This window comes from Sunxiuqinia sp. (assembly GCF_055140945.1).
In genome coordinates this window covers 57,672-108,129 of sequence record NZ_JBSQYS010000016.1, presented here as the reverse complement: position 1 = coordinate 108,129, position 50,458 = coordinate 57,672, and the positions used below count along the sequence as shown (strand labels likewise).

Below are 50,458 nucleotides of genomic sequence, written 5' to 3'. Positions count from 1 at the left end.
AATTTACCTTAGTGCGGTAAATTTAAGATTTTTTCAACGTAACAACCTGATATACAATATTGAAAATTTATTTTCTTAAAGGGGCGGACAAGTCAGGAACTGTTTCGCTGATCGGGAATGTTTATCAAAGAAATGAACTAATGCGCGTGAGCGATAATGATCTCAAGTACCGTTATATCAAAATGATTGGTGGGATTAACGCTGAGGAATTATCAAAACTTGAAGATGTTTTCAATTGCAACGATAAAAAATAGACTGAGAAAATCAGGATGAAAATTGAAAAGCATGAAAACAACCAACGATGAGGAAAAGGGAACAACCTTTTTATCAAGAAAACAAAAGTAAGACACCCAACTGAATTTGTTGTTTATTTAATACATTTAAACTATTTTTGGTGGTAATAAACAACAAACAATGAAAACAAAAAAACAAACATTACTCCCTAGGTTCCAGAAGGTACTTGAGCAGATGGGTGAAAACATTAAACTGGCCAGAAAAAGACGGAACCTGACAACCATACAAGTTGCAGAGCGGGCCGGAATTAATCGCTCCACGCTCTATCATATTGAAAAGGGAAACCCCAGTGTTTCGCTAGGAGCTTATTTTAATGTTCTCCGGGTGCTAGGCTTACAGGATGACTTTCTGAAACTCGCAGATGATGATGAATTTGGGCGAAAATTGCAGGATTTAAAGCTAATAGGAAAATAGATCATGGCAGACAAAACAGATATATGGGTATATGCAGATTGGAAAGGTATGGCCGCTGCAAAATGTATTGGGATTTTGTCGGCACAACAAGCTAAGGGCCGGAAAGCGTTCAGCTTTTCTTACGATGCTGACTGGATTAACTCACGGGAGCAAATGCTGATCGATCCAGACATTGCTTGGTACAGCGGACAGCAATTTCCTAATCAAAAGGAAAACTTCGGCGTATTTTTAGATTCCATGCCTGACACCTGGGGAAGAACATTGATGAAAAGACGTGCTGCAATATACGCTAGAGAAGAAAACAGACCAGTCCCGGTATTATATGATATTGACTTTTTGCTGGGCGTACATGATTTTTGCAGGATGGGTGCATTGCGGTTTAAAAGAGAACCTGACGGGGAATTCCTGGACAACGACGCGGTATCCCCAACGCCACCTTGGGCAACTGTCAGGGAATTGCAGCACGGTGCCGGACTGGTAGAGTCTGATGCAGACACCGATGAAATAAGGAAATGGCTTGCTATATTGATGGCTCCCGGTTCTTCCCTTGGCGGGGCGAGACCGAAAGCCAATATCCTGGATTTGGATAATCATCCGTGGATTGCCAAATTTCCTTCAAAAAACGACACAGTCAATAAAGGGGCATGGGAGTACCTGGCATACCAGCTTGCTATTAACGCCGGCATCGAAATGGCTGAATCAAGACTCGAACATATTGCAGGGAAATATGATACGTTTTTTACGAAACGATTTGACAGGGATAAGCAAGAGCGGATCCATTTCGCTTCAGCTATGACCATGACAGGCAGAAGCGAAGAACTCATCCGGGACGAGACCCCTTCATATCTGGATATTGTAGAGTTTATCCAATTCTCAGGAACGCATGTGGATGAAGATCTAAAGCAGCTTTGGAGAAGGATTGTTTTCAATATACTTATCTCCAATACGGATGATCACCTCCGGAATCACGGTTTTATTCTTACCGATGAAGGCTGGCGTTTGTCTCCGGCATACGATGTTAACCCGTCAATTGACAAAAACGGGCTTGCATTGAATATCGACATGGATAATAATGTGCTTGATATAGAACTTGCCAAAAGTGTAGGTCCTTTTTTCCGTCTGGGCGAAAAAGAAATGAACAACATTCTTGACGAGGTAAAATCATCTGTATCCTACTGGCAAAGAATAGCAAACCAAATAGGGATACCACGAAGCGAACAAGTAATTATGGCTGCTGCATTTAGAACCTAATTTTCCATAGCGCCTGGTGTATTGGCCAATTCCTCCCGGGAAAAACTTAATTTTACTTGTTGTGTAAAACGAAAGTCATTCAAAAGAAGGTAACGCGTAAAAAAATGGATTTTAAAGCCTTGCAAAAGAAATACCAGCAATTACTCCTTGAGAACAACCGCCTGAAACAAGAAATAAAAAGTCTGAGGACTGAACTTGGTATGGACACAATTCATGAAGATTCACAGGCTAGTAACATAATTTCTGAATATCTTGCTGTTCCTGAGCCGGAATTGTTTGATCAGAACATAGAATCCAAACCTTCAGCGCCATCTGAAGCTATAGACAAACTATCTGATGCCAGCGCAAAAATTAGACTCTTCCAATCATTGTTCAGGGGAAGGGATGATGTGTATGCAAAAAGATGGGAAAACAAAGCAAAAGGAACTGCCGGCTATTCACCTGCCTGTGGTAATGAATGGAAGCCGGGCATTTGTCAGAAGCCAAAAATAAAATGCTCAGCATGTAAACATCAGGATTTTCTCCCTTTGAGCGAAATGGTCGTTGATGCGCATCTGCGAGGTCAACAAAATCTTGTTGCCGGGATCTACCCTTTGCTATCAAACGAAACCTGCTGGTTTCTGGCTATTGATTTTGATGACGATGGATGGCAAAAAGATATCATGACGCTCAGGGAGGTATGCTACCAATTTGGTGTTCCCGCTGCAGTTGAACGGTCACGGTCAGGAAACGGAGCTCATGCATGGTTCTTCTTTGATCATCCTGTTCCCGCTTCTTTGGCCCGTAAGTTTGGAAGTGCATTGTTAACCCATGCCATGAACAAGCGGCACGAGATCACTTTTAAATCTTATGACCGTTTTTTCCCTAACCAGGACACCATGCCGAAAGGAGGTTTTGGCAATTTAATAGCGCTACCCCTACAAAAAACAGCGAGAAAAAATAATAATAGCATCTTCATCAATGAGCATTTTCAGCCTATAGAAGATCAGTGGGTCTTTCTGGCATCCGTTCGAAGGCTTTCCGAAGGGAACCTGGAAGCATTGATATCAAAATTATGCCCGGGAAATGAGCTTGGAACATTGAAAACAGACGACGAAGAAACGCCCAAGCCATGGGAAAACAAAAAAAAGAAAGAGATCAGCAAAAATGACTTTCCTGTAAAAACAGATATCTTTAAAGCCAATATGCTGTTTATCCCTAAAGCCGGGTTTTCTCAAAAAGCATTAAACCACCTGAAACGTCTGTCTGCTTTCAAAAATCCTGAATTTTACAAAGCCCAAGCCATGCGCTTACCGACCTTTGATAAACCAAGGATTATATCTTGTTCGGATGAAACGGCTGAATACCTGTCCGTACCAAGAGGATGCGAAACGGATATGAAATTGCTGTTTGAGGAAATGAAAACGAAAGTGTCGTGAGCCGATAAAACCAATCACGGCAAAACGATAGATATTGTGTTTAAAGGTAGTCTAAGGGATGATCAACCTCTAGCTGTTGAAAAACTACTGGAACATGATAATGGAATTTTATGCGGAACAACGGCTTTCGGAAAAACAGTCGCAGCCATAAAACTGATCGCCGAAAGAAAGGTCAATACACTGATTCTGGTTGACAAAGTCAGTCTGGTAGCTCAATGGAGGGAAAAACTTTTATCCTTTTTGACGATCAATGAGCCATTCCCGGCTACAGATATTCCCGGAGCCAGAAAAAGAGGAAAAAATAAAAGCATTATCGGACAGATGGGAGCCGGGAAGCAGGCATTGAACGGTGTAATTGATATTGCTGTCATGCAATCCCTGAACAGGATGGGAGAAGTAAAGGAATGTGTGAAAGATTATGGCATGGTAATCGTTGACGAGTGTCATCACGTTTCCGCTTTCAGCTTTGAAACGATATTGAAAAATGTGAACGCCAAATATGTTTACGGCTTAACAGCGACTCCGACCAGAAAGGATGGACACCATCCCATTATTTTTATGCAATGTGGTCCAATCAGGTTCCGGGACGATGCAAAAACGCAAGCGGATAAAAGGCCTTTTGATCATTATTTGATTCCGCGGTTTACTTCTTTCAATGCACCCTTGAGCGAAGAAGAGCAAGACATTTCAATTCAGGAATTGTACGCCGGGATCATCGAAAATGAAATGAGAAATCAGTTGATTGTTGATGATGTACTACAATGTCATAAAAATGGCAGGAATTGCCTTGTACTGACAGAAAGGACAACCCATGTTGAGTTACTTACCAATGAACTCAGCAAAAGAATCCCGGATGTAATTTCACTCACGGGCGGCATGGGGGTAAAGGGAACCAGAGAGACTATGGCCCGGATTTCAGAAATCCCCAAGGATAAATCGCTGACTTTAGTTGCAACAGGCCGGTACATTGGCGAAGGCTTCGATGAACCAAGACTTGACACCCTGTTTTTATCGATGCCCATATCATGGAAAGGAACATTACAACAATATGCAGGCAGGCTTCACCGGCTGTTTGAAACGAAAAAGGAAGTGCTAATTTATGACTATGTTGATGTCCGGGTACGGATGCTTGAGAAGATGTACAACAAACGGCTTACCGGGTACGCAGCTATCGGCTATAAGGCAAAAGGTGAAAATATGCCAGCAGAATCCACCGATATCATTTTTGATAAAACCAATTTCTTGCCGGTGTATTCCAATGATATCATCAGTGCGTCAAGGGAGATCCTAATTGTAAGCCCGTTTGTAACTAAACGACGGGCTTTCCAGATGATGCAAAATCTTAAAACAGCGCTTTTACAGGGCGCTAAAGTAATTGTAGTGACCCGCCCTGCTGAAGATTTTAAAGACAAGGATTTGACTGCCTGGCAAACGACGCTGGATTTTTTAAGAAGTTCAGGAGTAGTGGTCGTCTTTAAATCAAATATCCATCAGAAATTCGCGGTTATGGATGAAAAGATTGTTTGGTACGGGAGCATCAACCTGCTAAGCTTTGGAAGTGCCGAAGAAAGTATCATGCGACTCGAAAGCTCGAATATCGCCAATGAACTGATTCGAAGCATAAGGATAGGGACTGAGTGGGCTGCTGATTAATCGAACGCTTATGCAATTTAAACCCGGGAGTGAACCCGCCAAAAGCTTACGACATAAAGCCATTTATTTCAAAATTGAAAGAGTTGATTTTACCCATCGCTTAATGCCAATTCCCAAAAGACTTAATCTCCGTAAACTCTGATTAAAACTTTTTGAATCCCGCAGCAACACATTCAATTTTTCCATTCATTATTTATTCTCTTTCCTTTATCCATCCATTTCATCCCCTTCTCTTCATTGGGTACCTAAGCGTTCAATTAAGCCAGCATTTGACAATTTTACAATGCATCAACGGCTAATCTCGGAATATTTGAATGACTACAACCTGTGTGCAAATTGTGTGCAAATAAAAAGAGAGCTACAACTTATTTGCTGTAACTCTCTGATTATTAGTGTGGGCCCACCTGGGCTTGAACCAGGGACCACCTGATTATGAGTCAGGTGCTCTAACCAACTGAGCTATAGGCCCCAAATATCTTGAATAAATATTCTTATTTTTCGGCTTGCAAGTTTACTACATTTGCTTAAAATACACAAGCAAAATCCGATATTTTCTACCATCAGCAATTCTCAATAAGAACTCGATTCAGCCGCTTCTTTGGTATCGTCATTTTCTTTTTCAAGCTTGTTAAATGCCTGACGATAAAACAAGATTATACTGAAGATACCAACCGTAATGGCTGAATCAGCGACATTAAAAACCGGTCTGAAAAACAAGAAGCTGTCGCCTCCTATCAATGGCAACCATGTGGGGTATCTTCCTGAAAAAATAGGGAAGTAAAGCATATCGACTACTCTCCCGTGTAAAAAAGAAGAATAGCCTCCTTCTGTGGGAAACAGGCTGGCAACCTGTCCATAGCTTTCTGTAAAAATAAGACCGTAAAAAGCACTGTCAATGATGTTGCCAATGGCACCCGCAAAAATGAGAGCAACACAGGCGATAAACCCGATGGGTACTTCTCTATTTTTAACAAGCTTCAATAAATACCATCCGATGCCGGTTACTGCGACAACCCGAAACAAGCTCAATGCAATTTTACCATACTCTCCGGCAAATTCAATCCCAAAAGCCATTCCATTGTTTTCAACAAAATGAATTAAAAACCAATCGCCTAAAACAGAAAACTCTTGTCCCAAAAACATGTTGGTCTTCACCAATATTTTTACAAATTGATCGACAAAAAGAACAGAAAAAATGATGAGTAGGGATTTTGCTAATCTAGACATGATTGTAATTTCGTCCGTTTATAATATATACTTTTCAAATGCAACGCATAGAACTCTCAACAAATTTAATCAGGCTTATTTATGAGATATCGCTAATAAATTTCTTGTTCGTTCTCATTATAATTGTTTGTTTTCAAAGATACCAGATGTCGAAGCGATAACGCCAACGACTCATTCCAGCACAAAAAAAAATGATTGAAAGAGAATCTACACTTCCAATCATCGAACTATTTTTGCTGGCTGTCAAGCTTATTTTTGGCTGTTTTTAGCTTCAATACTCAAAGTAGCATGAGGAACAGCACGCAAACGCTCTTTAGCAATTAGCTTACCTGTTTCACGGCAAATACCAAATGTTTTGTTTTCGATACGCACCAAGGCTGCTTGCAAGTGTTGAATGAACTTTAGCTGTCGCTGAGCCAATTTTCCGGCTTCTTCCTTTGAAAGAGTCGCAGCACCTTCTTCCAGAACTTTAAAAGTCGGTGAAGTATCCTGCGTATCATTCCCATCACTTAGCGTGATCGAATTTCGATAGAGTTCGTAATCTTCCTTCGCTTTTTCAAGTTTACCAAGAATCAGCTCTTTAAATTCAGCTAATTCAGCATCTGTATATCTAGTTTTCTCTGTCATAACCCTAAAATTTAGTTATCCCTGTGGGTATATCGTTATTTTTATATCGGACCCTAAATTATAAAAATATTTTGAATTGTTTAAGGTCATAAAACATACTAAACGATCGTAAGTTTAACTTATTTTATTTAAATGAATAAGTGCTTCTGTATCCTGATCAATTTCAACTTTTGCAACATCCTTTTCATCAAGCTTATCGGTCAACTTAAGGCTTTCTGCAAGCGTTTGATTACTAATATATTCTTTAAAGTTTTCAACCGCTTCATTAAACGAATCATTTTTCTCAATTCGTATATTAATACGATCAGTCACCTCAAAGTTGCTTTCTTTCCTCAGGTTCTGAATTTTGTTGATGAATTCCCGGGCAATTCCCTCTTGTTTCAGCTCATCAGTCAAATTAATGTCTAAAGCAATGGTCATATCGCCTTCGGTTGAAACCAACCATCCTGGGATATCTTCCGTCGTGATCTCAACATCATCGATACTGATAGTTATTTGTTGGTCGCCAACCGCCAACTCATGAGTACCAATTTTCTCAAGGCTTGAAATTTCATCCTGCCCGAACTGTGCAATTGCGCCCGCAATTTGCTTCATCATTTTACCATACTTTGGCCCTAAAGCTTTAAAATTCGGTTTTATCCTCTTTTTTATGATTCCTGCAGTATCGGTCAGATATTCAACCTCTTTTACATTCACCTCCGAGAGAATGATGTTTTCCACGGCTTCGAACTGCATTTTAAAACGATCATTCAAAATAGGCACCATAATTTTTGCGAGTGGCTGACGAACCTTCAACTTCTCTTTACGACGCAAGCCCAAAATCATTGACGAAGCTTTTTGAGCAATGGCCATCTTCTCTTCCAAATCGTTATTAATTAGGCTTTCGTCTGCAATTGGGAATTCAGCTAAGTGAACACTTTGATCAGGCTCCAGTTCTGTCATCTTATTCAAATCAGTGTACAACTGATCGGCATAGAAAGGCGCGATAGGTGCAGCCAACTTTGCCACAGTCACCAAACACGTGTACAGGGTTTGGTAAGCCGAAATTTTATCCTGATCGTACTCACCACCCCAGTAGCGCTTGCGGCTTAAACGCACAAACCAGTTACTCAGGTTTTCGCTCACAAATTCAGAAATTGCTCGTCCGGCACGTGTTGGCTCATAGTTTTCAAGGCTCTCACCAACTTCTTTCACCAACGAATTTAGCAACGAAATAACCCACTGATCAATCTCAGGCCGGTCACTTACCGGAATCTCTTCCTCTTTGAACCGGAAACCATCCACATTCGCGTACAATGCAAAAAATCCGTAAGTATTATAGAGTGTTCCGAAGAACTTACGGCGTACTTCATCCACACCTCCAACGTCGAACTTGAGGTTGTCCCAAGGTTGTGAGTTCGTTAGCATGTACCACCGCAGCGGATCAGAACCGTACATTTCAATTGTTTCGAAAGGATCAACGGCATTCCCCAGACGTTTCGACATTTTATTGCCAGCCTTATCCAACACCAATCCGTTGGAAATAATATTTTTAAATGCAACCGACTCATCAATCATGGTTGCAATAGCATGTAGCGTAAAAAACCATCCACGTGTTTGGTCAACTCCCTCTGCAATAAAATCAGCCGGGAACACATCCTTAAAGATGTCGTCATTCTCGAAAGGGAAGTGACGTTGCGCATAGGGCATTGCTCCCGAATCAAACCAAACATCAATTAAATCGGGTTCGCGAAACATCTTTTGTCCATCATCGCTCACCAAAAAGATGTCATCGACAAACGGGCGGTGCAAATCAATTTTATCGTAATTGTCTTTGCTGTATTCACCTGCGACAAATCCCTCGTACGGATTTTTATCCATCATTCCGGCAACAACGGCCTTTTCAATCTCGCTCATCAAATCTTCAACCGAACCAATACATTTGGTTTGCAAACCATCCTCTGTACGCCAAATAGGAAGCGGTGTTCCCCAAAAGCGAGAACGACTCAAATTCCAGTCCACCAGGTTTTCTAGCCAGTTGCCAAAGCGTCCGGTTCCGGTCGATGCTGGCTTCCAGTTGATCGTGTTGTTCAACTCAATCAGCTTGTCTTTTACGGCAGTGGTTTTAATAAACCAACTATCTAACGGATAGTACAGGATCGGCTTATCAGTCCGCCAGCAATGCGGATAGCTGTGTTCGTGTTTCTCAATTTTGAAGGCCTTATTTTCCTTCTTCAACATAACCGAGATATCGATATCCACTGTTGAATACGATTCATCCAACAGTTCGTCGTACTCGTTTTTCACATAGCGGCCGCTAAATTCGCCGTAGGTTTCAGTATTCACATTCGACTGAACAAACTCCGGTGACATATCTTCGATTCGGAAAAAACGACCTTTACGATCAACCATTGGTTGGTTTTTCCCTTCTTTATCCAAAACAAATAAAGGAACAATGCCATTTTGCTTGGCCACTCGATCATCGTCGGCACCAAAAGTTGGTGCAATATGCACGATTCCGGTACCATCTTCAGTTGTTACAAAATCGCCGGTTATCACCCTAAAAGCATCGCCATTGGGTTTTACCCAGTTAATCAGTTGCTCGTAGTTCACCCCTGCTATTTTCTCTCCGGTATATTCAGCAATTACTTCAAAAGGTATTTTTTTATCTCCTGGTTTGTACTCGTCAAAATGAAGTTCGGCATGTTTTGGATTGAAATGCGCGCTCAACAAATCTTTAGCCAAAATAACCGTCATTGGCTCTCCGGTGTATGGGTTAAACGATTTTACTTTCACATACCTGATTTTCGGACCAACACACAATGCCGTGTTCGAAGGCAAAGTCCATGGCGTAGTTGTCCATGCCATGAAGTATAGCGGAGTATCGACTTCTTCGTATAAAAATTCTGATTTGTCATCGCGAATCACCGCGAACTGAGCAACCGCTGTCGTGTCTTTCACATCGCGATAAGTACCTGGTTGGTTTAACTCGTGCGAGCTCAATCCGGTTCCTGCTGCCGGCGAATAGGGCTGAATGGTGTATCCTTTATAAATCAATGCTTTGTCGTACAGCTTTTTCAGCAACCACCAAACCGATTCAATGTAGCGATTATCGTAAGTGATGTACGGATCATCCATATTCACCCAATAACCCATTTGGCGGGTTAACTCTTCCCATTCTTTGGTATATTTCATCACCTCGCGGCGGCAAGAAGCATTATACTCCTCAACTGAGATTTTACCACCAATGTCTTCTTTGGTAATTCCCAATGATTTTTCCACGCTCAACTCTACCGGTAAGCCATGTGTGTCCCAGCCAGCTTTACGGTGAACCCGAAAACCTTTCATGGTTTTATAGCGGCAAAAGGTATCTTTAATAGCCCGAGCCATGACGTGGTGAATTCCCGGCATCCCGTTCGCAGAGGGTGGTCCTTCATAAAACACAAAGGTTTCATTTCCCTCGCGGGTGCTTATACTTTTGTGAAATGTATCATCGTCTTCCCATTTTTTCAGAACATCTTTGTTCACCTGAGAAAGGTCTAATTGCTTATATACTGGGAATTTATCGCTCATTGGATTCCTATTTTGTCGTTCTTTTTTTAAGAGGTACAAATATAGAAATTTTTTGGGTTCGGGCAGGGCATTCAAAAGGAAAGTCTGACGAGGATTATCTTGCTGAAAATCATTTAGAAAATTCCGGCTCGAGTAGGTCTGAATTGAAGGAAATAGGCGTTCCCAAATCGTTGCTGAGCCATCAATGCCAGATTAAAAGTTGAATAAATAAAGCCTCCAGAATAATAACTCTCGCCCCCCGGCGATACAGAATTACTGGATAAAGAATGATAATTCAGCCCGAGCCCAAATGCTTTTACAACCGAAAAAGACTGCTCGTGTTTTCGATTCCAACATTCGCTAAATTCAACAAAAAACGAACTCGGGCTTAGCCCTCTCGCTTTATAGCTATCATCAATTTGTGCTGAAGTAAACCCAAGGGTAAGTTCCGGGAACCAAGTATCTTGAGCCAAAACACTCATATGGAAAGCAAAAATTGACAGTAAAATCAGAAAAAATTTCATGATTGATTTTTCTTTTAAAGGTAGAAAAAATCATTTCAGGTACATAATTATTCGTATCGAAAACAAAATAACCTTTTCAATTTATCTGCTCCGGTTCAGCGATTCGTAAAAAAGATGTTTAAATTTGTGAATCTTCAAAAACGGTTTGAACTTTATCAATGCTGAAAAGGATTAGACGATAAATCGTTCTTTAAATAACTGGTATTATCTTACTAAAACCAGTATAAGAAATAATTATGAAAAAACTGATAGGGATTTCTATTTTAATTTTTGTGTTAATCGTGCCCGGATATGGCCAAGTTTTAACCAAAGCAATAAAATCCAAAGATGCTCCGCAATCTCAATGGAATGGAAAAAAACTTGCATTTTTAGGAGATTCGATGACGCAGAAATGGAAAAAGGATTCGACCCGAATTGTTTACTGGGAGTACCTGGCAGAAATGATGGGAATTGAACCTTATGTTTATGGCATTAGCGGACATCAATGGACCGGGATTTACGGCCAGGCATTGAAATTAAAAGAAGAGCACGGAACAGATGTTGATGCGATTTTGATTTTTGCCGGAACAAATGATTATATGCATAATACGCCAATGGGTAGCTTTTATCGTGAAACCGCCAAAGAAACCAACTTCAACGGAACAAATGTTGTTCGGAAATACCGGGTTATGGAAGCAAGTGATACCACCTTTTGCGGAAGAATCAATAAAGTGATGGCTTTTATGAAGAAGAACTACCCTGACCAGCAAATTATTATCATGACACCCATTCATCGTGGTTTTGCAACATTTAATGCTACAAACGTTCAGCCCGAAGAAAGCTTTGCCAACGCACTTGGCTTATACATTGACGACTATGTAAATACACTACAACAAGCTGCCTCAGTTTGGGCGGTTCCTTTAATCGACTTGCACTCGATAAGTGGACTTTACCCGATGGAAGATTCGCAGGTAAAGTATTTTATGAATGAAAAAACCGATCGCTTACATCCGGGATCACTTGGCAATTATCGACTGGCAAAAACAATTCAATATCAGTTGCTAAGCTTCCCGTCAACCTTTGTTGAAAAGCAGTAACTTTTATACGTTCATCTTTTATTCGATGTGTTTTCAATTTAGTCTTTAAAATCGAAACACATGGAGCTCTCTATGAAATTCAATCTCGCTTGTTTGCGTAGCAAAGGTGTATGGTCGTTTCATAATTGTTAACAAGCATGCCCGGTAAACAGACAACAGCAATATTTGTAACACGATATTCCTACATTTGCAGCTGATTTATATCTAATTTCTACGTTGATGTATTTCTTAAAAACACATCTCTTCATAATCACAGATAAAACGGGCAATTAGATACTGAGACATGATACGTTAATAACGGCTGTCTTTAAATCAACAGATTTTACCGATCTGGAAATTGTAAATCCCCAAGAACCGGGACTGGGAAGAGGTAAAATTTACGACAAAGCAATCAACAAAACACACATATGATAAATTACAATACGAAGACAAAAATTATTGCAACCATAGGGCCTGCAAGCTCATCGAAAGAACAGCTAAAGAAGCTATTTGAAGCCGGAGTGAATGTATGCCGTCTGAACTTTAGTCATGGTTCACATGCCGATCATCTGGAGGTTATTGATCGCATACTGGAACTCAATGACGAATTGCGCACGCATGTTGCATTGCTGGCCGACTTACAAGGGCCAAAATTACGGATTGGTGAAGTTGAAAACAATGGCGTTGAGTTAGTTGAAGGTGCCGAAATCAAATTTGTAAACACACCGTGTATGGGAAACCTCGAGCGTGTGTACATGAGTTACTCCCGATTTGCAAAAGACGTTCAAATTGGTGATACCATTTTGATTGACGATGGGAAATTGAAGCTCGAAGTAACAGCTACAAACGGAGACGACTCGGTAAGCGCCAAAGTGATATACGGTGGAATTTTATCTTCGAAGAAAGGCGTTAACTTGCCAAAAACAAAAATATCGTTACCGAGTTTGACCGAAAAAGACATTGCCGATGCCGAGTTTGCATTGGAACACAACGTGGATTGGATTGCATTATCGTTTGTTCGAAAAGCTCAGGATATTCTTGATTTACGCAAGCTTGTTGAAGCCAAAGAAAAACACACTGGTATTATCGCAAAAATTGAAAAGCCAGAAGCTCTTGAAGTTATTGACGATATTATCAGCGTTAGCGATGGAATAATGGTAGCACGTGGAGATCTGGGTGTTGAATTGCATTTTTCGGAAGTTCCGATCAAGCAAAAAATGATTGTTGATAAATGTGTTAAGCATGCAAAACCAGTTATTATTGCAACGCAAATGATGGAAAGCATGATTAACAACTTTAGCCCTACGCGCGCCGAGGCCAATGATGTAGCAAATGCTGTTATTGATGGAGCTTCGGCTGTAATGCTAAGCGGTGAAACGAGTATTGGTAAATTCCCCATCGAGGTAATAAAGGCCATGGTCACCATTATTCACGACTCGGAGGAATATGGTTATAAATATTACCGAACCCAGGAGCCAAAGATTGAACAAGAATCATTTATTTTGGATTCGACCTGCCATACCGCATCCTTTATGGCTATTCAGTCAAATGTAAATAACATTATCGTGCTGACTTATTCGGGTGATAGTGTAAGAAAAATAGCGAGCTACCGCCCCAAGGCTGACATTTATGGATTTACACCCAATAAACTTTTACTGCGTCAAATGTCTTTGTACTGGGGAGTGCAGTCCTATCCTTGTCAGGACTTTATGTTTACCAATGATGCCGTAGAATACACCCTTACGACCTTATTTTACCAGAAAAAGATTGAAGCTGGTGAATTAGTTGTGAGCGTTGGAACATTGCCATTGAATAAAAAAGGAAGCACAAATATGGTTAAGTTTTCTTATTACAAATCTGATGCAATAGTTCGGGATCAGGATGACGATCAAGAATAAAAACTCAGGAAAAAGAGATGTTCATAATAGTCAATGAAGAAGAGACCAGCTAGCACGTTTAGCTGGTCTCTTCTTCATTTATTACCACAATTGCTTTCGGCAAAAAAGAATGAATTAATCATTCATACCGCAGCGCCTCCACAGGGTTCCTCGTAGCCGCTTTCCAGCTTTGCCAGCTTACTGTCAGCAATGCAATTCCCAGCGCCAGTAAACCGGCCAAAGCAAAGATCCACCAGCTTAGTTCGGTTTTGTAGGCAAAGTTTTCGAGCCATTTATTCATGGCGTAGTAAGCAATTGGCGTGGCAATCACAAAAGCGATTACCACCCATTTTATAAAATCTTTATTGAGCATGGTTAAGATTTCAGAGATGCGGGCACCGTTGACTTTGCGGATGCCGATTTCTTTCACCCGCAGGTTGGTATTAAACATGGCGAGGCTCAACAAACCAAGACAGGAAATAAGCAGCGCCATCAGAGCCGAGAAGGTCAAGATCCGGTTAAAAGATAAGTCGCTGCGATATTGGGCTTCAAACTCTTTATCCGAAAAGAAATAAAGAAACTCATCCTTTGGATAGAGCTTTCTCCATATTTTAGACAGGTCCTGTGCAACGGCTCGTGCATTAACAGCATCAATATGAAACGAGTAGTACCCCACCGACAGTTCCCACTCCAGGTTTTGAAAATAGATAATCGGCTGGATGGGGAAATGCAGCGAAACATGGTGATAATCGGCTACTATACCGCGTATTTTAAAGGAGCGGTCGCCAATAGAGAAAGCTGCCCCAATGGCATCGGCCGGATGAACAAATCCCATCGCTTTAGCTGCAGACTGATTCAGCAAAACTTCATCGGAAATCCAGTTTGATTGTTGACGAAGGTTTTCGCCCGCCAACAGCTTCAGGTTATAGGTGTCCTGAAACTGGTCGTCGATGCTGACTTCGCCAAAAGCCGCGGCAAAAGGTTCGTCCGAGTTGGAAGGCATCACATTCTCCTGACGGCGTTTGATCATCCTTCCCGGTACTGACGAGCTGACACTGAATGATTTGACACCGGACAAGGCAAGCGCTTCATTGCGAAAGGTGCCCAACTTCAGCGGGATGTCCGGATGGTTGGTCATCGACATGGGTGTGTAACTAAATATCGTTTGTCCGCCTGAAAATCCGAGTTGTTCTTTCATCACAAATTGCATCTGTTTGTAAATGCCGACGGTTGAGATGAGCAAAACAATGGTGATGGCAAACTGCACAACCACCAAGACTTTTCGCCCAGACCAATTTGCTCCGGGATTGCGGGCCATTCCCTTCAGCATTAAATGTGCCGGCTGGCGGAAAACCGAAAGAAATGGGATTAGGGTAGCCAGCCATGTACCGGCCAATGCCCCCAGGCCAAGGTAAACGAATATTGTTCCGGAAACGGTAGCATCAGGGAGCTGCCTGTTTACCCATAAAATGGCGAACGGTATGGCCAGTAACAGGGAAATAAAAAACAACAAAAAGTTATGTGCAAACATTTCGAGAAAAACGTTTCCTTTCCCCGATCCGTTGATCAGCCGGATGGAATAACTTCTCCGGTCTTCGAGGGTCGAAATGGTACTGAGGTTTAGATAATTCACAAAACAAACAAGCATAACTACCAGGCAAATCAAGATCAGGAAGTTCACCTGCATGTTGCTTCCGCTTGCCCGCAATTCACCGTCAAGGTTTGAGCGCAGGTGGATGGAGGCAAGGGGTTGAAAAATGAAATTCATCTTACTGTCGGTCAGGTTGTCGGGAAAGGCCACCTTGCCCAACGACGGGGCAACGGCTGCCTCAACGCCGGCAATACGCGTGTTTTCGTCAAGCCGGATATAACAATACGGGCGGTGCTGCATTGCCGAAAGCCAACGGCTGCCCATGTAAGGCGAAGCTTTGCTGTAGGTGTAATCCGGGTTTTCGGTCAAAACCTGCGCGCGGTTGTCGAAGTTGCGCATATAGTAGCTCAGCGATTGATAACTGCCCAGCACGTCAATCTTCATATGGCTGTTGGCAGGAATGTCTTCAAAAACAGCCTTCACCAAAAAACGCCAGCCTTCGTTCAACCTGATCTCCCGGTTAACCGGGTTTTCATCGCCAAACAATTTCCGGGCAAACGAAGCGGAAATGACGATCCCGTGCACGTCGCCAAACAACTGCGCAGATTCGCGGTAAAGGATTTTTCGTTCGAACACGCTGAAAAAGGTCGTGTCGCTCCAAAACCAGTCCACATCCTGGATCATCTTTTCCTGATGGTACACCGTAATCTTGTCGGGGGCCATGTTGCAGTGGGCGACAATTCCGGGCAACTCCTCATCGAGCAGTTCCGATGAGCCATGGAAGTTTTTTGCTGAAACGGTGGACCGGCCATCCTGATGTTTCAGGTCGAGTGCCACGCGGTACACCGAACGGTGGTTGTTCCAAAATTTGTCATACGAATGCTCATAGTTGATTTTGGCAAACAGAAAAATAACAATACCAAAGCCGGTAACCAGTCCGGCAATTTGGACTCCAGACAAAAAACGCCGCTTCAGCAAGGTGCGGATTAAAGCTTTCAGTTGTAACAGGTTCATGGTATTTTGTTTATGTTGAAAGATTATTCGTTTTTAAGCACATCCTGCAGGTTTATCCTGAAAACCCTACGCGCCAGGATCAGGATCACTGAAAAAATCATCAGCGACAAAAGCAGCGCAGGCAGCACAAAAAACCAGACACTCATGTCGATGTGATAAATGTAAGTGTCGAGGAACCAATGTTTATACCCATAAAATGAAAGCGGAACAGCCAACGCCACGGCAATTACAAACTGCAGCATCAGTTGTTTCGACAACAGCCCCGCCACATGGCTAATTTCGGCACCCAGTGCTTTTCGGATGCCCAGCTCTTTCAGGTTTTGGTTGATGGTTATTAATATCAAACCAACCATGCCGATTACCGCAATGAAAATAGCCAGGCTCGAAAATAAGGTGAAAACCGATGCAAAAGTGTTATCGGGTTTCAGGTCAACCTGCATTTTATCATCGAGCGAAAAATATTCAAAAGGCTGATCAGGGTACACCGCTTCGTACAAAGAGCGCAATTTGGGTATCAGCGAAGCAAAAGCGCCGGAGTGCAGACTCCCTATTTTAAGGGTGATAAACGTTTTTTGCCGGTCGCTCAGTGATATAACGGTTGGCACCGGCTCAGTTTTTATCGATTTATAATGAAAATCATCAACCACTCCGATAATCAGCCATTCGCGGTCGGGCCCATTTACCATGATCTGGTTTACCACGTCTTCGGGTTTGCTGTAGCCAAAACGTTCCATGGCCAGTTTGTTCATCAAAATCGTTTGCCGGCTGGCCTGTTCGTTTTTATGAAACTTTCGTCCGGCAAGTAGATTGATGTTGTAAAAGTCCAGGAATCGGTCATCGGCTGCAATCAGGAAATAGGCCTTCTTGTCTGTTTCATCGTACCCTTTCCGCCGTCCCGAAAACCAGTTGTTGATTTCCTGCCCGGGAATATCGGACGAAAATGTGAAGTCGGTTACCTCGGGCAATTCGAGCGCCCGGTTTTTAAACAGCATCAGCTTATTGGCCCGTGCATCTTCTTGGTCGGCTGTTCGCGGTGCACGGATCACCAGGCTCGACTGATAATCAACGCCCATTTCCTTTTTCATTAAAAATGAAGCTTGCCGAAAGGTAACCAAGGTGCCGATGAGCAAGGCGATCGAAATGACAAACTGAACCGTAATTAAACCCTTTCGGAAAGTCAGGCCTTGGACCGTGTTCTTAAACTTCCCTTTTAAAACAGCAACCGGTTTGTACGACGAAAGCACCAAAGCCGGATATAAACTTGACACCGTAATACCGGTGGCAAAAACCAGCAACCCGGCCCGGATAAACCCTGGCTCAACAAATAAGTTGAAATCGCGGATATTGGTGACTGCTTTAAAGAAAGGATTGATCAGCAAAAACAACACCAGGGTGATGGACAAACAAGCCAGGTTAAAAAGAAGGGCTTCAGAAAGAAACTGAACGGCCAGACTGATTTTCCGGGCGCCGTTTATTTTTCTGATACCAATTTCGCGTGCCCTTTCCAACGACCGGGCTATTACCAAGTTGATGTAATTGATCCAGGCAACAACAAGCAGAAAAATGGCAAACCCGAAAAGTATGTTCATGATCTTCGGATTGCCGGGCGGTTCGGTTTCATATTCGATGTTCGAGTACAAATGGATATCAGGAATTGGCTGAAGATAATACTGATCGCGCGTTTGGCTGGCCTCCAGGCCCGAAAGGTAGTTTCTGGCAACCATATCGGGCATGGCCCGCTTGCAAAACTCCTCGTGATTGACCCCCGGCGCCAGTAAAATATAGGTATGGAACCCATCGAACGACCAATTGGCGTATAAGCCCGGCCGGCTTGATAAATACGTTTCGAGCGAAAACAGAAAATCGGTTTGAAGGTGCGAGTTAGCGGGAATATTCTTGTAAACAGCCGTAACCGTATAATTCTCGGTTCCGTTTACCTTCAGAATTTTGCCCAATGGATTGTCGCCGGCAAAATACCGTTGCGCAGCCCGCTCCGAAATGGCCACCGTATTGGGTTGTTCGAGGCACGACTTTGTACCCTGTATCAGGGGAATTGTAAACAACCTGAAAATTGAACCAGTTGAATTGTATGTCTTTTCTTCGTTGAAAAAAACCTTGTCGCCCACGGCATTTTCAGCAGTTACCGAAATATTGTACTTCCGGGAAATTACCGCCCAATCCTGCACCTCGCTGTAATTCTCCTGCAGCCATTTTCCCGAAGGAAAAAATGAATTGGCCGTTTTCCACTGAAGCTTCTCATTCTGGTAGCGGTCGTAAACAATCCGGCAAACCCGGGAGCCGTTTTCATGATAACGGTCGAAACTGCGTTCGAAAAAAACATACTCCATAATGAATAGCGAGCTCAGAATGCCGATGGCTAAACCAACCATATTGATGATGGAGATTGTGGTGTGTTTCCGCTGGTTACGGATAAAGATCTTCAGAAAGTTCAGGTTCATCATGTATCAGTGTTAGTTATATGATTCTTTTTATTCATCCCATCTGTAGGCTATAACGGTCTTATGAAGCGTTGGCACAAGCAATAGGCACATGTCCGGGATAAAGGCGATATCCGCCGTGATTGTTTTTTCATTTCCGAGGTCGAGCAAAAGCGATTTGGCGCCAGTTTCATCCAAATGAAAGATTTGACCCTGCCAGGCGCCCGATACAAAATATCCGGATTCGCCATCGGAGACAATGCCATCGCAGTTAGGGATTCCTTCGGCAAATTTCGTGATCGATTTCGTTGAAGGCTGAACCACCAACACACTGCTGTCCCGCATGTTCAGCACAAACAAGCCCCCATCTGCTGCAAGCAGTCCATTGGGCTCTTTCAGCGAAAGGTCGTCGAGCCAAACCTGAACGTCCCCATTCTTAATCCGGTAAATTTTATTGCCCACACAGTCCGAAACATAAACATTCCCTTCCCGGTCAGTTGTGACATCGTTCAGGAAGATTGCTTCGGCAATCGGAAACACTTGCGATACTTTCGCTTCCGGAATGTTTACTTCCACCACTTGGTCGAGGTCAGCTACGTAAAGGCGGTCGCCATGAATGCCCATTCCCTGCGGGCTGGACAGCCCGCCAATCCACTTCAGGTTCAGGATGTTTCCTGCCGTATCTATTTTCGATACAAAGCCGTTTCCGTCCTTTGTCCGGTACTTTCCGTTAATACTGGACACGTAAATGATCTGGTTGGTTTCATCGAAGAGGACTGATTCTGGTTTATTAAAAAGCGAATCTGTTTCCCAAACTTTAGTCAGCTTCTGGCCCTTTACCTGAAAGACCAGTGCCATCAAAACGACAGCTATCCATATCCGTTTACTTTTCATAAAACGCTTTCATATTCATTCATACTTTTTTACTTCCAATTGTTTGTCTGAACTCCCGACACGTCGGGACAAGCTTTGATTCATGGGATTTACGTGATTAACTTTGATTTTTTTCTGCTTTCCTAATCATGGTAATCATTTAATCCTGCAAATCATAGTTCAGATATTTACTCATATCGCAGCGCCTCCACCGGGTTTCTCGTAGCAGCATTCCAACTTTGCCAGCATACAGTGAACATGGCAATGCCCATGGTGATTATTCCTCCAGCCAGGTAGATCCACCAACTGACCTCCGTCCGAAAAGCATAATTCAAAAGCCAGCTTTTCATGACCAGCACCGAAAGGGGGACTGCAATTAGCAGAGCAATCAGAATCAGCACAATAATTTCTTTTGAAAACATTAAAACAAGATTTCCGATGTGCGCCCCAAGCACTTTCCGCACACCAACTTCCTTGATCTTTTTTGAAGCGGTGTACGCCGCCAACGCCCACAACCCCATAACCGAAATAAAAAAAGCCAGTCCTGTAAAAATGCCAACAATTTGCCCAAAGCGCTTGTCGGTTTTATACTGGCTGTCAAAAAACTGGTCAAGGAAGAAGTAATCGAAACTGGCTTCGGGAAAATATGATTCCCAGCGGTCTCTGGTCAGCTGCAGCGTAGCATCATAATTTGCTTGATTCGTCTTGATGGCGATGTATTTCAGTGGAACCCAAGATAGCCGTCCGTTCATAATAAACATGATGGGCGTATGCGCATTGTTAAGTCCACGCTGGTGCCAATTTTTCACCACACCGATAATCTTTACCGGATCTGCCTCGCCTTCCAGCATCACCTTTTGTCCAAGGGCATCTTCGGGCTTTTCGATACCCAGCAAAGCCATGGCCGACTGATTGATGAGGAGGTTTTCGCGTTCGTTGCCAAATCCCCGCTGGAATGAGCGTCCGGCGAGCAACTCAAAATCGAAGGTTTCAAAATAATTGTCATCCACAGATAACATTTCATACAGGCGGTACTGATCTTCGGCAACGCCCTGCAACCGGTTCGATGCAAAATAAGCGACTTCCATACCCGGCACGGCATCAGTCAGCGTAACGCGGCTAATCTCCGCTTCGTGCTCCAAATTATCGGCAAACATCGCCACCCGCTGGTCGAGGTTTTCCCTGCTAACGGGGAATTTCAAAACAATGGTCTGGTCGAGAGCCACTCCCAAGGGCTGTCTTTGCATAAAACTAACTTGTCTGAAGACGATAAACGTCCCGCAAATCAGGAACAAGGCCGCCGCAAACTGAAAAACCACCAAAGCTTGCCGGGTTATTCCGGCTGAGCCGGAGTTGAAATAATTGCCCTTTAAGATAATGGCTGGTTTGACGCGCGTCATGATAAAAGCCGGGTAAAATCCCGACAGGAGAATGCCAGCCAACAAAACGGCTGTGGCGGAAAGCCAGAATACTGGTTGCTTCAGAATGAACAGGCCAATGTCTTCGCCGATGATCTGATTGAAAACGGGCTTTAATGCAAAAACCAAAACCGCGGCCAGCAAAATGGCAACCAGGTTCACCAGCCACGATTCGGTCAAATACTGTTGAACCAGTTGGTGGCGATGGGCTCCGACAACCTTCCGCACGCCCACGTCTTTCGCCCGTTCCATTGATCGCGCCGTGGTCAGGTTAATATAGTTGATCCAGGCAGTGAGCAAAATAACCACGGCGATCAGGATCAGCGTGATCAACGACTTCCTGTTTCCTTTGGTTTCTTTTTCGTACTGTTTCTGAGGGTTCAGGTGGATTTCATCGAGCGGCACCAGCGACACCGCCCAGGTTTTGTTCCGCAGCACATCGCTGGTTTTATATTTCTCTGCCATCTCCGGGAAATCGGCTTCAATTTCCTTCGGGTCTTTCTCCGGCGACAAAAGCAAGTACGTATATGCTTCATGCAACAGCCAAAAATCTTTCATCCAGTTGGGCAATGTTTCGTACGAAATGAGATAATCAAACCGGATGTGCGAATTCTTGGGAAAGTTTTCCAGCACGCCGGTCACCTCACATTCGCGAAAGCTGGAGCCGGAAGCAAAAGTCAACAGTTGCCCAATGGGGTTTTCACCCTTAAAGAAACGACGCGCCACATCCTCCGTAATCACAACCGTATTCGGAAGGCTTAGCTGGTCGTTGGCAGCGCCATCTTTCAGTTTGAAATCGAAAATCGAAAAAAACGATGGCCCGGCATAGGCTATCCCATTTTCGCGCATCCGCTTCTCTCTGTAAATCACTGTTTGTTCGGTATTCTGCACGCCTATTCGCACGTAATCTTCAATACCGGTCATTTCATCGCTGATTCCCTTGCCATAGCCAAACGAGCTTGTACCCCAGTCATCGGTTAACTCACCACCTTCGTAAAACCGGCTTTCAACCCGGTAAATACGATCACGCTTGGTGTGCATCTTATCAAAACTAAACTCGAAACTCACATAGTTGAGAATAAGCACAGCTACCGTCAGGCCAATAGACAAACCCAAGAGGTTGATGATGGAAAATACTTTATTTTTTGTCTGATTTCGAAACGCGATTTTTAAGTAGTGTCGCAGCATGGTAATTTCTTCGTTTGTTAGTCATTCAAAATTGCGTCACCACCTGCCTGGCATCATTTCTGATTAATGCGTCCTCTAGCCGAACAATCCGTTTGCCATATCCTGCAAATTTTTCGTTGTGGGTCACCTGAATGATGGTCATTCCTTCCTGGTTCAGGTTCTTCAAAACATCCATAATCATTTCGCCCTGTGTTGAATGCAGGTTGCCGGTGGGTTCATCGGCCAGCAAGAGTTTTGGCTTGCCAATAATGGCGCGGGCAATACCCACCAATTGTTGTTGCCCGCCCGACAGTTGTTGTGGAAACAGGTCTTTTTTGGCTACCATATTGAAGCGGTCGAGCAGGTCGGCCACCATCGCCTGGCGGTCACGCCTTTTCACCCCTTTGTAGATCAGTGGAGTCTCGATGTTTTCATACACGGTCATTTCCTCGATCAGGTGGTAAGCCTGAAAAATAAATCCCATGAAATTACGGTGATATTCAACTTTAGCCTTTTCCTTTAGGTCGAGTAATGATTTATCGTGCAGCAAATAATCTCCGGCCGATGGAGCATCAAGCAATCCAATAATATTCAGCAAGGTTGACTTGCCCGAACCACTTGGTCCCATAATACTTAGGAATTCGCCTTCCTGTACTTCCATGCTAACAGACTTAAGAACAAAAGTCCGCTGAAACTTTGAATCGTAATACTTGTCAATGTTGGATAAATGTATCATAATATTAAATTTTTATTTTACATATCAATTTATTCATATCGGAGTGCCTCAACCGGATTCCTAGTAGCTGCTCTCCAACTTTGCCAACTTACAGTCAACAACGCAATTCCCAGAGCCAGCGCCCCCGACAGGGCAAAAATCCACCAACTTAAAGTGGTTTTGTAGGCAAAGTTTTCAAGCCATCTGCTCATGACGTAATATGCAATGGGTGTAGCAATGACAAAAGCAATGGTTACCCATTTTACAAAGTCTTTATTGAGCATCGTGAGTATTTCAGAAATGCTGGCGCCGTTAACTTTCCGGATGCCGATTTCTTTGGTGCGCTGTTGCGAAATAAACAATGCCAGTGCACTGATTCCAAGGATGCTGATTAAAATGCCGATGATTGAAAATGCGAGAAGTATCCTGCTTAAAATGGTTTCCGCCTTGTACTGAGATGCAATGGTTTCGTCAATAAAGAAAAAATCGAATTCCTGCCCAGGATAGTGAGTGTTCCAGGCTTCCCTGATTTTGTCAATTCCTGCACGAAGATTTCCGGGATTAAAACGAACATGAATAAATCGTGCACTGCTTCTCGATTCATCTAGCCAAAATGCAAAGTCGCCAACTGCCTCGTGTGCCGAACTGTAATGAAAATCTTTGGCCACTCCAAGAAAATTAATACGGGTCTGGTCCGATTCCAGTGGCTGTGATTCACTAAAAGCTTCTAAGGCATCCATACTTCCGTGTCTCTCCAGTAGCCGTTTATACAAATGATTATTGATTACCATCCCGCGCACCGTATCAGCCGATGGACTAATCCAGTTTTCCAAAAGCTGAATATTCATGGTTTTCAGGTAATTGTAATTGGCAAAAACAAAACCTGCTGTTCCGTCAATTCCTAAACCTTCTAAAGGAAAGCCCTGTGACGGATAACCAAAATGTTGCGCTGTCATTCCAACCGAAACAACCTGACTTTGTTTTTCTAACTCGCGTGCAAAAATTGCTGGGTCTTTCGAGAAATCTTTCAGGTTCAGGACAACCACATTTTCTTTATCGAAACCCAGCGGTTGATTTAATACAAAGCTGAGCTGTTTGTTCACCAAAAAAGTGGACGACATGATAATAATCACGATGGTAATTTGTAAAACGAGCAACGATTCCAGGATATGATTTCCCGAATAATTGATTTTTTCGGAAAGAATATCGATGGCAGACAATTTTCCCAAAAGAAAGAATCCGACAAAAATGGCGGTTAATCCCAGACAAAAACCCAACACCAAAAGTACACTCAGGTAAACTGCAGGTTCGGAATAATAAATATTAAAGTCGATTTCAAAAAACCGGTTGATATAAGGTTTTATGATTTCGATGAGCCCCAATGCAAGAAGTATGGAAACCAGGCAAAACAGAAACACTTCGGACAAAATCTGGACGGTTAATTGGCTTTGCGTGGCGCCAATTGATTTTTTCAACCCCAGTTCTTTCGACCGTTTTATTAGTTTGGCTATGGTGAGATTAACAAAATTGAGCAGCGAAACCAGTAAAATGACAAATGAAATGATTACAAATAACCCGATATTTATTTTGCTTGAACTCTCTTTTAATTCAAAACGAAAATCCGATTTTAAATGAATATCGTCCATCGGCACCAACTGAAATTGATACGCTTTTGGTCCCCGGGTTTGTTTCAAATTGCTGGTATCGAAGAAGCTTAATAATTTGTCCTCAATTTGTTTTGGCGAGGATGTTTTATTCAATCTAATATAGTTGTAAACCCATTGAGTTTTCTGATTGGGCTGCGCTTCATATCTTTCCTGCAAACCTCCTTTTTGTGAAAGCAGCAGTTCGTAGTTGAAATGCGTTTTCGGGTGCGTGTTTTTTACAATCCCGCGGATTTCGTAATCCCCCACATTTCGTGCATATTGCAAAGCTTCGATAGTAATTGTTTTTCCAACAGGATTTTCGTTTTTAAAATATTTGTCGGCAAAATCCTCGGTAACAAACACGGTGTTGGGTTTCGAAACTTCCGATAAATCTCCCATTTTTGATTGTACCGAAAACATTTCGATAAAACTTTCGTCAACCGACATGATATCGTTCTGCTGAAACGTTTGTTCACCCATTTTTATGGTTCCCACTTTGCAGTGCGAAAACTGAGTGGATTTTTCAATTTCCGGAATTGTTGCAGTGGCGGGATGAATTATTCCCAGACTTCGCGCCCATGGAGTTTCTTCCCGGCCTTCTGGAATGGAAGTCACCCGGTAAATTCGTTCGTGGTCGGCAAAATGTTTATCGAAGCTTTTTTCGTTTGAAACATACAAAAACAGAATCAGAAATGAGGCAATTCCGATAACCAATCCGACTATGCTAATGGTGGAAAGAGCTTTGTCCTGACAAATTCTGCGGACAATTAATTTAATGTTGTATCCAATCATTTATTGTTGTTTTTGTAGTTTCAAATTGGCTGAGCCACGATTTGTCTGATGTTTCTCTGCCCTCAAACGCTGTCCTGTCTAGCAGGCGCCGAGATGTTTTTCTGATCTTTACCCAAATAATCATCGTAATCCTTTCATCTGTTTAATCATATCTTGTCCAGATTTGTCGGGAGTCCCGACATTTTATTCATACCGCAAAGCTTCAACCGGATTCCTCGTCGCTGCCTTCCAGCTCTGCCAACTCACAGTTAGCAATGCAATTCCCAGTGCAAGCAAACCGGCTAGCGCAAAAATCCACCAACTCAACGAAGTTTTGTAGGCAAAGTTTTCGAGCCATTTGTTCATGGCGTACCAGGCAATGGGCGTGGCAATTAGAGTAGCCGTTAAAATCCAGAACACATAGCCTTTGGAGAAAAGCATCATCACATCAGGAATAGTAGCTCCCAGCACTTTATACACTCCAATTTCTTTGCTCTTTTGTTCAATAGTAAAGGCAGTTAGCCCATACAGTCCCAAACAAGCAATAAAAATAGCCAGTAATGAAAAGTATTTAAATAGTGTTCCCATTCGGGCTTCAGAAAGGTAATTGGCTTTCAGTTTATCATCAAAAAAATAGTAATCGAAATTTTCGTCAGGGAAATAAGATTTCCATGATTGTTTGATATAATCCAAACTTTGAGGCATTGAATTTGGTTTTATTCTTATCGATAAAGCCGTACACCTACTATTAACATTTTCTGGTTCCGGAATAAAAAATATGAGCGGTTCAATTTTGTTGTGAAGCGAACTAAAATGGAAATCATTAGTCACTCCAATAATAGTCCCATTTCTACCCCACATAGACAATTCCTGACCTATTGGGTTTCTAAATCCCATTTCTTTAGCTGCAGTTTCATTGATAACAAATCCATGTGAGAGGTCAGTTGCAAATTCTTTGGAATAGAACCTACCATCTTTCATTTTTAAACCATAAGTTTCGGCAAATTCATCATCAACATTTATAACCCAAGTGCTATATGTTTTCTGTTTTCCTGGCCATTTAACACCTTCAGTATTACCCATTGAATTTAGCTCCATGTTGCCCGACCGAGATACATTTAGAACATTCCCATTTTGCAAGATTTCATTTTTAAAGGCTTGATATTTATTACTGATATCTCCCTTTATTTGTGCACATATTATGTGTTCCTTATTGTAACCCAAATTGGTGTTTTGAATGAACTTAAGCTGATTAGAAATGGTAATTGCACCAATGATAATTATTATAGAAAGTACAAACTGGAAAACAACCAAACCTTTCCGAATATTGGTGCTTTGTGGAGATGAAACAAATTTTCCTTTTAAAACCTTAATCGGTTGGAACCCTGACACAAATAATGCCGGATAAATTCCTGAAATTAAGCTTATTGCTAAAGTAATCCCTAAAAGGACTAGTATAGACTGAGAGCTGTAATATGGAAAAGTGAGCGTTTTTGCCGATAAATAATTGAGAATTGGCAAAGCTACTTGAGCAAGCAGAATAGATATGCACAATGCAATAAAAACCAAAATTAAGGTCTCCACAAAATATTGCTGAATAACCTGTCCTCGCCTGCTGCCGAGTGTTTTTTTAATGCCTACCTCTTTTGAGCGTTTCAACGAAAGGGCATTGGACAGGTTCATATAATTCATACAGGCGATGAGAAGAATAATGGCTGCAATAGCACTAAAAATATAAACGTATTTAATGTCTCCTGTTGAAGTGAAATATTCAACATCGCTGGTATTTAAGTGAATTTTAGTTATCGGAAGAATGGAATAACTTACATCTTCTTCGGGATGATGCTGCAGTTTAACAGCTAGAATTTTTTTCTCGAGTTGAGCGATTGATACATTGTCTTGAGTTCGGATGTAGGTGCGTGGTGCATAGTTGTACCATACGTCCCAATTTATTCCGAAATAATTCATGAATTCAATAGGCAGAATAAGTTCCGACTGGATATGCGAATTATGATGAAGATTCTCAAATACGCCACTTACTTTTAGTAGTTTTTTCTGTCCGAGTATTGTAATAGAAATTGACTTTCCCATTGCATCCTCCTCACCAAAATATTTTTGACTTATTCGTTCTGTAATTAATACAGAATTTGGATCAGCAAAAGCAGTTGAAGGTTCTCCTTTTAAAAGAGGGAAAGAAAATACTTTAAAAAAATGCTTGTCTCCCAGTGAAATAGGTTCAACAAAACTTCGATCTTTATATTGAAAAAGCGAGTTAAACGACTCAGGAAGAGTCATAAAACAAGTGGCTTCCGTAATTTCAGGTAATTTTTCTTTTATAGCAGGCGCTAATAATTTTGAAGTAGCGGCTGCCCGCTTGTCGTTTTGTTGTCGAAATACAATGTGAATATTATCCACATCTTCATGAAAGTTGTCGTAGGACAATTCATCCTGTACCCAAATAGCGATTAGTATAAAACAGCTTAATCCGATAGCAAGACCAAAAATATTGATAAACGCATATTTTTTATGGTTTATTAAACTTCGTAAGGCGATAATAAAATTCTTTTTTATCATGATTTGGTTCCTCCAATATTGTATTCTATTGGAAATTTATATTGGTTTCCAATAAGCTTTTCTCTTAGATTTTTTACTCATACCTCAACGCCTCCACCGGGTTTCTCGTAGCCGCCCGCCAGCTTTGCCAACTCACCGTCAGCAACGCAATTCCCAATGCCAACAAACCCGCCAAGGCAAAAATCCACCAGCTTAGTTCGGTTTTGTAGGCAAAGTTTTCGAGCCATTTATTCATGGCGTACCAGGCAATGGGCGTGGCAATCACAAATGCAATGGCTACCCATTTGACAAAGTCTTTGTTGAGCATCGTGAGTATTTCTGAAATGCGGGCGCCGTTTACTTTGCGGATGCCGATTTCTTTGGTACGTTTAACGGCGGAAAATTTGGATAAGCCAAGTAGCCCTAAACACGACAATATTAACGCCATTAAAGAATAAATTTTAATCGCTTTTGCCTGTTTCTCTTCCCGTTGATACATTTTATTGATCCAATCGTCATAAAATACCGGATCGAAATCAATCCCAGGTTCAAACTCTTTCAATGTATGACTAATTATTCCAAGGGTTCCCGGAATATCATTCCCAGAAATACGGATGTTTAAATGGCTTATTTCTTCCGGGTTATATCTAAGCTGTATAAAGCCCAGTTCGGTGTACATTTTTTTAAAATGAAAATCTTGAACCACGCCAATGACTTTAGAACCCCAAATGGTTTTACCCTCAATATTATTTAGCTGAAGATATTTATACGTTTTCTCATTAATAATGCAAACATCCTTATCTGTTTGGCGAAAATTTCTGCCCAGTATCACTTTGAGTCCAAATGTAGAAAGAAAAGAAGTATCTGTATTCAAATGGGCAATATCTTCAATCCTATATTCGATACTGTCATTTTTCCAGGAACCCGATCCGGAAGAATATATTGCAAATGGCATTCCATGGGTACCAGACACATGAACGATATTCGGATGTTTCAAGAGTTTCTCTTTGATAACATCAGCTTTATGGTTGGTTTTTCCCTGAAGTCCAACCTCCAACAAATACTCTTTATTAAACCCAACGTCTTTTGTCTTCACATACCTAATTTGCTTGATGATCACCATCAACCCGATAATCAGACACAAGGTAACAGTAAGCTGAACTGTATTGTAAACGCCACGGATATTTGAATTTTTTAACCTCACGTTTCTTTGCAGCAAATCAATCGGATTGAATTTAGTGACTGCCAGTGCTGGGATGATGCCGGTTAGCCCACCTACAAACACAAAAATGAAACTAATAGCCAGTAGGATCTGGGGAGTTTTTATGGCATCGAAAACATTTATTTCTCGGTTAAACAGTTCTTCAAATAATGGAGAAATCAATGTGGCTATGCCAATACCTAAAAGTAATGCGACAAAACAGGAGAAATAAGATTCCTGCAAAAAGTGCCAGAAAATAGAACTGTTCCGTGCTCCAGATGTCTTCCGGATGCATATTTCCTTGTGACGCTCATTATTAAAGGCCGTAGTGAGATTGATATAATTTAAAATTGCCAAAAGAAGAATAACAATTGCAATCCACGAAAGGAGCCTGATCATGCCAAGGTTGGCGTGGTTAAACTGGTCATTATTCCCATTCACATCAAAGTAAACCTCTTTAAACGGTTGTATTTTCAGATGTGTTTCTTTATAACCCTCGTAAGGTATTAGTATATCCGCAATCTTCATTTCAGTTTTAGCGGGAATGGCCTTCGGGTTCAGGACAAAAATAGCATCAAACATTTTATATGACTCCTCGTTATACCCCCTGGTTGATCCAAATAGTTGTTGGTTCAAATTGAAAATGGCATCATACTTCAGCGAACTTGTTTGAGGAGGGTCAGCAATAACCGCTTTGACTTCCTTTTTTTCCTTGTTGCCAAACTCCAAAACTTCGCCGATCGGATTTTTATCAGCAAACACCTTCTTGGCAAAACTTTCTGTTACCAGCACATCGGTTTTTGATTCCAGCAATCCTTTCCGTTCCCCGCGAATAACATCAATGGAAAATACATTCAAAAACGCTTTATTCGTGCTAATAACTTTTGCGCTCTTCTTTTCGCCATGATATCCATAAAGTGTCCCATTAGTATTAATCAAGCATAATTCCTCAATCTCCGGTGCTGTTTTTAAAATAGTTTGATAAATACGTTGAGGAATTTGGGCTGTGCCATCGGCTTGTCTGATCCGGTACATCTTATTGATATTCGGCAAGTGCCTGTCAACACTTTTTTCTTCCAAAATGTATGTGACAATCAATACCAACACAGCCAAACTAATTGCAAAACCTCCAATCGTGATTATATAAATCAGCTTTTGATTTTTTAAGTTTCTGAGGTAGGATTTAATTGGGTTTGCCATTTTTTCGTTGATTACCAGTTAATTTTTATCTCTTTTATCGTTTTATAAATGCTGTCAGATCCGTCAGCTGCCGGGCACTGGCAGTTTTTCACTTTTGCGCTTGCTTGCCTAGTCAGGGTTTCACTCGAAGTGAAGCCCTGACTATTCATACCTCAACGCCTCAACCGGGTTCCTCGTCGCCACTTTCCAATTGTCTGAACTCCCGATAAACCAGGACAAGCTTTGATTCTCCTGATTTATTGATCGACTTTGATTATTTTCTGCTCTCTTAATCATGCTAATCCTTTAATCACAAAAATCATAGTTCAGACCTTCTTTCCCCCCTCCTTCGGAGGGGCTGGGGGATGCTTTTCCTACAACAGCATTTCCCCCAACTGCATCTTCAATTCTTCGGTTATCACTTGTCCGTCGAAGAGGTTGATGACACGGTGGGCAAATTCGGAGTCGTGCAGCGAGTGGGTTACCATCACGATGGTGGTGCCTTCGCGGTTGAGTTCAGTCAGCAGGTTCATCACTTCCAATCCGTTTTTCGAGTCGAGGTTACCGGTGGGCTCATCCGCCAAGATCAGCTTGGGGTTGGCCACCACGGCACGGGCAATAGCCACACGTTGCTGCTGTCCGCCGGAAAGCTGCTGCGGAAAATGCTTGCGCCGGTGGCTGATCTTCATGCGTTCGAGCACTTTTTCGACCATCTCTTTGCGCTCGCGGGCTTTCAGCTTCAGGTAGATGAGCGGAAGCTCCACGTTTTCATACACGTTTAGCTCGTCAATCAGGTTGAAACTCTGGAACACAAAGCCGATGTTCCCTTTGCGGAGCTGGGTGCGGTTGCGTTCTTTTAACTGCCCGACTTCTTTTCCGTCGAAAAAATACTCCCCGCCAGTGGGGTTGTCGAGCAAGCCGACGATGTTGAGCAAGGTTGACTTGCCGCATCCCGATGGGCCCATAATGGCTACAAATTCGCCCCGCTGAATATGCAGGGTAACATTATCCAACGCACTGGTTTCAATCTCTTCCGTGCGGAATACTTTGGTTAAGTTTACTGTTTTTATCATTTTTTCTCTTTATTGGTTGAATGGTTACAAGGTCATAGGGTAAATGGTATTAGGTTTGCCGGGCATTTCCTTGTCTTAAAATCTACCCTTTCACCTTACCACCTTTTTCCCTGATACGCTCTCTATATGTTATCATTTTTTGAATCATCGCTGAAAGAACTATAGTCCTCTCAATAAGCGATTCATCATTCTCAATCAAATTAATCTTGTTGGCAATAATTAATTGAGTTCTTAGCTCAGCACATGATCCTTTTGCTATTTTCAGAAATCGAATAAACTCGTTATTCGACTGACGATCAAACCCCTCTGAGATATTTGAAGGAATAGAGACCGCAGATCTTTGAATTTGATCTCTAAGTCCAAAATCATTACATGACTTAAGCAAAGAATAAACCTCAACTGCCATGTTCACTCCTTCTTTCCAAATCTTTAAATCTTCGAATTTCTCTATTCTATTTTCCATTATTACATAGTATTAGGATGAATAAATAAAAGATACAAAGTTTTCACCTTTTTACCTTTTACCATTCTACCCTGTCACCTTACTTAAATGCAATCTTATCATTATCACCAAACAAGTCGTAGCTGGAGGTGATGACCTGCTCGCCCGGCTGAAGTCCCTCTATTACCTCGTAATATTGCGGATTTTGCTTGCCAATACGAATGGAGCGTTTTACTGCTTCGGTGCCATCGTCATTTAACACAAATACCCATTGTCCGCCGGTGCTTTGGAAAAACCCGCCACGTGGCAACAGCACTGCCTTCTCGGGCTGCCCCAACTCTAACTTGGTATGATAAGTTTGTCCGGTGCGAATGTTGTCCGGCTTCTCGCCTTCAAAAATTAGATCAATCTCAAACTGTCCTTCCCGAACTTCTGGGTATACTTTCTTTACCATGAGTTGATACTCAACACCTCCCCGATCGAAAGAAGAGTTCAGCCCACGACGCACCCGGTCGATATAATGTTCGTCTATCAGTGCATTGATTTTGAAATCAGTCAGAATGTGGAGCATTCCCAGCCGTTGTCCCCTCGAAATGGACTCTCCAATTTCGGCATTTAACAGCCCCAGCTGACCATCAGCAGGTGCTTTTACATTTAGGTTTTCTAATCGATGGCGAGCCATCGACAGGTTTAGTCGCATATTCTCCAAACTCTCATCCATGTTCTTCTTTTGATTGGTACGAAAAATTGAATCCTGCGTAAATTTCTGATAGGTTAATGCCTTTTCTTTTAAAGAGAGTTCAAAATCTTCCTTCACTTGCAAGTATTCTTCTTTGGCAATTAAATCCTCTTTGTACAAAGCATCGTACTGCTTGTATTTCCTTTCAGCCTGAATAATCTTAAGATCGACCTGCATTTTGGAACGCTGATTTTCAATTTGCTGCTGTTCAATACTAATCTGCGTATTTCTCAATTCGTTTGCCTGGTAAGCCAGTTGCGATTCGCTGTTCATTATTGTTGTATTCAAATCGCTATTTTTTAACCGAAGAATAACATCCCCTTTTTTCACCATTTCTCCTTCTTCAATCAAAATCTCCTCTACTTTTCCTCCTTCTTCAACATCAAGGTAAATGGTTGTAATCGGCTCTACCTGCCCAATAATGGTGATGTAATCGTTAAACTGACCATCCTCAACAGTGCTAACTGTAAGCTTATCCTTTTCTGCCCGAAATACCGATTGATGATCACCAAATCCAATCTGATAAATTAGAAACACCAGCAACAAAAGTCCTCCTGCTATGTAAAAGTGCTTCTTCTTGAGTCCCTTTTTCTTTTCAATAACCTTGTCCATCGACATAACTAGTAATTTTAAATTCCTGTTATAAATCTGTTAACCATCATCCCAAACTTGTTTAGGGATCTGCTTCGGTTAAAGACCACTCCTGAAATAAATTCAGAGTGACTTCTTCATTTGGGATTGTTCTTTGCTCCATCCTCTCTGTTCTCTGCCCGCTACTCCCAAAACCGAATACCTTTGTAGAAATCAAGTGTTTTATTTTTGATTTCCCATTGAAGTTTTGCAAATAACAATTGCCCTTTTGCTTCAGCCATCCGATTTTTTACGGTCAACAGTTCGATCACATTAATCAGTCCTTCATCATATTTTCGTTGCGCTACTTTAAAAGCCAAACGTTCCGCATCAACTTGCTTTTCGGTTTGAATATACTCACGAAACAAAGCTTTCAATTCGCGGACGTTGTTATGCAATTCGTAATAAACTGTTTGCATGTAACTATCCAATTCTACCTGTGCTTGCTCCTTAGCCAACTTAGCCTGCCTAAACTGATTGCGTCGTTGGTTTTTCTGAAAAACAGGAATGGAAAGTGAAGCTCCGAGATATTGTCCCATATTGTTCTCAATCTGATCTGCAAACGGAATAACCACTCCCTGATCATTCTTGTACGTTTCATAGTAACCGGTACTCACAGAGCCATTCAAATAGATTGATGGTAAGAATTGTCCTCTGGCAATAGCCACCTCTTTAGCCGCAGCCTGTAGTTCGGTCTCGGCAATTTTTACATAAGGAGAATTCTCAACATAAAAAGAAAAAAGAGAGTCAGGATCAACCGATAAATTACCGGCGACAACTGACTCTCCTGCATTGACTTCAAACCGATCCAATCTATTGGCCGGCAAATTCATCGTCTGCCCGAGTACCAACCTTGTTTCTTCTTGTTTGTTTTCTGACTGTATCAGGTTAAGCCTTTCTTTCTCGTAATTGGCCTGCATCTCAGCCAAATCCGATTTGGCTTTTAAGCCTGTTTTTACCAATGTTTGAGTTTTCTCCAGATTGTATTCGGACAAATTCAGTTGCTCACGCGAAATTTCAACCACCCCCTGATAATAAATCATGTTGAAATAAGCCATCAATATGTTGAAGGCAAGATCATCTTCATGATTAACTTTCCTCCATTCAGCAACCTCGCGCCTGTATTTTGCATAGGCGATCTGGTTTTTTAAGATAAAACCTCTAAACAGGGTAAGTGAAGCACTCAGACTGTTTGCATTGCTGAAATTTTGGGTATTGGTTACAGTGCTGGAATAATTATCCACCGTACGCCCAAAGCTAACTCCGGCTGAAGAAGATGCTGAAATTGAAGGCAACAAATTAAACTTAGACTGCTGGGCGTCAATTTGAGCCGATTGTTCAACTAATCCAAGCCCCTGATGCGTTAGGTTATGCTCCAGCGCATAATTGATGCACTCATTCAAACTCCATTTATCCTGAGCTTTTACATTTCCAAACAGGGAAACAAGTCCGAACATCAGTAAATATATTCTTATCAATCTCATATTTTCTGTTTTCAACACAGTCATCATAGCGATTACAGTGCCAAAATACCAACAAGTTAAACATCAGCACATTGGAATACGAAAGCCATTGAAATTGTAAAATATATTGACAAGAGACTGTAAAATTATTTGACAGACTATTGCGATTCATTTACGGGTCATCTAATTTTGAAATAAAAATGGCCACGGGAAACATCCTCATTGTTGACGATAATAAAAGTGTATTGAGCGCACTCGAAATTTTACTTTCGAATGAGTTTGATCTGGTCAATTGTCTATCAAATCCCAATCTGATTACGACAGAATTACGAAAAAATCAGTACCACTTGGTTTTGCTCGATATGAATTTCAAAGCTGGCGTTAACACCGGAAACGAAGGTATTTTCTGGCTCAACCAAATCAAGGAAAATCACCCGGAAATTTCAGTTGTTCTGATTACCGCTTATGGCGATGTAGAACTGGCCGTTAAAGCGTTGAAATCGGGAGCTACTGATTTCATTCTGAAACCTTGGGACAACACCAAACTGTTGGCAACCATCCGCTCGTCCATCCAGTTGAGCATGTCGCGCGAGGAGGTAAAACACCTGAAATTAAAAGAAAAAGAACTAAAAAAAGTCATCAACCGCGAAGAAAAGTTCATTATTGGTTCGTCACCCGAATTGATGCATGTTTTGAAGATTGTGCGAAAAGTAGCCAAAACTGACACCAACGTGCTGATTACTGGCGAAAATGGAACCGGAAAAGAGCTCATTGCACGGGAAATTCACCGCCTGTCGAACCGGAAAAATGAGATGCTGGTTGATGTGGACATGGGGGCTGTAAGCGAATCGCTGTTTGAAAGCGAACTGTTTGGCCACGCAAAAGGAGCCTTTACCGATGCTCGCGAGAACCGCTCAGGGAAATTTGAAGTCGCCAACAAAGGGTCACTTTTTCTGGATGAAATTGGGAACCTCTCCTTTCATTTGCAAGCCAAACTTTTGGCAGCCATTCAAAATCGCGAGATCACCCGTATTGGATCCAACCATACTATCCCCGTTGACATCAGGCTGATTTGTGCCACCAATAAAAACCTGCCCGAGTTGGTTGAAAAAGGCCTCTTTCGCGAAGATCTGCTTTACCGCATTAACACTATTCAGATTGAAGTTCCTCCCTTGCGAGATCGCGGAAACGACATTCTGGTTTTAGCCGATTTCTTTTTGAAAAAATACGCTTATAAATACGACAAAGCATCATTAAAACTGAACAACCAAGCGCAGGATAAATTACTGAAATACCATTGGCCCGGAAACATTCGTGAACTGGAGCACAGCATTGAAAAAGCCGTCATTCTGAGTGAAAACAACATCCTGAAAGCCGACGACTTTTTCCTTCGTCCGGTAACCGGAATAAAAAACGAGAACGACACGCTTAGGCTCGAAGAAATGGAAAAACGCATGATCGTCCTTGCGCTGGATAAAAACCCCGGCAATGTGACTGCCGCTGCCGACCAACTCGGCATCACCCGACAAACGCTTTATAATAAAATGAAAAAATTCCAGATCGGATGAAACAGTCATTTTTAATTAATATTCTGAGTCGGCTGCTGCTAATTATTGCCATAGCAGTCGGAATTGGCTGGGCCTTTTTTAGTGCCAATCAGCTAATAATCGGAATTGTGCTGTCACTATTTTTGGTTATTCTTCTCTTCAATGTACTTCACTATCAGAATCGGGTAAACGAGCGAATCAATTATTTCTTTGAGGCCGTTAAAAATGAAGATTTCAGCCTGGCATTTCCTGCCCACAAAAACGACAAAATCATTCAGGAGCTGAATACGCACCTGGCCGATGTAAATAAGCAAATCCAGCTGATTCAAATGAAGAATCACCAGCAGGAACAGTATTTCCGGGCCTTGATTGAACAGGTAGGAATCGGCATTTTATCGTATGACGAAAACGGCTTCGTGGTCCACGCCAACAGTGCCTTGAAAAAATTGCTCGGATTAGGACAATTTACTCATCTCAAACAGCTGGAAAAAGTGGACAACAAACTCGCACAACTATTACCGCAGATTCAGCAAAACGGGCAACGACTGATTTCGTTCAACAACAAGCAGGGAAAGGTCAATGTATCGATTAAAGCCAGCACTTTTCAGAATAAAAATAAGACCATGACCTTGCTTTCGGTGCAGGACATTAACAAAGAGCTGGATGAAAAAGAGCTGGATTCCTGGATGCGACTGATTCGAGTGCTCACTCACGAAATTATGAACTCCATCGCCCCGGTTACTTCTCTCTCTGAAAGCTTGAGCAATTTTTTCACCAAAGAGGGTCAGCCAATTTCGCCTGCCGAAATCAACGAGAAAATGATTAACACAACGATCCGTGGACTGGAAGTGATCAAAGAGCAAGGCAACGGCTTGATTACGTTTGTTGAATCGTACCGACAGCTAACCCGTTTGCCCAAACCGGAGAAGAAGCTCATTTCAATTGGCGATTTGCTTGAAAAAACGGCTTTGCTACGTCGCTCAAATTTGACCGACAACAAGATCCGAATTAACGTTAATACTCAAGAAAATAAACTGCTATTGCTGGCTGACGAAAAGCTGATTTCACAAGTACTGATCAATCTGGTGAAAAATGCGGTTGAAGCTCTTGAAGGACAAGAAAAGGGTGTCATCGAACTATCGGGCAGAGAAAATCAAAACGGAGAGGTTGAAATTTTGGTTTGTGATAATGGCCCGGGGATTTCACCGGAGTTAATCGACGAAATTTTCGTGCCTTTCTTTACCACGCGCGAAAGTGGTTCGGGCATTGGCCTCAGCCTATCGCGCCAAATCATGCGCATGCACGGCGGAAGCTTAAAAGTAAACTCCATACCAAAAAAAGAAACTTGCTTTATTTTGCAGTTTAGCTGACTATACTCATTGTTGTAATTTTAGAATAAACACTATCTTTGTTTTCGCCTGACTATTAACCTAATATCCGGCTCAATATTCACCTCTCCGAAAAGTAATGGGGGTTACCTTCCGAGAGCATTGAAGTCAACCTATTTATATCGATTTACTGAAACTTTACAACTTTAATACATTACCATGAAAAAGAGAATTTATTTACCGGCAGTGCTGCTTGTGTTAATAGCAACGGCATGCGGAACCGGACAACAAAAACAAAACAACGAATCAATGGGAAACAATCCATTACTATCTGAAAGCAGCTTGCCGTACGGAGCTCCAGATTTTGCAGCAATTAAGACCGAACATTTTCAACCAGCCATCGAGGCCGGAATGAAGGAACAGTTAGAAGAAATCGAAGGAATTGCCAACAATCCGGAAGCCCCTACTTTTGAAAACACCTTGGTTGCCATGGAAAAAAGCGGCCAAACATTGGGGCGCGCTTATGGCGTTTTCGGACTACTCGCAGGTGCTAATACCAGTCCTGAAATTCAGCGCATCGAGGAAGAAGAAGCTCCAAAATTAGCTGCTCACTCGGACGCGATTTTCATGAACGACAAGTTATTTCAACGGGTAAAAACAATTTACGAGCAACGTGAAAGTCTTGATTTAGATGCTGAGTCAGTTAAATTGATTGAATACTATTATCAACGATTTGAAATAGCCGGAGCCAACCTTTCAGACGAAGCCAAAGAAAAGATGAAAGCGCTAAACGCCGAGGAAGCAACCTTGAGCACAAAATTCAGCAACATCATGGTTGCGGCAGCCAAAGCTAGTGCACTGGTGGTTGACTCCAAAGAGGAGCTAGACGGACTGTCGGAAGGTGAAATTGCGGCAGCTGCCCAAAAAGCTGAAGCTGCAGGCCTGGCTGGAAAATACATGATTCCGATTCTGAATACCACACAACAACCAGCATTGCAATCGCTAAAAAACCGCGACACTCGCCAAAAATTGTTCGAAGCATCGTGGAAACGCGCTGAAAAAGGTGACGAAAATGACACCCGCGAACTGATTGAGCGACTGGCCGAACTTCGCATAGAAAAAGCACAACTGATGGGATTCAAAAATTACGCCGAATGGAAATTGCAAAACCAAATGGCTAAAACCCCTGAAGCTGCTGAAGAACTGCTAGGAAAGCTAACAAGCGATGCAACCGCCAAAGCAAAAAAGGAAGCTGCCGACATTCAAAAGCTGATTGACAAACAAAAAGGTGGTTTCAAGCTAGAAGCCTGGGATTGGAACTTCTATTCGGAACAAGTCCGAAAAGAAAAATACGACCTGGATGAAAGTCAGATTAAACCTTATTTTGAGCTGAATAATGTGGTAGAAAACGGTGCGTTTTACGCAGCAACTCAATTGTACGGTATTACTTTTAAAGAACGCAACGACATTCCGGTTTATCAGGATGATGTGCGTGTATTTGAAGTTTTCAACGAAGATGGCTCATCAATCGCTTTGTTTTACACCGACTACTATAAACGCGACAACAAATCGGGTGGAGCCTGGATGGGCAACTTGACTGAACAGTCAAAGTTACTGGGCAATAAACCGGTTATTTATAATGTGTGCAACTTTGCAAAACCAGCACCGGGCGAACCAGCCTTAATCAGCTACGACGATGTAACAACCCTGTTCCACGAGTTTGGTCATGCTTTACATGGCCTGTTTGCCGACCAACAATACCCAAGCTTGTCGGGAACAAACGTATCGCGCGACTTTGTTGAATTACCTTCGCAGTTTAACGAACATTGGGCCTTGTACCCAACCGTATTTGCCAATTACGCTAAGCACTATAAAACAGGCGAACCAATGCCAAAAGAATTGGTGGAAAAAATTAAAAAGTCAGCTACCTTCAACCAAGGTTACGCTTTCTCCGAATTTTTAGCGGCTGCCGTGCTCGATTTGCAATGGCACACCCTTAATGCAGGCGACAAAGTGGAAGACGCCGATGCTTTTGAACTGGCTGCTTTGAAAAAAACCGGCATGTACCTGAAACAAGTTCCTCCACGTTACCGCTCGAGCTATTTTAACCACATTTGGGGTGGCGGCTATTCGGCAGGCTACTACGCATACTGCTGGGCCGAAGTGCTGGACAATGATGCTTTTGCCTGGTTTCAGGAGAACGGCGGTCTGACTCGTGAAAATGGCCAACGTTTCCGCGACATGATCCTTTCCAGAGGAAACACTGAAGACCTTGGGAAAATGTTCCGCGACTTCCGTGGAAGTGATCCTGACATCAAACCACTATTAAAGAAACGTGGCTTGATTTAGTAAATAGTGCAAATAATTTTGTGTCATGTTTCGATTCTTTAACAATTTGTGATAGAAGCGAAACCGAAAATATCAAATAGGTCCGTGACCTTAGTCATCGGTTCAATAAAATGAAAACATAAAAAATCCGGCCTTTTCAGAAAAGGTCGGATTTTATTTGTCCTATATGGATGTGTTTATCGAGCTACGTCCGGGTCTGGCAAGGCGATAGCCAACACCAGGTAAGCCACAATCAAAAGTGGATTCATAAATGCCAATACAGCAAATATTATTCGAACAATAACCGGATCTAACTCCGGATTAATATACTCTGAAAATCCGCCACAAACTCCGGCTATTCTTTTGTCGTATGATTTTGTTAATCGTTTCATGGTATTCTGCTTTTTTAATCTCCAATAGTCATATTCAAACCAATTTCCTGAATTCCTTCAACATCATCGATATCAAATTTGCCAAAAAATGAAATCAAAAATTGCATATCATCGTCAGCTTCGTTCCTTATAAATACGTGAAATTCTTTTGTTTTTCTCTTATTGCCCAGCATCCAGATTTCAGCATTATTATCGTCGTCAACCTCAACAATCCGATTGTAAGCTGAGGGTAGTAGTTTCGAGGCCTTTTTCATAAAATCGGTTCCAGTCAAACTTCCTTTTTCCGGATTGTACGACAAAAAGCGAATCTCATTCAAATCACCTTTAATGGTCTTTCCTTCGTCGTCCAAATCAATATTGAAAGCGTCGGTCATACTTTTGGTAAAAGCAAAGTAGGTAACACCCGGTTTATTTCTGAATGAGTCGAATATCTTGTCTGACTTACTTTGCCCGAATACCGCAACTGTCGATACAAGAAAAAGTAGTCCTAATATGATTTTGAATTGTTTCATATGATTTAAATTGTTTATTTATAAAGTATCATATGGAACTCGCACTTTAATCATTAACTTTTGTGTTTTGACTAAACATGCTCGTTTCATCATTTTATATTTTTTTGGTGTCCTTTCCGGAGATCGCCCCGAAAGTCAATCTCCGAAAATAAAAACACAAGGACACACCATGTGCTAATTGTTTGTTGAATCTTCTTGCAGTTCGCCTGAATCTTCCTGTAACCCAAGCTCAGTCATTTTCCAGTATTTACCCACCATGTCGCCATCCCAGGTATTGGAAGTATTCTCAATATCGTAGATTATTTTTACCAGTTCATCTCCCAGATACACCCTCTTATTATCAGGCACTTTCACCGTAATATCTACTTCTTGCTGCAACCAACGACTACCGTCAGCCAACCGGTAATAGGGGTCAAAATAGATGGTTGAATCGTTCAACTGATACTGATAGACGATTTCCTGAACATTATCTTTTGCCTCTTCGGAGCTCGCTCCGCGCGACTTTTTACGCACCAGAATCACGAAATCATCGGTATTGCTTCGTTCCACATCCAGGCGAGGTCTCCCAAGTAATGTCGTTTCTCCATTTTCAGTAATCACTTTCATCCGATCAAGATCCACATAGTAATTATGGCGTCCACTGTAGTTGTCATCAGCCAACTTCAAATACAGGGTTTGGCAACTGTCGCATTCTACTTTATTACTTTCTGTTACGGTTGTTTGCTTACTGTAATTATCTACTTGAGCAAGCGAAACAACAATCACGGTAACCAGCGCAACCAGCCAAACACCTAGTGTTCCTAAAAAGATTACCTTATTATTAGTATTATAGCGAAACACCATTTTAGTACCGATAAATAATATCCCGAGTAATGGAATACCAACTAAAAAGCCAATGGCAATTAGTAAAATGGTTAACGAACCGGGGCTAATAAAGTAATTGGCGATTCCTGGAACATAGAATTCAGGTCCTATTCCGGCAATCCATGGAGCAGCCTCCATAAAGGAATGACCGACAATCATAGAAGTCAGAAAAGTGATTAGAGAGATAAAACCGAATAAAATCATCAATACTCCAAAAATGATGATGAGTACTTTCAAGCTTACCCGAAGAACGCTGTATAGAACATCGCCAAAACGGCCGGCATTCTCTTTTCCTTTATTATAAGAATCAGAGCTTTTAAATTTTTTGTAGCTGGCTTTTACTTCATCTACTTCTTCTTTGATCGATTTTTCAATGTTTGAAACGGTAGCTTCCTGTCCCCTCATTTCCAACTTTTGAGCCGTTGTACGAGCCTTTGGTACTGCAATCCACAGTAACAAGTATACTGGAATAATGACCCCACTTGTCACAAATATTAATATAAAAGTAATAATTCGAAGGATGACTGGATCGATCCCAAAGTATGCACCCATTCCACCACAAACACCTCCGAAAACACGGCTGTCCGGGTCACGATACATACGTCTTTTGGTTTTTCCGGTTGTGGTATGGGTTTTACTTTCAGCCTTCGGACCTGTCTCTTCTGTTTCGTCGTCATCAATCTCACCTTCCATGAAGTCTTCTGGTTTACCCATTCTTGCTATCACTTCATCAACCCATGACTCCTGAATCACATTTTTGTCACCCTTTTCCATCTTTTCGTTGAAAAGTTCAGCGATTCGGGTTTCAATGTCCTGTAATATCTCACGACCTTCTTCGTTTGGACCAAAATGCTGATTGAGCATTTGCAAATAGTTCTGCAGTTTTTGGTAAGCATCTTCGTCAATGTGAAAAACGCTGCCGCTAATATTAATTGTAAATGTCTTTTTCATCTCTGTGTGTTTTTGTGCGTTTGTGCTTTTGTTTTCCGTATTGTTTGTTACGATTTGCTTTTCTTAATAGTACCAACAGCTTCAACCAATTCGCTCCACGATTTTCCCAGTTCAACAACGAACTCATTTCCGACTTCTGTCAATTCATAGTACTTCCGTGGTGGTCCCTGGGTCGATTCTTCCCATTTGTAAGCCAGCAAACCGGCATTTTTCAAACGGGTTAGCAAGGGGTAAAGGGTTCCTTCAACTACGATCATTTTCGAATTTTTCAACTCGTCAATAATATCGCTGGCGTAAAGAGGTTTACCATCGAGTACTAATAAGATGCAGTACTCCAAAACCCCTTTTCGCATTTGTGCTTTTGTATTCTCGATCTTCATAATTCTTCCCTTTCATGTCTGTTTAAAATTGGATCTGTCCGCCGCCCGATAAACTACATTCTCCAGTATTTATCGTTAGTCATCCATGCTTCCAATTTCAATTCTTTGTCTTGATCTGTTGCCAGTGGACTATTGAAGTGACTATCATCTTCCATCCAATCTTCAATCTCAAGACTTTTCTCAGCTTCCGGTGTTGCCATGTTGATAAAAGAACCAAAGTAAACGTCATCGGTCATCCATGTTTCTACGTTCAACTCCGGATCAACAGCTTGCTCGAAATAAAAAGTTGAGCTTGATGCTTCTGTTGGCAAATTACTTTCACCTGCGTTTACATCGGCTGTCGATTCTTCAACCATCAATAAGGCGACTTGTCCAAAACTGTTGTTGGTCAATAACTGCTTCCAAAATCCTTGTGCGCTGACTGTAAAACTAATTAATACAAAACTAATAATTACTGCTGCACTTCTTAACAATACTTTTTCAACTTGATTGTTTCTGTTTTCTGTTTCGTTGTTTTGTGTTTTCATGATTTGGCCTCCTGTGTTTTTGTTTCTGTTTTCTGTTTTCTGATGCTTTTGTTTAATTGCTTTTGCTTTGAGAGCTTATTTGTTTTCTGTTTCTGTCTTTATGACGATTGCTTTTCGTTTTCGTTACACTGTGTATAGAACTTTTTTAAAACTATTTCTATCTTTTACCTTGAATTCGGTATTACAAATATACATACTTTAAATGGTTCCATGCAATACAAAGTACTATAAATTTTTAATTTATTTTTTTAATCTACTTGCTAATACTTCATAATCAGCATACTAAGTCTGTTTTACTCGAGCATATTTTTTTAAACTATTTTGACAAAAATGACTTTTGTCATTTATTATTGTTTATCAGACAGAAATAAGCTGGAGATTTTCTTCTCAAATAAATGGTTATTTGGACGGAAATAGATCCGTTATCCGTCTTTTTTTAGGAAAACACGGTTCCAGCCCGCCTCTCAAATAATTAGATACTTAACTTAAAATTTACGTTCTATTAAAATGTAAAGCATTCCTTTGTTGTGTTTAATTGTGACTAACATTTTCAACCGCGAGGAGTTAATAACATGTTGAAATCTAGTTCATATCTTACAGCAAGATATCATTTATTATGTGTTTGAATTGTAATACATTAAAAGACTTATTTTCCAAAATTATACTCTATGAAAACACAACTTTTAAAAATTACCTTTCTGGCCATACTTGGCCTTAGTTCGCTAATGGCCTTTTCAAAGGGGACACTCCGAGGAACAGTTGTAGATGCCGACACCAATGAGACACTGATTGGTGCATCCATTGTTCTGGAAGGAACCACACGAGGAACAGTCACCGATTTCGACGGGACTTTCAATATTGATATTGAAGCCGGCGAAACTCAGCTTGTGATTAGTTATCTTGGATTTCTCGACAAAAAGATGGCTGTTTCTGTTGTGGACGGACAAACCAAAGATCTTGGCACAATTGCCCTAGACCCAGACGCTGTTGGAATCAATGAAGTGATGGTTTTGGCATCTGTCGGTATTCAGCGTAAAACGCCAGTTGCTATATCAACCATTGATGCTGAATTAGTAACCGAAAAAATAGGAACACAGGAATTTCCTGAAATCCTCCAAACGACCCCCGGGGTTTATGCAACCAAAGAAGGTGGTGGTTTTGGCGATGGGCGATTCAACCTGCGTGGCTTCGACTCACCAAACGTGGCCGTAATGATTAACGGGATTCCTGTTAATGATATGGAATGGGGAGGAATTTACTGGTCAAACTGGATGGGAATGACCGATGTCCTTCGCTCCATGCAGGTACAACGTGGACTGGGAGCCTCGAAGGTCGCCGCACCATCCGTTGGAGGATCAGTAAACATTGTAACTAAAACCACTGATGCCGAAGAGGGTGGTTCATTCTCTACATCCTATGGAAACGATGGTTATCGTAAAGTCTTGTTTTCTGTTTCTTCAGGATTAACCGAAAGTGGCTGGGCATTTTCATTATTAGGGTCAAAAACCTGGGGCGATGGTTACATCCAGGGAACTGAATTTGAAGGTTATTCCTACTTCTTCAACCTTTCAAAACGATTTAATGACAAACACACCTTGTCGCTTACGGGCTTTGGAGCTCCTCAATGGCACAACCAGCGTAGCTCCTTTGACAAGTACACCATTAAAGAATGGCAGCAATTTAAAGAAGAATACCGATTTAATGCAACTTACGGATTTGGAATTGACGGACAGCGAGTCGTTGCTGCTAAGAACTATTACCACAAACCTCAATTTTCATTAAACCACTTTTGGACAATCAACAATATTTCCAGCCTTTCTACCTCACTTTATTATTCTATTGGCGAAGGAGGCGGACGCACTCAACGAGGAAATGAGCGTTCTAGATTATACGGGTCAAATGACGAAGATAGAACAATTAACGGCTACCTTGATTACGCGGCAATCCAACGAGATAATGCCGCAAATATGGAAGGCTCTCAGGCTATTTTAGGTAGTTCAAATAACGGTCATCAATGGATGGGAGCTATTTCAACTTATACTGCTGAACTTACACCAAACATTGATTTTTACGGAGGTGTTGATTTACGCTACTACATTGGAAAACACAACCGTACAGTTACTGATCTACTTGGGGGTGAGTTCTTTATTGATCCTGATCGTGAAAATGTTGCTTACCAGGATGGAAACGAGGATTACATCTATGAAAAACTCTCAACCGGAGATAAGATTTCAAGAGATTATGACGGCCACGTACTTTGGGAAGGACTTTTTGGGCAAGTAGAGTATAATTATAACGACTGGAGCATCTTTTACTCAGGAGCTGTTTCAAACACGACTTACTGGAGATATGACTACATGTACTATGCACCAGGCGAAGAAAAGTCAGATAATATTAGCTTTTTGGGCTGGAGCTCAAAAGGTGGTGCCAACTACAATATCGATGCAAAAAACAATGTATTTACAAACATTGGCTACTTCTCCAGAGCACCGTTTTACTCCAATGTTTTTCTTGCTGATGATGTCAGTAATGAAATTAACGATGGAGCTAAAAACGAGAAAGTGTTCTCAGCCGAGCTTGGATACGGATATAAATCGCGAATTCTTTCGGCCAACTTAAACGTGTACTACACCGAGTGGCAGGACAAATCGCTGGCAGGAGCTCTTGACTCAAGAGATCCCGATGCAGGACGCTACAATGCTGAAGGCGTAAATGCGATTCATAAAGGAGTTGAGCTTGAGGCAAAAGCCAAAATCACCAAAGACCTTACATTAAAAGGAATGCTTTCAATTGGTGACTGGAAATGGGATGAAGACGTTGAAGCCTATGTTTTTAACCGCGATGGACAACTGGTAAATAGCGATGGTGAAATTGTAAACACGATTGAAGAAGCTGACAAAATTGACTTAAATATTGGTGGTGTACATGTGGGTGATGCCGCTCAAACGAATGCTTATCTTGGTATAGATTACAAAGTCATTACCGATCTGAAAATTGGAGTTGATTACAAGTACAACGCACGCTTATATGCCGACCCGGGTAGTATTCGGGATCTTGAAGGAAAAGATACCTGGAAGGTGCCCGGTGCCGGAACCGTTGATGCCAATGCTGTTTATTATTTTACGATTGGCGGATTGAACGCTTCAATTAGAGGAAACGTTCATAACCTGCTTGATAAAGAATATATCTCCGATGCCGACAGCGGTTCATCGGGAACCTGGGAAGATGCACTTGTTTTCTATGGATTTGGAAGAACAGGTTCAGTGTCGCTTAAAATTAAATTTTAATCATCTTGAATAGAAAACATTATGAAAAAACTAATATATCTTTTTGCATTCGCACTAGTCGCGTTTGGTTGCGAAGAATACAACGACCAGTTTGAAGGCTACGATGACAATTCAACTGAATTAGTAGAGAACCTTAGTTATACGTTAACAGACGAAGATTATGAGTCAATTGGAGGAGACCCTGGCGACTACTATAACTTTAGCAGTTACGCTCCGGCTGCTGATTACATTCCAGACTTTCTTGCTGAAAAATACCCCACACTTGATGTAAATTCAGCAGTAAATGTTACTTATAATTATTACAGAGGTGGATTGGATTATCTGGATTATTTAACCGAAGCGACAAGTTATGAATTAACGACAGCCGATTATGACTCGATGGGCGAAGATTCGGGGCAGCCTGGAAAATACAATAACTTCGATTCATCGACACCTCCTGAAGATTACCTGCCTGCATTCTTTACATCCAAGTATCCGGATGCACAAAACGGTAGTTTGGTATTTGTAACCTATGAGTTTTACAGTGGCGGCACAAGTGACGTGAGCGAGTATTATGAATTTGATGGATCAACCTGGGGAGCTATTGAAGTTGATTTGCCGGAAGGCGTTACCAGCTATAGATTAAGCTCAGACGATTATGATTCTATGGGTGAAAATTCAGGACAACCCGGAAAATACAACAACTTCGACTCATCAATGTCTCCCAGCAATTACTTGCCAACATTTCTGTCGTTGAAATTTCCGTATGCCATGGAAGAAAGCACTGTTGCCGTGGTTTACAAATACTATTCCAGTGGATCAACATCGAGCAGAGCTAAACAGTACACAAAAACTGCCGAAGGCTGGAAAGAATACCAAAGCACAATTGAAAAAACAGATCAGTTCCTGAAAACAAGTTCCGGTTGGATTTTTGACCCCTCCGTTCTGCTTACAATGTCATCAGATGATTATCAGATTATTGTTGACTATGTAAAAAGCGAATATGGAAGTGAATACGTTGACAGTTATGGAACTCAGGAATTCTATTTTGGTGCCGGAGCCTATTACGAAAACTTTGACTTTCGGGATGGTAAATTCGACTCCAGCTTTTCTTCTGGATTAGAAGCTGCAAAAGCCGGAATTGCCGAAGCATTATTGCCAATCAAATATCCGAATGCGGTTACTCAGGTTAGCGGAGTTGATGTGATGTACCTTGTCACTATTGCTGCTTACGATGGTGCTGATGCAGAGTACACCCTAAAATTTCAGTGCACGAAAGCGGGCCCTGATCCCCAATTTACTTTTGTCGAATAAAATACACTGATGCTATCAAGGCAAAGACCACCTCATCTTTTTCAGAGGTGGTCTTTTTCTTTATAAAGGAATCAACCGTCATTTAAAAGTTAACCCATTTCGTTTAATTTTATCAGATTCGTTTTGTGCATCACATTAAATAGGATGAAATATGAGATTCAAAATAGCAACACCGTCCATAACAATTCTGGCCATCCTCATCTGCTTTAACTTATCCATTGCTCAACCAGTTGGCTATTACAATGGCACCGAAGACAAAAGCGGAGAAGAACTAAAAACAAGCTTAAATGAGATCATCAGCAACCATGTTGATTTCTCGTACAGTTTTGCAAAAAACATAATCAATTACGCCGATGCTGATCCTGAGAATCCGGACAATGTTATTCTGTTCTACTTGCAGGAATCCCGCGCAGCCAGTAACTATGGAAGTGGTGGCGACTTCGTTAACCGGGAACATGTGTGGGCAAAGTCGCATGGAAACTTTAAAGGAATCTGGCCCATGGATGGAGATGCACACAACCTTCATCCGGCAGATGCTTCAGTGAATGAAGACCGGGGAAATAAAGATTTTGACAACATTCAACCGCAAGGATCGCAGCACCCGGAAGCACTATATTGCTACTATACCGATTCGACCTGGGAACCGGGACCAAAAACCAAAGGGCAAGTAGCCCGAACCTTATTTTATATGGCTACCCGATACGAGGGCGAAGGAGATGAACTGGACCTGGAACTTGTCGACCACAATCACACCTATCCATCGGCACTGCACGGCAATTTGGATGCCTTGCTGCAATGGAATCGCGACTATCCTCCATCGGACTTGGAACGACGCAGAAATGAACGGGTTTTCGAGTCGCAGCAAAACCGCAATCCTTTTATTGATCATCCTGAATTTGCTGATTTTATTTGGGGCAACAAATCTCCATCGGGCATTGAGTTTTCTGAATTTCAAATGGCTCCGGAGTTTCCTTCGATAAACGATGAGTTGACAGTTACCATAAGAATTGAAAGTGAGCAGTCACTACAGACAGTCTCCCTTTTTTGGGGTAATGAATATGCTTCGGAAGATAACCAAGTCAGCATGGAAGCGGATGGTAAAAGCTATTCAGGAACAATCATGCCAACCGGTTTTTCTCCCAACGAGCTTTTACATTTAAAGGTTAATGCCGCCAGCACGGACTCAGTTTACACCTGTCATGTAAGCTATCGCTTTCCAGAAGAAATCAATCCCGAATCAATCACATCCATCAGCGAAGTTCAGGGAACACAACAAGCCAGTCCTCTCCTTGGGCAGGAAGTTACCATTGCCGGACGGATTACGGCCAATTATGATTATTCCTTCTACCTCGAAACCGATGATGCAAAATATAGTGGAATCAATATTTACAATACACTAATACGCGGCAAAGTTGGCGACAGTTTAATTGTGCGTGGTACCATTGAAGAATACAACAATCTGACCGAGATTGGCAATATCAGCTACATATACAATTACAAAACCAACAAGACAATGGCGCCAAAAGTCATTACAACCGCTGACTTTAGCGAAGAATATGAAGGAATGTTAGTCACGGTTAACAAAGTAAGCTTTCAAGATGGGGGTCAAACAATTCCTGACGCAAACACCTCCTTTACCTTTTCAGACCAAGCAGGAACCGGGGTTTTCTTTGTTTCCAGCAGCTCGCGACTAGTTGGCGAAACCCTACCAACCGGGCACATGAACATAACAGGCGTTTTGAGTCAGTATAATCAAACCTACCAGCTACTGCCGCGCGATAAAAACGATTTCCAACTATTAACTGACTCTCGGGAAATACCGCGAGCCACTGAATTTGCTTCAATTTATCCGAATCCGGCATCCGAGATTCTATACATTGAAAGCTCTAAAGAAATCAAGCACATTAAAGTTTTCAGTTTAAGCGGGCAATTGATAAAAGATATAACTGATCAAACCGATCAAATTAGCGTTTCCAATCTTAGCCCGGGCCTTTACTTAATTCATTTAATATCACCCGATGGCCATTCTGACTATGAAAAGTTTCTTAAATCACGCTAAAATTTAAAAACACATAAAAAGGGAGTTGTAGCAGCAGCTCCCTTTTTTTTATCTCATCATAATTTGAAATCTTCAATGATCGTTTACCTTAAAGGTATTCAATAAAACTCGCATACCCACATCAACAAAATTTCACATACTCGCTTCTTATCAGCAAACTCATTACTGTCTGTTTTTAAAAAGATTCCTTATCCTTTCCACCAAAT

General features: G+C 41.7%; 33 protein-coding genes and 1 tRNA gene. 12 read left to right on the top strand and 22 right to left on the bottom strand.

Annotated elements, in window-relative coordinates; all coding sequences use genetic code 11:
• Positions 1-414 precede the first annotated feature (414 nt).
• The 4 genes from ACTB00_RS09780 (at position 415) to ACTB00_RS09765 (ending at position 5,030) form a co-directional block, all read left to right on the top strand.
• Positions 415-708 carry a helix-turn-helix domain-containing protein gene (locus tag ACTB00_RS09780; protein WP_463299731.1) on the top strand — a complete coding sequence of 98 codons (294 nt, stop codon included), beginning with the start codon at positions 415-417 and terminating at the stop codon, positions 706-708.
• Between the two features lie 3 nt (positions 709-711).
• Positions 712-1,959: a type II toxin-antitoxin system HipA family toxin gene (locus tag ACTB00_RS09775; protein ID WP_463299730.1), complete on the top strand. Its 1,248-nt coding sequence runs from the start codon at positions 712-714 to the stop codon at positions 1,957-1,959.
• A gap of 104 nt (positions 1,960-2,063) precedes the next feature.
• The gene (locus tag ACTB00_RS09770) at positions 2,064-3,377 is read left to right on the top strand and encodes a TOTE conflict system archaeo-eukaryotic primase domain-containing protein (protein WP_463299729.1); all 1,314 of its coding nucleotides are present in this window, start codon (positions 2,064-2,066) and stop codon (positions 3,375-3,377) included.
• A gap of 36 nt (positions 3,378-3,413) precedes the next feature.
• The gene (locus ACTB00_RS09765) at positions 3,414-5,030 is read left to right on the top strand and encodes a DEAD/DEAH box helicase family protein (protein ID WP_463299728.1); all 1,617 of its coding nucleotides are present in this window, start codon (positions 3,414-3,416) and stop codon (positions 5,028-5,030) included.
• 395 nt (positions 5,031-5,425) lie between these two features.
• Here ACTB00_RS09765 and ACTB00_RS09760 read toward each other — a convergent pair.
• The 5 genes from ACTB00_RS09760 to ACTB00_RS09740 all read right to left on the bottom strand — a co-directional run bounded on the left by ACTB00_RS09760 (position 5,426) and on the right by ACTB00_RS09740 (position 10,939).
• Positions 5,426-5,499, bottom strand: a tRNA-Ile gene (locus ACTB00_RS09760).
• Positions 5,500-5,600: 101 nt separating this feature from the next.
• Positions 5,601-6,257, bottom strand: coding sequence for a lipoprotein signal peptidase (locus ACTB00_RS09755; RefSeq protein ID WP_463299727.1), 657 nt, complete (start codon positions 6,255-6,257; stop codon positions 5,601-5,603).
• 249 nt (positions 6,258-6,506) lie between these two features.
• Positions 6,507-6,884 carry a TraR/DksA family transcriptional regulator gene (locus ACTB00_RS09750; protein ID WP_463299726.1) on the bottom strand — a complete coding sequence of 126 codons (378 nt, stop codon included), beginning with the start codon at positions 6,882-6,884 and terminating at the stop codon, positions 6,507-6,509.
• A 114-nt stretch (positions 6,885-6,998) separates the two neighbouring features.
• On the bottom strand, positions 6,999-10,436 hold the full coding sequence (gene ileS / locus ACTB00_RS09745) for an isoleucine--tRNA ligase (protein ID WP_463299725.1): 3,438 nt from the start codon (positions 10,434-10,436) through the stop codon (positions 6,999-7,001).
• Positions 10,437-10,549: 113 nt separating this feature from the next.
• A complete protein-coding gene (locus ACTB00_RS09740) occupies positions 10,550-10,939 on the bottom strand; it encodes a hypothetical protein (protein WP_463299724.1) in 390 nt (129 codons plus the stop codon).
• A gap of 236 nt (positions 10,940-11,175) precedes the next feature.
• On the opposite strand from ACTB00_RS09740, the gene ACTB00_RS09735 reads away from it, so the two are divergent.
• On the top strand, positions 11,176-12,015 hold the full coding sequence (locus tag ACTB00_RS09735) for an SGNH/GDSL hydrolase family protein (RefSeq protein ID WP_463299723.1): 840 nt from the start codon (positions 11,176-11,178) through the stop codon (positions 12,013-12,015).
• 407 nt (positions 12,016-12,422) lie between these two features.
• On the top strand, positions 12,423-13,892 hold the full coding sequence (gene pyk, locus ACTB00_RS09730; protein ID WP_463299722.1) for a pyruvate kinase: 1,470 nt from the start codon (positions 12,423-12,425) through the stop codon (positions 13,890-13,892).
• 118 nt (positions 13,893-14,010) lie between these two features.
• On the opposite strand, the gene ACTB00_RS09725 is transcribed toward pyk, so the two are convergent.
• From ACTB00_RS09725 to ACTB00_RS09670, 12 genes are all read right to left on the bottom strand, one after another.
• The gene (locus ACTB00_RS09725; protein ID WP_463299721.1) at positions 14,011-16,476 is read right to left on the bottom strand and encodes an ABC transporter permease; all 2,466 of its coding nucleotides are present in this window, start codon (positions 16,474-16,476) and stop codon (positions 14,011-14,013) included.
• Positions 16,477-16,499: 23 nt separating this feature from the next.
• Positions 16,500-18,938, bottom strand: a complete 2,439-nt coding sequence (locus ACTB00_RS09720; RefSeq protein WP_463299720.1) for an ABC transporter permease — start codon at positions 18,936-18,938, stop codon at positions 16,500-16,502.
• Between the two features lie 27 nt (positions 18,939-18,965).
• Entirely contained in the window at positions 18,966-19,808 is an 843-nt protein-coding gene (locus ACTB00_RS09715) for an SMP-30/gluconolactonase/LRE family protein (RefSeq protein ID WP_463299719.1), read from the bottom strand.
• Positions 19,809-19,975: 167 nt separating this feature from the next.
• A complete protein-coding gene (locus ACTB00_RS09710; RefSeq protein ID WP_463299718.1) occupies positions 19,976-22,393 on the bottom strand; it encodes an ABC transporter permease in 2,418 nt (805 codons plus the stop codon).
• A gap of 25 nt (positions 22,394-22,418) precedes the next feature.
• Positions 22,419-23,108 carry an ABC transporter ATP-binding protein gene (locus ACTB00_RS09705; protein WP_463299717.1) on the bottom strand — a complete coding sequence of 230 codons (690 nt, stop codon included), beginning with the start codon at positions 23,106-23,108 and terminating at the stop codon, positions 22,419-22,421.
• 29 nt (positions 23,109-23,137) lie between these two features.
• Positions 23,138-25,525, bottom strand: a complete 2,388-nt coding sequence (locus ACTB00_RS09700) for an ABC transporter permease (RefSeq protein WP_463299716.1) — start codon at positions 25,523-25,525, stop codon at positions 23,138-23,140.
• 183 nt (positions 25,526-25,708) lie between these two features.
• Positions 25,709-28,078 (bottom strand): ABC transporter permease, encoded by a 2,370-nt coding sequence (locus ACTB00_RS09695; RefSeq protein ID WP_463299715.1) that lies wholly within the window; start codon positions 28,076-28,078, stop codon positions 25,709-25,711.
• Between the two features lie 73 nt (positions 28,079-28,151).
• The gene (locus ACTB00_RS09690) at positions 28,152-30,458 is read right to left on the bottom strand and encodes an ABC transporter permease (RefSeq protein ID WP_463299713.1); all 2,307 of its coding nucleotides are present in this window, start codon (positions 30,456-30,458) and stop codon (positions 28,152-28,154) included.
• Positions 30,459-30,811: 353 nt separating this feature from the next.
• Positions 30,812-31,510 carry an ABC transporter ATP-binding protein gene (locus tag ACTB00_RS09685; RefSeq protein ID WP_463299712.1) on the bottom strand — a complete coding sequence of 233 codons (699 nt, stop codon included), beginning with the start codon at positions 31,508-31,510 and terminating at the stop codon, positions 30,812-30,814.
• An 82-nt stretch (positions 31,511-31,592) separates the two neighbouring features.
• Positions 31,593-31,973: a four helix bundle protein gene (locus ACTB00_RS09680; protein WP_463299711.1), complete on the bottom strand. Its 381-nt coding sequence runs from the start codon at positions 31,971-31,973 to the stop codon at positions 31,593-31,595.
• Positions 31,974-32,052: 79 nt separating this feature from the next.
• A complete protein-coding gene (locus ACTB00_RS09675; RefSeq protein WP_463299710.1) occupies positions 32,053-33,309 on the bottom strand; it encodes an efflux RND transporter periplasmic adaptor subunit in 1,257 nt (418 codons plus the stop codon).
• A 155-nt stretch (positions 33,310-33,464) separates the two neighbouring features.
• The gene (locus ACTB00_RS09670) at positions 33,465-34,805 is read right to left on the bottom strand and encodes a TolC family protein (RefSeq protein ID WP_463299709.1); all 1,341 of its coding nucleotides are present in this window, start codon (positions 34,803-34,805) and stop codon (positions 33,465-33,467) included.
• Positions 34,806-34,984: 179 nt separating this feature from the next.
• Here ACTB00_RS09670 and ACTB00_RS09665 point away from each other — a divergent pair, with 179 nt between their 5' ends.
• The 3 genes from ACTB00_RS09665 to dcp all read left to right on the top strand — a co-directional run bounded on the left by ACTB00_RS09665 (position 34,985) and on the right by dcp (position 40,008).
• Positions 34,985-36,352 carry a sigma-54-dependent transcriptional regulator gene (locus ACTB00_RS09665; protein ID WP_463299708.1) on the top strand — a complete coding sequence of 456 codons (1,368 nt, stop codon included), beginning with the start codon at positions 34,985-34,987 and terminating at the stop codon, positions 36,350-36,352.
• The gene (locus ACTB00_RS09660) at positions 36,349-37,701 is read left to right on the top strand and encodes a sensor histidine kinase (protein ID WP_463299707.1); all 1,353 of its coding nucleotides are present in this window, start codon (positions 36,349-36,351) and stop codon (positions 37,699-37,701) included. Before ACTB00_RS09665 ends, ACTB00_RS09660 begins: the two co-directional genes overlap by 4 nt.
• Positions 37,702-37,878: 177 nt before the next feature.
• Positions 37,879-40,008, top strand: coding sequence for a peptidyl-dipeptidase Dcp (gene dcp / locus ACTB00_RS09655; protein ID WP_463299706.1), 2,130 nt, complete (start codon positions 37,879-37,881; stop codon positions 40,006-40,008).
• A gap of 176 nt (positions 40,009-40,184) precedes the next feature.
• Here dcp and ACTB00_RS09650 read toward each other — a convergent pair whose 3' ends face one another.
• The 5 genes from ACTB00_RS09650 to ACTB00_RS09630 form a co-directional block, all read right to left on the bottom strand.
• Positions 40,185-40,379, bottom strand: a complete 195-nt coding sequence (locus ACTB00_RS09650; RefSeq protein ID WP_159519836.1) for a PspC domain-containing protein — start codon at positions 40,377-40,379, stop codon at positions 40,185-40,187.
• A 14-nt stretch (positions 40,380-40,393) separates the two neighbouring features.
• Positions 40,394-40,891, bottom strand: a complete 498-nt coding sequence (locus tag ACTB00_RS09645; RefSeq protein ID WP_463299705.1) for a DUF4252 domain-containing protein — start codon at positions 40,889-40,891, stop codon at positions 40,394-40,396.
• A 174-nt stretch (positions 40,892-41,065) separates the two neighbouring features.
• Positions 41,066-42,706: a PspC domain-containing protein gene (locus ACTB00_RS09640; protein WP_463299704.1), complete on the bottom strand. Its 1,641-nt coding sequence runs from the start codon at positions 42,704-42,706 to the stop codon at positions 41,066-41,068.
• A gap of 47 nt (positions 42,707-42,753) precedes the next feature.
• On the bottom strand, positions 42,754-43,086 hold the full coding sequence (locus tag ACTB00_RS09635; protein ID WP_159519842.1) for a PadR family transcriptional regulator: 333 nt from the start codon (positions 43,084-43,086) through the stop codon (positions 42,754-42,756).
• A 53-nt stretch (positions 43,087-43,139) separates the two neighbouring features.
• Positions 43,140-43,613: a hypothetical protein gene (locus ACTB00_RS09630; RefSeq protein WP_463299703.1), complete on the bottom strand. Its 474-nt coding sequence runs from the start codon at positions 43,611-43,613 to the stop codon at positions 43,140-43,142.
• A 668-nt stretch (positions 43,614-44,281) separates the two neighbouring features.
• Between ACTB00_RS09630 and ACTB00_RS09625 the strand changes: the two genes are divergently transcribed.
• The 3 genes from ACTB00_RS09625 (at position 44,282) to ACTB00_RS09615 (ending at position 50,252) form a co-directional block, all read left to right on the top strand.
• Positions 44,282-46,900: a TonB-dependent receptor gene (locus ACTB00_RS09625; RefSeq protein ID WP_463299702.1), complete on the top strand. Its 2,619-nt coding sequence runs from the start codon at positions 44,282-44,284 to the stop codon at positions 46,898-46,900.
• Positions 46,901-46,921: 21 nt separating this feature from the next.
• The gene (locus ACTB00_RS09620) at positions 46,922-48,193 is read left to right on the top strand and encodes a hypothetical protein (protein ID WP_463299701.1); all 1,272 of its coding nucleotides are present in this window, start codon (positions 46,922-46,924) and stop codon (positions 48,191-48,193) included.
• A gap of 151 nt (positions 48,194-48,344) precedes the next feature.
• Positions 48,345-50,252, top strand: a complete 1,908-nt coding sequence (locus tag ACTB00_RS09615) for an endonuclease (protein ID WP_463299700.1) — start codon at positions 48,345-48,347, stop codon at positions 50,250-50,252.
• Positions 50,253-50,458 lie beyond the last annotated feature (206 nt).

Bases quoted from the DNA above. Each gene is read 5' to 3' on its own strand.
- ACTB00_RS09650 (WP_159519836.1), bottom strand. From the start codon at position 40,379: ATGAAACGATTAACAAAATCATACGACAAAAGAATAGCCGGAGTTTGT.
- ACTB00_RS09630 (WP_463299703.1), bottom strand. From the start codon at position 43,613: ATGAAAACACAAAACAACGAAACAGAAAACAGAAACAATCAAGTTGAA.
- ACTB00_RS09710 (WP_463299718.1), bottom strand. From the start codon at position 22,393: ATGCTGCGACACTACTTAAAAATCGCGTTTCGAAATCAGACAAAAAAT.
- ACTB00_RS09700 (WP_463299716.1), bottom strand. From the start codon at position 25,525: ATGATTGGATACAACATTAAATTAATTGTCCGCAGAATTTGTCAGGAC.
- ACTB00_RS09670 (WP_463299709.1), bottom strand. From the start codon at position 34,805: ATGAGATTGATAAGAATATATTTACTGATGTTCGGACTTGTTTCCCTG.
- ACTB00_RS09615 (WP_463299700.1), top strand. From the start codon at position 48,345: ATGAGATTCAAAATAGCAACACCGTCCATAACAATTCTGGCCATCCTC.
- pyk (WP_463299722.1), top strand. From the start codon at position 12,423: ATGATAAATTACAATACGAAGACAAAAATTATTGCAACCATAGGGCCT.
- ACTB00_RS09625 (WP_463299702.1), top strand. From the start codon at position 44,282: ATGAAAACACAACTTTTAAAAATTACCTTTCTGGCCATACTTGGCCTT.
- ACTB00_RS09705 (WP_463299717.1), bottom strand. From the start codon at position 23,108: ATGATACATTTATCCAACATTGACAAGTATTACGATTCAAAGTTTCAG.
- ACTB00_RS09645 (WP_463299705.1), bottom strand. From the start codon at position 40,891: ATGAAACAATTCAAAATCATATTAGGACTACTTTTTCTTGTATCGACA.
- ACTB00_RS09685 (WP_463299712.1), bottom strand. From the start codon at position 31,510: ATGATAAAAACAGTAAACTTAACCAAAGTATTCCGCACGGAAGAGATT.
- ACTB00_RS09680 (WP_463299711.1), bottom strand. From the start codon at position 31,973: ATGGAAAATAGAATAGAGAAATTCGAAGATTTAAAGATTTGGAAAGAA.
- ACTB00_RS09720 (WP_463299720.1), bottom strand. From the start codon at position 18,938: ATGATGAACCTGAACTTTCTGAAGATCTTTATCCGTAACCAGCGGAAA.
- ACTB00_RS09735 (WP_463299723.1), top strand. From the start codon at position 11,176: ATGAAAAAACTGATAGGGATTTCTATTTTAATTTTTGTGTTAATCGTG.
- dcp (WP_463299706.1), top strand. From the start codon at position 37,879: ATGAAAAAGAGAATTTATTTACCGGCAGTGCTGCTTGTGTTAATAGCA.
- ACTB00_RS09725 (WP_463299721.1), bottom strand. From the start codon at position 16,476: ATGAACCTGTTACAACTGAAAGCTTTAATCCGCACCTTGCTGAAGCGG.
- ACTB00_RS09770 (WP_463299729.1), top strand. From the start codon at position 2,064: ATGGATTTTAAAGCCTTGCAAAAGAAATACCAGCAATTACTCCTTGAG.
- ACTB00_RS09660 (WP_463299707.1), top strand. From the start codon at position 36,349: ATGAAACAGTCATTTTTAATTAATATTCTGAGTCGGCTGCTGCTAATT.
- ACTB00_RS09755 (WP_463299727.1), bottom strand. From the start codon at position 6,257: ATGTCTAGATTAGCAAAATCCCTACTCATCATTTTTTCTGTTCTTTTT.
- ACTB00_RS09775 (WP_463299730.1), top strand. From the start codon at position 712: ATGGCAGACAAAACAGATATATGGGTATATGCAGATTGGAAAGGTATG.
- ACTB00_RS09640 (WP_463299704.1), bottom strand. From the start codon at position 42,706: ATGAAAAAGACATTTACAATTAATATTAGCGGCAGCGTTTTTCACATT.
- ACTB00_RS09690 (WP_463299713.1), bottom strand. From the start codon at position 30,458: ATGGCAAACCCAATTAAATCCTACCTCAGAAACTTAAAAAATCAAAAG.
- ACTB00_RS09780 (WP_463299731.1), top strand. From the start codon at position 415: ATGAAAACAAAAAAACAAACATTACTCCCTAGGTTCCAGAAGGTACTT.
- ACTB00_RS09675 (WP_463299710.1), bottom strand. From the start codon at position 33,309: ATGTCGATGGACAAGGTTATTGAAAAGAAAAAGGGACTCAAGAAGAAG.
- ACTB00_RS09715 (WP_463299719.1), bottom strand. From the start codon at position 19,808: ATGAAAAGTAAACGGATATGGATAGCTGTCGTTTTGATGGCACTGGTC.
- ACTB00_RS09665 (WP_463299708.1), top strand. From the start codon at position 34,985: ATGGCCACGGGAAACATCCTCATTGTTGACGATAATAAAAGTGTATTG.
- ACTB00_RS09635 (WP_159519842.1), bottom strand. From the start codon at position 43,086: ATGAAGATCGAGAATACAAAAGCACAAATGCGAAAAGGGGTTTTGGAG.
- ACTB00_RS09750 (WP_463299726.1), bottom strand. From the start codon at position 6,884: ATGACAGAGAAAACTAGATATACAGATGCTGAATTAGCTGAATTTAAA.
- ACTB00_RS09620 (WP_463299701.1), top strand. From the start codon at position 46,922: ATGAAAAAACTAATATATCTTTTTGCATTCGCACTAGTCGCGTTTGGT.
- ACTB00_RS09695 (WP_463299715.1), bottom strand. From the start codon at position 28,078: ATGATAAAAAAGAATTTTATTATCGCCTTACGAAGTTTAATAAACCAT.
- ileS (WP_463299725.1), bottom strand. From the start codon at position 10,436: ATGAGCGATAAATTCCCAGTATATAAGCAATTAGACCTTTCTCAGGTG.
- ACTB00_RS09740 (WP_463299724.1), bottom strand. From the start codon at position 10,939: ATGAAATTTTTTCTGATTTTACTGTCAATTTTTGCTTTCCATATGAGT.